The 55,047-nt window shown below is 72.8% G+C and carries 55 protein-coding genes (2 of these 55 running past the window's edge); 26 read left to right on the top strand and 29 right to left on the bottom strand.

Features of this window, described 5'->3' with window-relative positions:
- On the top strand, nt 1–536 hold the 3' portion of the coding sequence (locus AWQ70_RS07305) for a TetR/AcrR family transcriptional regulator (protein WP_067172005.1). Its footprint begins 103 nt before the window's first position; 536 of the gene's 639 nt are visible here — the last part of the coding sequence; its start codon lies beyond the left edge, outside the window; its stop codon occupies nt 534–536.
- 69 nt (nt 537–605) lie between these two features.
- Here AWQ70_RS07305 and AWQ70_RS07310 read toward each other — a convergent pair whose 3' ends face one another.
- Entirely contained in the window at nt 606–1,247 is a 642-nt protein-coding gene (locus AWQ70_RS07310) for a tetratricopeptide repeat protein (protein WP_067172007.1), read from the bottom strand.
- A 228-nt stretch (nt 1,248–1,475) separates the two neighbouring features.
- Between AWQ70_RS07310 and AWQ70_RS07315 the strand changes: the two genes are divergently transcribed.
- Nucleotides 1,476–2,684, top strand: a complete 1,209-nt coding sequence (locus AWQ70_RS07315; protein WP_067172008.1) for an ammonium transporter — start codon at nt 1,476–1,478, stop codon at nt 2,682–2,684.
- A gap of 152 nt (nt 2,685–2,836) precedes the next feature.
- On the opposite strand, the gene AWQ70_RS07320 is transcribed toward AWQ70_RS07315, so the two are convergent.
- Complete coding sequence (locus AWQ70_RS07320; protein WP_067172010.1) at nt 2,837–3,532, bottom strand: DUF1275 family protein; 696 nt, start codon at nt 3,530–3,532, stop codon at nt 2,837–2,839.
- 99 nt (nt 3,533–3,631) lie between these two features.
- Here AWQ70_RS07320 and AWQ70_RS38665 point away from each other — a divergent pair, with 99 nt between their 5' ends.
- Nucleotides 3,632–3,769 carry a hypothetical protein gene (locus tag AWQ70_RS38665; protein WP_157529932.1) on the top strand — a complete coding sequence of 46 codons (138 nt, stop codon included), beginning with the start codon at nt 3,632–3,634 and terminating at the stop codon, nt 3,767–3,769.
- 130 nt (nt 3,770–3,899) lie between these two features.
- On the opposite strand, the gene AWQ70_RS07325 is transcribed toward AWQ70_RS38665, so the two are convergent.
- A complete protein-coding gene (locus AWQ70_RS07325) occupies nt 3,900–4,307 on the bottom strand; it encodes an RNHCP domain-containing protein (RefSeq protein WP_067172012.1) in 408 nt (135 codons plus the stop codon).
- Between the two features lie 30 nt (nt 4,308–4,337).
- Nucleotides 4,338–4,703, bottom strand: a complete 366-nt coding sequence (locus AWQ70_RS07330) for an RNHCP domain-containing protein (RefSeq protein ID WP_067172015.1) — start codon at nt 4,701–4,703, stop codon at nt 4,338–4,340.
- A gap of 475 nt (nt 4,704–5,178) precedes the next feature.
- On the opposite strand from AWQ70_RS07330, the gene AWQ70_RS07335 reads away from it, so the two are divergent.
- On the top strand, nt 5,179–5,856 hold the full coding sequence (locus tag AWQ70_RS07335) for a hypothetical protein (RefSeq protein WP_067172017.1): 678 nt from the start codon (nt 5,179–5,181) through the stop codon (nt 5,854–5,856).
- Between the two features lie 84 nt (nt 5,857–5,940).
- Nucleotides 5,941–6,207 carry an Imm32 family immunity protein gene (locus tag AWQ70_RS07340; protein WP_067172267.1) on the top strand — a complete coding sequence of 89 codons (267 nt, stop codon included), beginning with the start codon at nt 5,941–5,943 and terminating at the stop codon, nt 6,205–6,207.
- Nucleotides 6,208–6,361: 154 nt separating this feature from the next.
- On the opposite strand, the gene AWQ70_RS07345 is transcribed toward AWQ70_RS07340, so the two are convergent.
- The 4 genes from AWQ70_RS07345 to AWQ70_RS07360 are packed head-to-tail and all read right to left on the bottom strand — an operon-like array spanning nt 6,362 to nt 10,045.
- Nucleotides 6,362–7,120 carry an iron ABC transporter ATP-binding protein gene (locus AWQ70_RS07345; protein WP_067172019.1) on the bottom strand — a complete coding sequence of 253 codons (759 nt, stop codon included), beginning with the start codon at nt 7,118–7,120 and terminating at the stop codon, nt 6,362–6,364.
- Nucleotides 7,117–8,133, bottom strand: a complete 1,017-nt coding sequence (locus AWQ70_RS07350) for an iron chelate uptake ABC transporter family permease subunit (protein ID WP_067172021.1) — start codon at nt 8,131–8,133, stop codon at nt 7,117–7,119. The genes AWQ70_RS07345 and AWQ70_RS07350 overlap by 4 nt, the downstream gene beginning before the upstream one ends.
- Nucleotides 8,130–9,122, bottom strand: coding sequence for an ABC transporter permease (locus AWQ70_RS07355; protein ID WP_067172024.1), 993 nt, complete (start codon nt 9,120–9,122; stop codon nt 8,130–8,132). Before AWQ70_RS07355 ends, AWQ70_RS07350 begins: the two co-directional genes overlap by 4 nt.
- Complete coding sequence (locus AWQ70_RS07360; protein WP_245646812.1) at nt 9,119–10,045, bottom strand: siderophore ABC transporter substrate-binding protein; 927 nt, start codon at nt 10,043–10,045, stop codon at nt 9,119–9,121. Before AWQ70_RS07360 ends, AWQ70_RS07355 begins: the two co-directional genes overlap by 4 nt.
- A 388-nt stretch (nt 10,046–10,433) precedes the next feature.
- Between AWQ70_RS07360 and AWQ70_RS07365 the strand changes: the two genes are divergently transcribed.
- The 3 genes from AWQ70_RS07365 (at nt 10,434) to AWQ70_RS07375 (ending at nt 14,447) form a co-directional block, all read left to right on the top strand.
- A complete protein-coding gene (locus tag AWQ70_RS07365; RefSeq protein WP_084516645.1) occupies nt 10,434–11,594 on the top strand; it encodes a radical SAM protein in 1,161 nt (386 codons plus the stop codon).
- Nucleotides 11,567–12,649, top strand: a complete 1,083-nt coding sequence (locus AWQ70_RS07370; protein ID WP_245646814.1) for a glycosyltransferase family 9 protein — start codon at nt 11,567–11,569, stop codon at nt 12,647–12,649. Before AWQ70_RS07365 ends, AWQ70_RS07370 begins: the two co-directional genes overlap by 28 nt.
- A gap of 70 nt (nt 12,650–12,719) precedes the next feature.
- Nucleotides 12,720–14,447, top strand: a complete 1,728-nt coding sequence (locus tag AWQ70_RS07375) for a carbamoyltransferase family protein (protein ID WP_067172028.1) — start codon at nt 12,720–12,722, stop codon at nt 14,445–14,447.
- Here the strand turns inward: AWQ70_RS07375 and AWQ70_RS07380 are convergent.
- Entirely contained in the window at nt 14,434–15,822 is a 1,389-nt protein-coding gene (locus AWQ70_RS07380; RefSeq protein ID WP_067172272.1) for a N,N-dimethylformamidase beta subunit family domain-containing protein, read from the bottom strand. The two genes, AWQ70_RS07375 and AWQ70_RS07380, sit on opposite strands and share 14 nt — an antisense overlap.
- Before the next feature lie 219 nt (nt 15,823–16,041).
- Here AWQ70_RS07380 and ccsA point away from each other — a divergent pair, with 219 nt between their 5' ends.
- From ccsA to AWQ70_RS07405, 5 genes are all read left to right on the top strand, one after another.
- Nucleotides 16,042–16,809 carry a cytochrome c biogenesis protein CcsA gene (gene ccsA, locus AWQ70_RS07385; protein ID WP_218004452.1) on the top strand — a complete coding sequence of 256 codons (768 nt, stop codon included), beginning with the start codon at nt 16,042–16,044 and terminating at the stop codon, nt 16,807–16,809.
- An 85-nt stretch (nt 16,810–16,894) separates the two neighbouring features.
- Entirely contained in the window at nt 16,895–17,380 is a 486-nt protein-coding gene (locus AWQ70_RS07390) for a cytochrome c maturation protein CcmE (protein ID WP_169808631.1), read from the top strand.
- Nucleotides 17,377–19,326 carry a heme lyase CcmF/NrfE family subunit gene (locus AWQ70_RS07395; protein WP_084516617.1) on the top strand — a complete coding sequence of 650 codons (1,950 nt, stop codon included), beginning with the start codon at nt 17,377–17,379 and terminating at the stop codon, nt 19,324–19,326. The genes AWQ70_RS07390 and AWQ70_RS07395 overlap by 4 nt, the downstream gene beginning before the upstream one ends.
- Before the next feature lie 44 nt (nt 19,327–19,370).
- Nucleotides 19,371–20,018 (top strand): TlpA family protein disulfide reductase, encoded by a 648-nt coding sequence (locus AWQ70_RS07400; protein WP_169808632.1) that lies wholly within the window; start codon nt 19,371–19,373, stop codon nt 20,016–20,018.
- A 179-nt stretch (nt 20,019–20,197) separates the two neighbouring features.
- The gene (locus tag AWQ70_RS07405; protein ID WP_067172034.1) at nt 20,198–21,103 is read left to right on the top strand and encodes a cytochrome c-type biogenesis protein CcmH; all 906 of its coding nucleotides are present in this window, start codon (nt 20,198–20,200) and stop codon (nt 21,101–21,103) included.
- 255 nt (nt 21,104–21,358) lie between these two features.
- On the opposite strand, the gene qcrB is transcribed toward AWQ70_RS07405, so the two are convergent.
- The 12 genes from qcrB to AWQ70_RS07465 form a co-directional block, all read right to left on the bottom strand.
- Entirely contained in the window at nt 21,359–22,780 is a 1,422-nt protein-coding gene (gene qcrB, locus AWQ70_RS07410) for a cytochrome bc1 complex cytochrome b subunit (protein ID WP_067172036.1), read from the bottom strand.
- Nucleotides 22,777–23,634: a QcrA and Rieske domain-containing protein gene (locus tag AWQ70_RS07415; protein WP_067172038.1), complete on the bottom strand. Its 858-nt coding sequence runs from the start codon at nt 23,632–23,634 to the stop codon at nt 22,777–22,779. Before AWQ70_RS07415 ends, qcrB begins: the two co-directional genes overlap by 4 nt.
- Entirely contained in the window at nt 23,631–24,440 is an 810-nt protein-coding gene (qcrC, locus tag AWQ70_RS07420) for a cytochrome bc1 complex diheme cytochrome c subunit (protein ID WP_067172040.1), read from the bottom strand. The genes AWQ70_RS07415 and qcrC overlap by 4 nt, the downstream gene beginning before the upstream one ends.
- A gap of 2 nt (nt 24,441–24,442) precedes the next feature.
- Nucleotides 24,443–24,841, bottom strand: coding sequence for a c-type cytochrome (locus tag AWQ70_RS07425; protein ID WP_067172041.1), 399 nt, complete (start codon nt 24,839–24,841; stop codon nt 24,443–24,445).
- The gene (locus tag AWQ70_RS07430) at nt 24,838–25,779 is read right to left on the bottom strand and encodes a cytochrome c oxidase assembly protein (RefSeq protein WP_067172043.1); all 942 of its coding nucleotides are present in this window, start codon (nt 25,777–25,779) and stop codon (nt 24,838–24,840) included. The genes AWQ70_RS07425 and AWQ70_RS07430 overlap by 4 nt, the downstream gene beginning before the upstream one ends.
- On the bottom strand, nt 25,776–26,189 hold the full coding sequence (locus AWQ70_RS07435; RefSeq protein WP_067172045.1) for a hypothetical protein: 414 nt from the start codon (nt 26,187–26,189) through the stop codon (nt 25,776–25,778). The genes AWQ70_RS07430 and AWQ70_RS07435 overlap by 4 nt, the downstream gene beginning before the upstream one ends.
- Before the next feature lie 10 nt (nt 26,190–26,199).
- A complete protein-coding gene (locus AWQ70_RS07440) occupies nt 26,200–26,832 on the bottom strand; it encodes a cytochrome c oxidase subunit 3 (RefSeq protein WP_084516619.1) in 633 nt (210 codons plus the stop codon).
- Nucleotides 26,829–28,838 carry a cytochrome c oxidase subunit I gene (gene ctaD, locus AWQ70_RS07445; RefSeq protein ID WP_067172047.1) on the bottom strand — a complete coding sequence of 670 codons (2,010 nt, stop codon included), beginning with the start codon at nt 28,836–28,838 and terminating at the stop codon, nt 26,829–26,831. Before ctaD ends, AWQ70_RS07440 begins: the two co-directional genes overlap by 4 nt.
- Nucleotides 28,839–28,846: 8 nt before the next feature.
- Nucleotides 28,847–29,872, bottom strand: coding sequence for a cytochrome c oxidase subunit II (coxB, locus tag AWQ70_RS07450; protein WP_067172049.1), 1,026 nt, complete (start codon nt 29,870–29,872; stop codon nt 28,847–28,849).
- A gap of 347 nt (nt 29,873–30,219) precedes the next feature.
- Complete coding sequence (locus AWQ70_RS07455) at nt 30,220–31,080, bottom strand: ABC transporter permease (protein ID WP_067172051.1); 861 nt, start codon at nt 31,078–31,080, stop codon at nt 30,220–30,222.
- Entirely contained in the window at nt 31,040–32,137 is a 1,098-nt protein-coding gene (locus AWQ70_RS07460; protein WP_218004453.1) for an ABC transporter ATP-binding protein, read from the bottom strand. Before AWQ70_RS07460 ends, AWQ70_RS07455 begins: the two co-directional genes overlap by 41 nt.
- Nucleotides 32,134–32,598 (bottom strand): MarR family winged helix-turn-helix transcriptional regulator, encoded by a 465-nt coding sequence (locus AWQ70_RS07465; protein ID WP_067172053.1) that lies wholly within the window; start codon nt 32,596–32,598, stop codon nt 32,134–32,136. The genes AWQ70_RS07460 and AWQ70_RS07465 overlap by 4 nt, the downstream gene beginning before the upstream one ends.
- A 236-nt stretch (nt 32,599–32,834) precedes the next feature.
- Between AWQ70_RS07465 and AWQ70_RS07470 the strand changes: the two genes are divergently transcribed.
- Together AWQ70_RS07470 and aceE are read left to right on the top strand one after the other, a co-directional pair.
- The gene (locus AWQ70_RS07470; RefSeq protein WP_245646816.1) at nt 32,835–35,132 is read left to right on the top strand and encodes a DEAD/DEAH box helicase; all 2,298 of its coding nucleotides are present in this window, start codon (nt 32,835–32,837) and stop codon (nt 35,130–35,132) included.
- A gap of 289 nt (nt 35,133–35,421) precedes the next feature.
- Nucleotides 35,422–37,956: a pyruvate dehydrogenase (acetyl-transferring), homodimeric type gene (aceE, locus tag AWQ70_RS07475; RefSeq protein ID WP_067172281.1), complete on the top strand. Its 2,535-nt coding sequence runs from the start codon at nt 35,422–35,424 to the stop codon at nt 37,954–37,956.
- A 73-nt stretch (nt 37,957–38,029) separates the two neighbouring features.
- Here the strand turns inward: aceE and AWQ70_RS07480 are convergent, their stop codons facing one another.
- The gene (locus AWQ70_RS07480) at nt 38,030–38,710 is read right to left on the bottom strand and encodes a TetR family transcriptional regulator (RefSeq protein ID WP_067172057.1); all 681 of its coding nucleotides are present in this window, start codon (nt 38,708–38,710) and stop codon (nt 38,030–38,032) included.
- A 92-nt stretch (nt 38,711–38,802) separates the two neighbouring features.
- On the opposite strand from AWQ70_RS07480, the gene AWQ70_RS07485 reads away from it, so the two are divergent.
- The 8 genes from AWQ70_RS07485 to AWQ70_RS07515 all read left to right on the top strand — a co-directional run bounded on the left by AWQ70_RS07485 (nt 38,803) and on the right by AWQ70_RS07515 (nt 47,746).
- Entirely contained in the window at nt 38,803–40,371 is a 1,569-nt protein-coding gene (locus AWQ70_RS07485) for an acyl-CoA carboxylase subunit beta (protein WP_067172059.1), read from the top strand.
- Nucleotides 40,368–40,580, top strand: coding sequence for an acyl-CoA carboxylase subunit epsilon (locus AWQ70_RS07490; protein ID WP_067172061.1), 213 nt, complete (start codon nt 40,368–40,370; stop codon nt 40,578–40,580). Before AWQ70_RS07485 ends, AWQ70_RS07490 begins: the two co-directional genes overlap by 4 nt.
- A gap of 14 nt (nt 40,581–40,594) precedes the next feature.
- Nucleotides 40,595–42,358 carry an acetyl/propionyl/methylcrotonyl-CoA carboxylase subunit alpha gene (locus AWQ70_RS07495; RefSeq protein WP_067172283.1) on the top strand — a complete coding sequence of 588 codons (1,764 nt, stop codon included), beginning with the start codon at nt 40,595–40,597 and terminating at the stop codon, nt 42,356–42,358.
- Between the two features lie 528 nt (nt 42,359–42,886).
- On the top strand, nt 42,887–43,231 hold the full coding sequence (locus tag AWQ70_RS07500) for an ArsR/SmtB family transcription factor (RefSeq protein WP_067172063.1): 345 nt from the start codon (nt 42,887–42,889) through the stop codon (nt 43,229–43,231).
- Between the two features lie 202 nt (nt 43,232–43,433).
- Nucleotides 43,434–43,601 (top strand): DUF3073 domain-containing protein, encoded by a 168-nt coding sequence (locus tag AWQ70_RS37405; protein ID WP_084464334.1) that lies wholly within the window; start codon nt 43,434–43,436, stop codon nt 43,599–43,601.
- A gap of 331 nt (nt 43,602–43,932) precedes the next feature.
- Nucleotides 43,933–45,606: an MFS transporter gene (locus AWQ70_RS07505; protein WP_084516622.1), complete on the top strand. Its 1,674-nt coding sequence runs from the start codon at nt 43,933–43,935 to the stop codon at nt 45,604–45,606.
- Nucleotides 45,607–45,669: 63 nt separating this feature from the next.
- Nucleotides 45,670–46,257 (top strand): TetR/AcrR family transcriptional regulator, encoded by a 588-nt coding sequence (locus tag AWQ70_RS07510; RefSeq protein ID WP_067172067.1) that lies wholly within the window; start codon nt 45,670–45,672, stop codon nt 46,255–46,257.
- A gap of 295 nt (nt 46,258–46,552) precedes the next feature.
- Complete coding sequence (locus AWQ70_RS07515) at nt 46,553–47,746, top strand: hypothetical protein (RefSeq protein WP_245646818.1); 1,194 nt, start codon at nt 46,553–46,555, stop codon at nt 47,744–47,746.
- Here the strand turns inward: AWQ70_RS07515 and AWQ70_RS42540 are convergent.
- On the bottom strand, nt 47,740–48,654 hold the full coding sequence (locus AWQ70_RS42540; RefSeq protein ID WP_444543093.1) for an Rv1733c family protein: 915 nt from the start codon (nt 48,652–48,654) through the stop codon (nt 47,740–47,742). The genes AWQ70_RS07515 and AWQ70_RS42540 overlap by 7 nt on opposite strands.
- Between AWQ70_RS42540 and AWQ70_RS07525 the strand changes: the two genes are divergently transcribed.
- On the top strand, nt 48,584–49,030 hold the full coding sequence (locus tag AWQ70_RS07525; protein WP_067172075.1) for an Hsp20/alpha crystallin family protein: 447 nt from the start codon (nt 48,584–48,586) through the stop codon (nt 49,028–49,030). The genes AWQ70_RS42540 and AWQ70_RS07525 overlap by 71 nt on opposite strands.
- Before the next feature lie 138 nt (nt 49,031–49,168).
- On the opposite strand, the gene AWQ70_RS07530 is transcribed toward AWQ70_RS07525, so the two are convergent.
- The 3 genes from AWQ70_RS07530 to AWQ70_RS07540 all read right to left on the bottom strand — a co-directional run bounded on the left by AWQ70_RS07530 (nt 49,169) and on the right by AWQ70_RS07540 (nt 51,632).
- Nucleotides 49,169–49,873 (bottom strand): CBS domain-containing protein, encoded by a 705-nt coding sequence (locus tag AWQ70_RS07530; protein ID WP_067172078.1) that lies wholly within the window; start codon nt 49,871–49,873, stop codon nt 49,169–49,171.
- 231 nt (nt 49,874–50,104) lie between these two features.
- Nucleotides 50,105–51,148, bottom strand: coding sequence for a zinc-binding alcohol dehydrogenase family protein (locus AWQ70_RS07535; protein ID WP_373282310.1), 1,044 nt, complete (start codon nt 51,146–51,148; stop codon nt 50,105–50,107).
- Nucleotides 51,149–51,284: 136 nt separating this feature from the next.
- Nucleotides 51,285–51,632 (bottom strand): GerW family sporulation protein, encoded by a 348-nt coding sequence (locus AWQ70_RS07540; RefSeq protein ID WP_067172080.1) that lies wholly within the window; start codon nt 51,630–51,632, stop codon nt 51,285–51,287.
- Between the two features lie 143 nt (nt 51,633–51,775).
- On the opposite strand from AWQ70_RS07540, the gene AWQ70_RS07545 reads away from it, so the two are divergent.
- On the top strand, nt 51,776–52,630 hold the full coding sequence (locus tag AWQ70_RS07545; protein ID WP_067172083.1) for a universal stress protein: 855 nt from the start codon (nt 51,776–51,778) through the stop codon (nt 52,628–52,630).
- 318 nt (nt 52,631–52,948) lie between these two features.
- Here the strand turns inward: AWQ70_RS07545 and AWQ70_RS07550 are convergent, their stop codons facing one another.
- Both AWQ70_RS07550 and AWQ70_RS07555 read right to left on the bottom strand, forming a co-directional pair.
- Complete coding sequence (locus tag AWQ70_RS07550; RefSeq protein ID WP_067172085.1) at nt 52,949–53,215, bottom strand: DUF1876 domain-containing protein; 267 nt, start codon at nt 53,213–53,215, stop codon at nt 52,949–52,951.
- Between the two features lie 105 nt (nt 53,216–53,320).
- Nucleotides 53,321–53,989, bottom strand: coding sequence for a helix-turn-helix domain-containing protein (locus AWQ70_RS07555; RefSeq protein WP_067172087.1), 669 nt, complete (start codon nt 53,987–53,989; stop codon nt 53,321–53,323).
- A gap of 234 nt (nt 53,990–54,223) precedes the next feature.
- On the opposite strand from AWQ70_RS07555, the gene AWQ70_RS07560 reads away from it, so the two are divergent.
- Complete coding sequence (locus AWQ70_RS07560) at nt 54,224–54,883, top strand: CBS domain-containing protein (protein ID WP_067172089.1); 660 nt, start codon at nt 54,224–54,226, stop codon at nt 54,881–54,883.
- Between the two features lie 105 nt (nt 54,884–54,988).
- Here the strand turns inward: AWQ70_RS07560 and AWQ70_RS07565 are convergent, their stop codons facing one another.
- Nucleotides 54,989–55,047, bottom strand: partial view of a response regulator gene (locus AWQ70_RS07565; protein WP_067172091.1) — the end only. Its footprint extends 583 nt past the window's final position; only the last 59 of its 642 coding nucleotides appear in the window; its start codon lies off the right edge, out of view; the stop codon is at nt 54,989–54,991.

Genomic DNA, 55,047 nt, shown 5'->3' on the forward strand with positions numbered 1-55,047 from the left:
CGGAGGCGGGCCTGAACCCGGGCGCGGTGCACTATCACTTCGGCTCGCGGGAGGGCCTGATCACGGCCCTGCTGGAGCAGGAGTTGCTGCCGCTGTGGGCGGACCGCCTGGAGGTCCTGGCCCGGCGGTCCCGTGCCGACGACGATGACGGCGCTCCCTTCGAGGTCTCCGACCTGGTGACGGCCATCGTCGAGCCGTTCGAGGAGCTGTCGCGGACCGAGAAGGGGCGGATGTTGTGCCACCTGCTGGCCCGTTCGACGCTGTCGATGGGACGGCTGCCGAACGTCTCGACGTGGTTCGGTCCGGCACCGTTCGAGGCGATGCTCGGCCGTGCCCTGCCGCACCTGTCGGTGCGTGCGGTCGCCGAACGGTGGCGGTTGGCGTTCACGCTGCTGCTCGAGGTGTACGGACGTTCGCACAGCGCCGCTCCGAGGGTCGCGACCCCGCTCCCGGAGACGGCGACCGTCATCGCCTTCGTCGCCGCCGGCCTGACCGCGCCGCCTCCGCAGGAGGGGCCGCCGCGGATCGTTCACTAATCAATCGGTGATTGAATCGCGTTTGGCGCCTTTCTTTCCGGCGCCGTGACCGTCGCGAAAGCCGGCCGTTCACAGCCGCGCCCGCGCCTCCTGGACGTGGCGCAGAATGCCGTGGGCGCCCGCCGTTTCCGCGATCGAGCCGGCCTCGTCAAGGAGTTTCAGCGCCTCGTCGCGGCGGCCTTCCCCGGCGGTGACGTAGGCCAGTCCGACCAAGTTGGCGGCGACACCGGGCAGGAACCCGACCTCACGGCGGAGCCGTGTCGACTCCTCCAGGCGTTCCCGCGCGGACTCCGGGCGGCCCGCCCTTTGATCCGCGATGCCCAGGTGCCTGAGGGCGTAGGACGCGGTCAGGACGTCGCCGGCATGCACCGCTTTCCCGTGGGACTGTTCCAGCACGGGAACCGCGGCGGCGTCGTCATTCCGTACGACCTGATGGAAGCACCCGATCCAGAACAGGGCCTCAGCCTCACCGCGTACGTCTCCGAGACGCCGGCGGAGCTCGGCCGCGCGCTCGAACAGACTCAACTCGTGCGGGTCCTCGTGTCCGCTGTCCAGGAAGCGCGCGTGCGCGATGCGGCCCCGGGCGAGGACGAGGTCCGCCTCCACCGCGTCCAGCTCCCGTTCGGCCGCCGCCACGGCGCCGGTGTCGCCCCCGAATACCGCTCGTTCGTAGAGCAGCCTGGCCTGCTCGATCCGGTCGTCCGCGCTCATCTCGCCCCTCGCCGCTCTCGTTCGGTTCGTCGAACCCTAGAAGAGCAAAACGGCGCATGCAGGTGAATATGCGAACCGCTCCCGGGGCGTCCGCACCGGCCGATACTCGTCCGGCGGTGACGGCCGGGTCCTGTCGCGGGGAAGACTTTGCCCGCCGCGTGCCTCGCCTCGTCCGCGCGCGAGGAAGGAACAGGAGGTGGTCCTGCTCCGCTAAGCGAGGTTCCGGAAATGCCGGTCGGACTCAACACGGGCGACTCCGCGTGGGTGCTGGTGAGCACCGCGATGGTGCTCCTGATGACCCCTGGCCTGGCCTTCTTCTACGGCGGCATGGTCCGCGCGAAGAACGTCTTCAGCATGGTCTTCATGAGCTTCGTCTCGATCAGCATCGTGACGATCATCTGGTTCGGCTACGGGTACGGACTGGCCTTCGGCAGGGACGCGGGCGGGCTCGGCCTGATCGGCTGGGGCGACTTCCGCTTCGCGAACGTCTCGCCGGCGGAGCTGACCGGCAAGGTCCCGACGTTCGCCTTCGCGCTCTTCCAGCTCACCTTCGCGATCATCACGGTGGCGCTGATCAGCGGCTCGGTCGCCGGACGCATCCGGGTCGGGCCGTGGATGGTCTTCTCGTTGCTGTGGTCGACGTTCGTGTACTTCCCGGTCGCGCACTGGGTCTTCGACCGTACGGGGTGGATCAACAAGATGGGCGTGCTCGACTTCGCCGGCGGGCTGGTGGTCGAGCTGAACTCCGGCATGGCCGGACTCGCCCTCGCGATCGCGCTCGGTCCCGGCGTCCGCTACCGGCGGAGGGAGCCGCCGGAACCGAGCAACATCCCGATGGTCATGACCGGCCTCGCCCTGCTGTGGTTCGGCTGGTTCGGGTTCAACGGCGGATCCGCGATGGCCGACGGACGGGTCGCGGTCAACGCCTTCGCGAACACGTTCATCGCCGGCTGCGCCGGGATGCTCACCTGGCTGGCCGTCGAATGGTCCCGCAAGCGGCGGCTCAGCAAGCTCGGCTCGGGCACCGGCGCCGTCGCGGGCCTGGTCGCCATCACGCCGTCGTGCGCGTACGTGAACGTCGAGGGCGCCTTCGCGATCGGGATCCTCGCCGCGCTGGTCTGCTCGTTCGCGGTCCAGTGGAAGTTCGTGCTCGGATACGACGACACACTTGACGTGGTCGGGGTGCACGGCACCGGCGGCATCGTCGGCCTGCTCGCGCTCGGCTTCTTCTCGACCGGCTTCCTCGGCAGCTCCGGCCTGTTCTACGGGGGCGGGGGAGCGCTGCTCGGCAGGCAGGTCCTGGCGATCCTCGCGGTGATGTTCTACAGCTTCGTCGTCACGTTCGTCATCGGCAAGATCGTGGACTGGGCGCTTCGCCTGGCGGAGACGGAGCAGGAGCAGCTCGCCGGCTCCGACCTCCAGTTCGGCACGGAATGACGGTCCGCTCGGACGGGCCACGGAACGGCGGCGCCTGTTCATCTCTCAGGGCTGCTCGCCCTTCTCCATGAACGGGACGGGTGTGTCCGGCCGGCCGCCGACGGGGGCGTCTTCTTCCGGAAGGCGCGCAGGCGGAACGGCCGTCACGAGGATTACGCGACTTCCCGGTAGTGCCGGATGAGCGCGGTCACGATGACGGATCCGAGCGTGGCCAGGGGGACGGCCGGATAGAAGGCCGGGGCGTTCACGACGAGCAGCGAGCCGACGGCCGCCCCGGTGGTGAGCGCCGCCAGGATGGCCATCCCGCGCGAGTCCAGACGGCCGCTGCGCCGCGGCACGAGCATCGTGGCGACCATCCCGGTCAGGGTCCCCGTCAGGTAGGTGGTGGACACGGCGGCGTGCCCGCCGAGCCCGCGCATCGCCGCGCTCTGCGTCCCCATGGCGGCCGCGGCCAGCGCGAGGAGGACGAAGGCGGCGGCCCCGGCGGGGCGTCCTCCCGTCAGCAGCCAGCCGGCGGAGAAGGCGAGCAGACACACGAACTCCAGGACGAGCGCCCTCGTCACCCTGACCGGCCAGATCGGCATGTCCTCCTTGGGAGGGCCCGTGACGCGGGTGCCGACCGCGACCCCGACGACGTACCCGGCGACGGCGACGACGGAGTGCAGGGCCACATCCCTGATCAGCCCGCTGATCGCGTATCCCAGCAGCACCAGGTTGCCGGTGACCACGCTGCTGAACACCCCGCCGAGCCGGATGAAGCAGGCGGCGTCCACGGCTCCCGTGCCGACGGTGAGGACGACCGCCAGGAGGGTGAGCCGATGACCGCCCGGGCGCGGGGAGCCGGTCATGCGCTCCGGCGCTCCCGGCCGGACGCCCGGGAGTCCACACGACGCTCCACGCTGGTCATGAGCGGTTCCTATCCAGCGGGAACGCCGCCGTCACCCTCGGTGACGGTTCTGCCCCCCGGGCGGGCGGCGTCAGGCGGAGTAGACGCCCGCCGGGCCCTCAAGGACGAGATCCCCACCGTGCTTGTGCCGTTGCACGACCAACTGGCGGTCGGCGCCCTGGGCTCCACCGCCCGCTGAGCCGGGATCACCGCGATCGCTTCGGGTCAGGCCGCGGCCGGTTCCGGTTCTCTCGTTTTCCCGGCCGTGGCCGGATCGTGCCCCGCCGCCGCCCGGAAGGACGGCGGCGGGGCTCCGCCGTACGCGTGGCTCAGAGGGCGAGCGGTCCGCGGACGGGGAGGCGGGCGACCAGCGGCCGGATCGCCAGTCGCAGGAGGACGAGCGTGTTGTCGTCCCCGGCGACCCGGTTGGCGCTGAGCTTTCCGCAGGCCAGGCAGTGGTGGATGAGCAGCCACTCCCCGTCACGCCGTGCCGTCACGCCGACGGCCGCCATGCGTCCGCGGCAGGTCTCACGTCGGTCTCCGGGGATCCGGCCGTCGACATGCAGACTCGTCAGGCAGTGCGGGCAGTGGTTGCGGTGGCCGGTGCCGGGCGCGGACACCGGAACGTCGAGCCGGCAACCGGTGCAGCGGAACGCGTCGCCCCGCTCGCCACCCGGCCCGTGCAGTACGTCCTTGCGCCGCTGCGGCCTCCGCTCCCGCGGCTTGCGTCGTGGCATGGGTGTTCCGTCCTCTCGTCACCCGGCCTCTCACAGATCGGCGAAGGTCTCGAGCGGGAACGGCGGCTGGGCGAGCGGGCGCACGGCCATCCGCATGAGGATGAACTGGTTGTCGTCGCCCCGCACGGGGTTGGACGTCAACTCGCCACATCGGGTGCAGTGGTGGATGAGTGCCCAGTCGCCGTTGCGGAGCACCGCGATGGTGATCGGCGCCATGCCGGACCGGCACTCGGACGGCCCACCGTCGGCGTGGTCGCGGACGTGCTGCGAGTACAGGCAACGCGGGCAGTGGTTGCGACGGCCGCCGTCCGGGGCGAGCGCGGTCACGGTGAGGCCGCAGCGCACGCACTCGAAGGTCTCGGTCCTGAGAACGGAACGCTGGATGTCGTTCGACATCGGGAAAGACTCCTTGCTGGATATCGCTTCGAGGGCAGCAAGGAAGCGCCGAGCGGGCCTTGGGAGGCGTTCGTCCGCCGACGGTGTCCGCGTGGCACGCGAACACACGGGAAGGTCGGTGCACCCGGGACCCGGCCGGAAAGAGGTGATGCGTCAGTGGCGGGAGCAGCCCAGGGCACAGTAAGGCGCGCTCGGCGCAGGCCAGGGCATAAAACACCACTTTCTATGGGCGTGACGGCCCAGAGTTCACCGGAAAGACGCGGGGAGCCTAACAGCGCCCCTCAGCGTGCCGCCAATGGTTTTCCGCCCGTCCGGGACGGCCCGCCGGGGTGGGCCTCGGCGCGGCCCGGGAGCCGGTCTCGCGGCTCACGTCCGGAGGCGGAGTCCGGCCCACCGGTTTCCGGCGCCGGGCAGGGGGCGCGTCGCCGCCGATATCCGGATGCGCCGGCCGTGTCCGTCCCCGGACAATGCCCCGGTGAGCGACCTGGACTTCTTCGCCGATCTGATGATCACGGGCACCGTGCTGGGGCTCGACCACACCAGCGGGCCGGCGGAGGTCGAGGAGGTGCTCGGGCGAGACCGGACGTTCGAGGCGTCCTCAGGGATGATCTCGGACTTCGGTCTGATCGAGTTCGGCTGGTGGCGCGACCGGCCCCAGGACGAGTGGGCGGTCACCTACTTCGGGGCCCAGACCCACCGGCTGCCCTGGCTCGCCGACGGTGACCAGGTCGAGAGCGCCCTCGTGGCCCGGTACGGCCGTTTCCGGCCGCGGCTCGACGTCGGCGACCTGCTCGCCGCCGTCGAGGCTCGCGGGTTCACGTTGCGAGAACGCCCCGGCTACAACGACGGCTGCGTCGAATATTGGGAGCCGACATCGCGGATGGGCCTCCTCGCGGTGACGGACCCCGACGAGTGGGAGGAGCCGGCCGGGACCGTGCTCAAGATGCTCGGGCCCGGAAGCGGCAACGCGTGGTTGTCGTTCCAGGGGCGTGAGCAGGCGTTCACGGACTACGCCGACCACGCGCTGAGCCTGTCCGAACCGGAGCTGGCCAGGTGGCTGGACGGGCGCGAACCCCGCGTGGAGCCGACCCGGACCGACTGGTGGGCCTGTCTCCGGAACACGGTCGCCCGGCGTACCGAGGGAACGGCATGAGAACGCTCTCCCGTACGGGCTCGGCTCCCTCGGCGAGGGGGATAACGTGGTCACCCTCTTCGCGAAGATCGGGAGCGGGTGTCCATGGACGTTGTGATGAATGTGAAGGAGTACTCCCCTGAGGTCGGGCTGCACCTCGTCTGGGACGAGGAGGCGGGGATCCTCGTCACGTTCGATCACGGTGAGGTGCGCGTGAGGGGGAACGCCTCCGGGTTGAGGACGCTGGCCCGCCACCTGCTCACGCTGGCCCAGGCCGGGGTCCCCTCGGGATCTCACGTGCATCTCGACGACCTCTCCGGCCTGGAGGACGACTCCGTCCCCGTCGTGCTTGAGAGGGACGACCGCCTCTAGTGCCGTGACCGGAAAGGGTCACCGGGGCGGCAGGTAGGACGCCCGTGCCGCGGTGCTCACGTCGGCGGCCGGCAGGACAGCACGACGGCCACGCGCTTTTCGGTCCGCCGTCCGCCCCGGTGTAGGGCCGCGGGGCGGACGGCGGAGCGGATCTTCAAGAGAAGTAGACGCCGATGCGGCGGCCGCCGATCTCGTGGACGTCGATGTCCAGGTCGTACACGGCGTTGAGCACCTCGGGGGTCATCATCTCCGCCGTCGTCCCCCGCGCGATCACCGAGCCGCGTTTCATCGCCACGATCGTGTCGGAGTGGCAGGAGGCGAAGTTGATGTCGTGCACGACCATGACCACGGTCTTGCCGTAGTCGTCGGCCATGCGTCGCAGCCTGCGCATCATCTGCACGGAGTGCCGCATGTCGAGGTTGTTCAGGGGCTCGTCCAGCAGGACGTAGTCCGTGTCCTGGCAGAGCACCATCGCCACGTAGGCGCGCTGCCGCTGGCCGCCGGAAAGCTGGTCCAGGTGCCGGTCGGCGAGGTCGCCCAGCTCGAAGTAGTCGATCGCCTCGTCGACCAGTTCGTGGTCGGCCGCGGTGAGCCGGCCGCCCGAGTGCGGGAAGCGGCCGAAGGCGACCAGCTCCCGCACGGTGAGCCGCACCGACATGTGGTTGTCCTGCCGGAGTACGGCGAGGCGGCGGGCCAGCCGGTCGCCGGGTGTGGTGGCGACGTCCATGCCGTCCACGGTGACGGTGCCGCCGTCGGCCGGGGTCAGCCGGCTGACGACGGACAGCAGGGTCGACTTGCCCGCGCCGTTGGCGCCGATGATGGAGGTCACGCCGCCGGGGGCGATGGTCAGCGACACACCGTCGACCACGGCGGTGTCGCCGTACCGCTTGGTGACGTCCTTGATCTCGATCATCGTCGGGACTCCCGGATGAGCAGGGCGATGAAGTAGGCACCGCCGACGAAGTTGATGATCACGCTGAGCGCGGTGTTCATGGTGAACACCCGCTCCAGCACGAGTTGCCCGCCGGCCAGCACGGTCACCGAGAGCAGCGCGGCGGCGGTCAGCACGGTGCCGTGGCGGAACGTGCCGGTGAGCTGCCTGGCGAGGTTCGCGACCAGCAGGCCGAGGAAGGTGATGGGCCCCACCAGCGCGGTCGACACCGAGACCAGCACGGCGACGGCGACCAGCGACCGGTTGACCACCGAGGCGTGGTCCACGCCCAGGTTGAGCGCGTGGTCGCGGCCGAGGGCGACGACGTCGAGCCGGCGCGCCAGCCGTGCGATCCACACCGCCGTCGCGGCGACGAGCACCGCGGACAGGGTGAGCAGGCCCGGGTCGACCTGGTTGAAGCTGGCGAACAGGCTGTCCTGCAGCACCACGAAGTCGTTCGGGTTGATCAACCGGGACGCCAGCGACGACAGGCTGCCGAACAGGGTGCCGAAGACGACGCCGGCGAGCACCAGGACGTACAGGTCGCGCGCACGGCGGCCGAACAACCACCGGTACAGGGCGACGGCGAAGAACACCATCACCGCCACCTGGCCGGCGAACAGCAGCCGGGGGTCGGCCGAGCTGAGCGCCAGCGCGCCGAACAGGAACACGACCAGCGTCTGGATCAGCACGAAGAGCTGGTCGAAGCCCATGATGCCGGGCGTCAGGACGCGGTTGCCGGTCACCGTCTGGAACAGCACGCTGGAGAAGGCCACCGCGACCCCGACGACGACCATCGTGGCGATCTTGCGGAACCTGATGCCCAGGGCGTACTCCCAGTTGCCGGCGAGCCCGATCAGGCAGAATCCGGCGACCGCGGCGGCGGCGAGCAGCGCGAGCGCGGTGAGGACGCGGCGCTCGCGGCGGCGCCTGGCCGCCCTTGCGGAGGAGGAGGTCGCGGCCGGGGGCGTCGTGATGGAGGAGGCCGCCGTCATCGCAGCCCCGTCCGCCTGCCGCGCAGCAGCAGGCCCAGGAAGACGACGCTGCCGACGACGCCGACGACCGTGGAGACCGGGATCTCGTACGGGAAGCGGACGACCCGGCCCGCGACGTCGCACAGCAGTACGAACAGTGCCCCGGCGAGCGCCGTCGCGGGCAGCGCGTGGCGCAGGTTGTCGCCGAGCGCCAGGGTGACGAGGTTGGGCACGATGAGGCTGACGAACGGGATCTCACCGACGGTGACCACGACGACGGCCGTGATGACGCCGGTGAGCACGAGTCCGGTGTTGACGACCCGGTCGTAGCGCACGCCCAGGTTGACCGCGAAGCTGCGGCCCATCCCGGCGACGGTGAACCGATCGGCGTACAGGTAGCCGAGCACGGTCACCGCGCCCGCGATCCACAGCAGCTCGTAGCGTCCGCGCAGCACCCCGGAGAAGTCGCCCGACGTCCACGCGCCGAGGCTCTGCAGGAGGTCGGCCCGGTACGCGAGGAACGTGGTGGCGGCCCCGATGACACCGCCGAACATGATGCCGACGAGCGGCACGAGGATCATGTCGCGGAAGGTCAGCCGGCGCAGGATCCACATGAAGAAGAACGTCCCGAGCAGCGCGAACGCGACGGCGACCGCCATCTTGACGAAGACGGCCTCGCCACCGGCGAGCAGCGTGGCGAGCAGCACGCCGAAGGAGGCCGACTCGCTGGTGCCGGCCGTGGACGGGGAGACGAAGCGGTTGCCGGTGATGTGCATCATCACCAGGCCGGCCACGCTCATCGCGGTGCCGGCGAGGACGACGGCGAGCAGCCGCGGCAGCCGGGACTCCACCAGGACGCGCAGGTCCTCCGGCCGCCCGTGGAGCAGGCCGGCCGGGGTGAGGTCGCCGACGCCGACGAAGAGCGATCCGGCGGCCAGGACGGCGAGCAGCGCCGCCCCGGCCGCCAGATGCCACGCGCGCAGCCGCCCGAGGAGCGGCCGGCGGGTCATGACAGGCTGTCGCCGACGGCCTTGACCATGCCGTCGACCGAGCTGAGCGCGGTCGGGGCGAGGTACCAGGAGAAGGGGTCCAGGTAGACGATCTTGCCGTTCTCGGCGGCCTTGGTCCCGTTGACCAGCTTGTTGTCCAGCACCTGCTTGGCGGCCTTGCCGTTCTCGCCGACGGCGGCGTCGCGGTCGACGACGTATAGCAGGTCGGGGTCGGTCTTGGCGACGAACTCGGCCGAGATCGCGTTGCCGTGGGTGTCGGTGGACAGGCCCTCGGCGGCCGGCTTCACCCCGAGGGCGTCGTGGATGAGGCCGAACCGGGAGCCCGGGCCGTACGCGCTGAGCTTGCCGCCGGTGGTGAGCACGACCAGTCCGGTCCGGTCGCCGGCCTTGGCCTTGACCTCGGCGACGGAGGCGTCGATGGCGTCGAGGCGCCGCTCGACCTCCGCCTGCTTGCCGAAGATGGCGCCGAGCGCCTCGGTGCGCTCGCGGAGGCTGGACAGGAAGGTGGCGTTGTCCACGGTCAGGTCGACGGTGGGGGCGATCTTGGCCAGCTCCTTGTACGCGGCGGAGGAGCGGCCGGCCACCACGATCAGGTCGGGCGCGAGCGCGTTGACCTTCTCGTAGTCGGGCTCGAACAGCGAGCCGACCTTGGGGTAGGCGTCGGTGCCGAACTTGGCGAGCCTGTCCGGCAGGTTCTCCACCACGGGCACCCCGGCCACCGGGACGCCGAGCTCGTCGAGGGTGGCGAGCGCGCCGAGGTCGAACACGACGGCCTTCTTCGGCGTGCCGGGGACGGTGGTGGTGCCCTGGGCGTGCGTCACGGTCACACCACCGGCGGCGCCCTCGGCCGCGGCCGAGGTGTCGTCCGCCTCGGCGCCGCCCCCGCATGCCGCCAGCAGGAGCAGGAAAGGTAGCAGGAGCACGCCGAGCAAACGGGACCGGAAGGGACGGCGACCCATGAAAACCTCCGAAAACGACAGAGCCGTAAAGGTTTGGTAAGGCTAACCTAAGTCCTTGTCGAGGTCGCGATCGGGGTGCCCCTGTCTTCCGTTTCGGCGGTCTGACCTGCGCTTTCGGTGCGCCCGTGGACGCGCCGGCCGCGCACTGATCGCCGCACCCGCCGGAACCCGCCCGGATCACCGGATCACCGGAACCGCCGGGATCACCAGACCCGGATGGATCATCGGACCCGCCCGGATCACCGGGGCGTTTCGGCATCACAGGACCCGCCGGGATCAGGGAAACCGCCGGGATCACTGGAAGCGGCGTTACTCCCGGATCCGGGCGGGTAACCCGCCCATGGAGGTCGCCATGGTCGGTCACCCGGAACGGCAGAGCCATCGACGGATCTCCCCCCTCGATCCCGGCGCGTCCCGAACCTCTCCGGGGGCGCCCGGGCCCCCTCCCGAGCCCCCTGCCGCGCCCTCACCCGGGCCGCCGGGAACGCGCGCCGAGCAGGAGGCGCGCGGCACGCCGGGCGAGGGGCCCACGCCGCCGTCGCACCTGCAGCTCGAGGTGACCTCGGCGTGCAACCTGCGCTGCCGGATGTGCCTCGTCCGCTACCGGCCGCCGGTGAACCGGATCCGGGGAGCGATGCCGCTGGAGCTCTTCCACCGGCTCCTGGACGCCCTGCCGGGGCTGCGCCTGCTCACCCTCCAGGGGCTGGGCGAGCCGCTGCTGTCGCCCCACCTGCTGCCGATGATCGCCGAGGCCAAGCGGCGGGGCGTCAGGACGGGGTTCACGACCAACGCGACCCTGCTCACCCCCGAACGCTCCGCGCGGCTCGTCGAGCTCGGCGTCGACTGGGTGCGCGTCTCCCTCGACGGCGCCACGGCCGAGACCTACGAGGGGATCCGCGACGGAGGCAGCTTCGCCGCGGTCGCGGCCAACATCCGGAGCCTGTGGGCCGCCAAGAAGGCCGCCGGCTCCCCGCTGCCGTGGACCCGGGTCGTCTTCGTCGCCATGCGGCGCAACATGGAGGAGCTGGCGGACACCGTACGGCTGCTCGCGGGCTGGGGCGTGGACGAGATCCGGGTGCAGAACCTCGCGCACACCTTCGAGGACGCGGGCGGCGCGTACGCGGGGATCCGCGACTTCACCGAGGCGGAGTCGTTGTGGCGGGGCGGGGACCGGATCCGCTCGGCGCGCGCCTTCGCCGAGGCCGCCGCCGTGGCGGAGGAGTACGGCGTACGGCTCAGGCTCCCCGACCTGTCCGGACGGCGCTCGCCCCGGGCGCCGGGGGAGCCCGGGTGCGGCTGGCCTTGGGACGCGGTCTACGTCACCAGCGAGGGCGTGGTGCAGCCGTGCTGCATGGTCATGGGAGACGACCGGGCCACGCTCGGCGACCTGCGGAGCCAGTCCTTCGCGGAGATCTGGGAGGGGGCGGCCTACCGCGAGTTCCGCCGCCGCCTCATGGGCGACGACCCGCCGGAGGTCTGCCGCGGGTGCGCCCTCTACCGGGGCACCTTCTGACCGGCTCGACAGCGACCGGCTCGACACCGACCGGCTCGACACCGACCGGCTCGACAGCGACCGGCTCGACAGCGACCGGCTCGACAGCGACCGGCTCGAGAGCGACCGGCTCGACGCCTCCCCGCCTGCTGGCGTTCCGCGCGCTCAACCTGGGCGATCTGCTGGTGGCCGTGCCGGCGCTGCGCGGGCTGCGGCGGCGCTATCCCGGTCACCGCCTGACGCTCGCCGTCCCCGCAGCCCTCGCCCCGGTGGCCCGGCTGACCGGCGTCGTGGACGAGGTCGTCCCGCACCGCGGCCCGCACCCGCCGCCCGTGCGGGAGCCGGACGTGGCCGTGGATCTGTGCGGGGTGCTGCCGGACAGCGTCCGGGCCCTGCTCGCGATCCGGCCGCGCCGCCTGGTGGCCTTCTCCTGCCCCGAGGCCGGGCACCCGGACGGGCCTCCCGTACGGGATGTGGAGCACGAGACGGCCCGGTGGTGCCGGCTGGTGCGGTCGGACGGGGCGGAGGCCGACGAGGGCGATCTGCTGCTGGCCCCTCCGTCCGTCCCGAGCCCCTGTCCCGGGGCGGCGGTCGTGCATCCGGGCGCCGCCTACGGCAGCAAGCGGTGGCCGCCGGAACGGTTCGCCGCCGTCGCCGGGGCGCTCGCGGCGCGTGGGCACGCCGTCGTGGTGACGGGGACGGCGGCCGAACGGGGGACGGCGGCCCGGGTCGCCGCCGCCGCCGGGCTGTCGCCGGAGGCGAACCTGGCCGGGCGGACCGACCTGGAGCTGCTGCTCGCGCTGGTGCGCGGGGCGTCGCTCGTAGTCAGCGGGGACACCGGGGTGGCGCATGTCGCGAGCGCCTACGAGCGGCCCTCGGTGGTGCTCTTCGGTCCGGCCTCGCCGCGCATCTGGGGTCCGCCGCGCAAGCCCGTGCACGCGGCGCTCTGGCACGGCACGGGGGAGCGGGACGTGCTGACCGACGTGCCGGACCCGGCGCTGCTCGCGATCACGGTCGACGAGGTGCTGGAGGCCGCCGCGCGCGTCCTCGACGGCGCGCCCAGATTGTTCCCTTAAATCCCCTGGGGATGGATTTATCCGGATTTCGGGTACGGGCAGGGGTGATTCCCAGGCAGGGAGGCCCAGGATGGCGGACGTTCCCATCGTCGTCGGAGTCAACCGCACCCAGGACGGATCGATCGCGGTCGCGCGCGGCGACTCCGAGGTGTACAGCCTGCAGAAGGAGCGCGTCAGCCGCCGCAAGCACCACTGGGGGCGGCTCGGCGACCTGCCCGACCGGTACCTGCCCCGGATGCCGATCCTGACCGAGCCCGTCGATCTGGTCGTCGAGGGCTACTCGTCGGACACCGAGATCGCCAACCTCGGCGCGTACCGCGACGAGCTGCGCGCGACGCTCGACCTCAGGCCGGACGCCCGGATCGTCCTTGTCTCGCACCACCTGAGTCACCTGTACAGCGCCTTTCCCCCCTCGCCCTTCGACCGCGCGGCCGGCCTGGTCGTGGACGCCCAGGGCAGCCGCGTACGCGACCTCACCGAGGACGTGGACCTGCCCCCGGGCACCGGCGAGGACATGCTGGAGGTGGCCTCCTTCTACCGCTGCGAGCAGGGGCGCGTCGAGTGCCTGGCCAAACAGCTCTGGGACGGCGACTGGGCCCGCCCGGCCGGGCTCGGCTGCTTCTACGCGCTGCTGACCAAGATGCTCTGGCCCACCGGCGAGGGCAACGAGGGCAAGGTGATGGGGCTGGCGCCGTACGGCGACCCGGACGCGCTCGGCCTGCCCGGCCTGGAGGTGCGCGGGCACGAGGTCCTCATACCCGGTGAGTGGATGCGGGCCTTCACCCGGGACCGCGACGCCTACCGCTACGTGCCCGACGGCGCGGACCGCTTCGCCCGCTGCGCGAACCTCGCCGCCGCCGGGCAGCGGGCGTTCGAGGAGGCGCTCGCACGGCTGGCGGAGTGGCTGCACGACCGCACCGGGCTGCCCGACCTCGTCTTCGCCGGGGGGACCGCGCTCAACTGCACGGCCAACGGCCTGCTCATCCGCGAGTCGCCGTTCCGCGAGGTGTTCATCCCGCCCAGCCCGCACGACGGCGGCACCGCCGTCGGCTGCGCGCTGTACGGGCTGATCGCCTGCCTCGGCCGGGAGAGCGGGTTCCGCTGGACCGACGACTTCCTCGGGCCGGAGCCCGACGACGCCGAGATCGAGGCGGCCGTCCGGGACCTGCCCGACGACCTCGTCGCCGAGCGGCCCCCCGACCTCGCCGCCGCGACGGTGGAGCTGCTGGAGACCGGGCGCGTGGTGGGCCTGCACCAGGGACGCAGCGAGTCCGGCCCCCGGGCGCTCGGCAACCGCAGCATCATCGGCGACCCGCGCAGCCCCGACATGCGCGACTACATCAACTTCGAGGTGAAGGGGCGCGAGTGGTTCCGCCCGCTCGCCCCGCTCGTGCTCGCCGACCACGCCGAGCGGATCTTCGACGTGGACCGGCCCGCGCCGTTCATGCAGTACGCCGCCGACGTGCGGCCGCCGTACCGGGAAGGGCTGCCGGCGATCACCCACGTCGACGGCACCGCACGGCTGCAGACCGTGGAGCCGGAGGCCACCCCCTTCCTGCACGCGCTGCTCACCCGGTGGCACGAGCGGACCGGCTGCCCGGTGCTCGTGAACACCTCGCTCAACGGCCCCGGGGACCCGCTGACCGAGACGCCCGAGCACTCGATCGAGACGTTGCGCAAGACCAACCTGCACGCCCTCGTGCTGCCGCCCTACCTGATCCGCAAGCGCAAGGAGCCGCCCGTCCCCGGCGAGGACTGGGAGGCCCCCGCCCCGCCCGTCCCCCTCAGCCCCGGCTGAGCCGGTCCAGGACGTTGCGGGTGGCCCGCTCGACGACGGGCGAACCGGTCAGCGCGCGGGCCCAGTCGGTGGTGGCGGCGTTGAACACCGTGCCGCGGCCGTCGAGGCCCGCCGTGACGCCCATCGTCGCGGCCGCGTTGCCGTGACCCCAGCCGCTCGGCCGGGTGTCGCCGACGGCGAGGATGGTGAAGTCGCGCGGGGTGCCGTCCGCGCCGGTGGGCACGACCGGCACACCCGCCGCCAGCAGGTTCCGGTCGAACTCCGCCCCGTCGCACTCGTAGCCGATCAGGTGCTCCCGCTCGCCGAACACGTCGCCGTCGCGGACGCCGGTGCCGTCGTACACCCAGTGCCCGGCGTGCTGGACCCGGTAGCCGACGGGGATCGGATGCTCGTCCCTGTCCCGCTCGCCGCCGTTGCGGAAGCTGACGCCGATCAGCGCGTTCTCCGGCCGCCCGGTCTCGTGCCACACCCCCACCCGGGAGAACGTCACGTCGTCGTGGAAGACGACCCGCCACCAGCAGGTGTTCCCGCCGAAGAACGCCGCGTTGCCGCCCGCCGCCACGTGCCCCTCGACGGCCGCGCGCATCGCGTCGCTCCAGTACTCGTCGTGCCCCGCGCTCACCAGCAGCCGGTACGGCAGCAGCAGTGCCGCCCCCTCCCGGTGCAGGTCCAGGTCGGTGCAGTAGTCCACCGTGTACCCCCTTCGCTCCATCCAGGCGATGAAACGGCCGTCCCAGTGGACGAAGGTCTGCCGCGGCGTCGGGTCGAAGGGGTCGAAGTTCCCGATGTCCCACGGCGTGCCGCCGGTGCCGCCGCCCGGCCGGTGCAGCCCCACGCCCGGCACCGGCTCCACCGGCAGCTCCTCCGGCGCCGGGGTGTTGTACAGGCACCAGTGGCCGCGCCGGGTCCGCGGGTCGTACGTCCGGCCGTCCACCACGTTGTACGCGTGATAGGTGAGCAGCGGGATCTTGTACAGGATGTCCGCCGAGGGACGCGGGGGACGCACCACGAACAGGGCCCTGGCCTCCCGGCCGTCGGCCGTCGTCCGGTCCGGCTCCGCCGTCTCGCGCCCGTCGCCGTCCCCCTCGACGAGGATCGCCACGTACACGCCGGGCCGGTCGGGGGCGCGGAGCCGGTAGCCCGCCCACCCGTCCAGCGGCTCCCCGCCGAGGCCCGCGCCGGGCACGCCCCAGTCCTGGAACGGCAGGTGCTGCGGGGCCGCCCGGCCGGGCAGCCACTCCGACGTGCCGCACGGCTCCAGCTCGGCGCCGCACCGGTGGAACTGCACCCGGAACTCGGGCGCGTCGGTCGCCGCCCGCAGCGTCAGCCGGTCGCCGGCGCGGGGGCTCGGCTGCTCGACATAGCCCCTGATCATCTCGTCCTCCCCGGCGTCCGACGGCCGCCAGGTGGAACGGCGGCGCCGCACAACGATCTACCCTCCCTCCGACCCGTGGGAACACCGCGCACGGGACGCCGGTGGCTCCCGCTCAGGTCATCTCACCTCCACGGTTGGGCCGTACCGGCGAGGCGCGGCGGCCCCGGCGGCGGACCCGTCACTAGCCTCCGGGGGACTACTGCCTGTGGGGGGATGACGGTGTCTTCCAGGTCTTCCAGGTCTTCCCGGTCGTCCAGACCGTCCGGGGACCGGACGAGGGCGGGTGGGGCGACCGCCGTACGCGCGCTGGGAGCGGCCGCGGCGGTCGCCGCCGCCGTCGCCGTGCCGCTCGGCCTCTTCGCCGCTCCGGCGGACGCGGTGCAGGGCGAGGCCCAGCGCCTGATGTACGTCCACGTGCCCGCGGTGCTCACCGCGTACGCGGCCTTCGCCGTCATGCTCGCGGCCAACGTCCTCTACCTGGCCCGCCGCACCGAACGGTGGGACCGGCTGGGCCGGGCCGCCGCCGAGCTGGGCGCGGGCCTCACGGCCCTCACCATCGCCCTGGGCATGTTGTGGGCCCGGCCCGTGTGGGGCGTGTGGTGGACCTGGGACCCGCGCCTGGTCAGCACGGCGGCGATGCTGCTGCTGGCCCTCGGCTGCCTCGCCGTAAGGGCCTGGCCGGGTGAGGCGGGGGCGCCCGCGCGGCGGGCGGCGCTGGCGGGCCCGGCCGTGGCCGCCGCGATGCCCGTCGTCCACTTCTCCGTGTTGTGGTGGCGCACGCTGCACCAGCCGCCGTCGCTGCTCAAGCCGTCCGGGGCGGTGCCGGTCGACCCGCCGATGCTCGTGGCGCTTTTGGCCGGGGTGGCGGCGTTCCTGCTGGCCGGGGCCTGGGTGGTGGCGCGCCGGTACCGGGCGCTCGGCACCGCGCCCGCGAACCCGGCCCGGCCCGAGGTCGTCGAGCGGGAGCCCCTGAGGGCGGCGGCGTGACGGGGCCGGGCTGGGCGTGGGCGGGCTACCTGCTCGCCGCGCTGACCTGGGGCGGCTACGCGCTCTGGTCGGGAAGGCGGCGGTCGTGACGGCCGGGTCGTCGAGGCCGTCGCCGGGGTTGTCGCCGGGGTTGTCGCCGGGGTCGCCGGAGTCGTCCGGGCCGTCGGGGCCGTCGTCGGGGCGGGTGCGGTCGAGGCTGCCGCTGCTGCTCGTCGCCGCCGCCGGGGTCGTGCTCGCCTGCCTGGCGGTCTCGGGGCTCGGGGACGGGCTCGTCTACTACCGGACTCCCAGCGAGATCGCCGGGAGCCCGGCGGACACCGGACCGCGGACCCGGGTCGGCGGGCTGGTCGTGCCCGGCTCCGTCCACGACGAAGGCGGAGTGCTGCGGTTCCGGCTCTCCGACGGCGCCGCCGTCCTGCGGGTCGCCTACCGGGGTGAGCGCCCGGCGATCTTCCGGGAGGGCCAGGGGGCGGTCGTCGAGGGTGTCGCCGGAGCCGACGGCCTCTTCCACTCCGACCGGTTGATGGTCAAGCACTCCAACGAGTACCGAGCCGAGGCCGCCACCCCGTGAACTGCCTGCTCGGAACCCTCGCGCTCGCCCTGGGCGCGGCGGCCTCCGCGGTGGCCGCGCTCGCCTGGCCCCGGTCCGGCGGACGCCGTACGGCCCGCGTCGCCACGGCGGCGGCGCTCGCCTGCGCGGCCGCCGCGTTCGCCGTGCTGGAGACGGCGCTGCTCACCCGCGACTTCGGCGTCGGCTTCGTGGCCGGGCACGGGGGCCGGGACGTCTCGCCGTACTACACGCTCACGAGCCTGTGGTCGGGGCTCGAAGGCTCCATGGTCCTGTGGCTGCTCGCGCTCGCCGGGTTCGCGTGGGCGGCCGGCCGCGAACGGGCGGACGACCCGCGACGACCGGTCGCGATGACGGTGATCATGCTGGTGTGCGCGTGCTTCTTCGCGCTCACCCTGCTCGCCGCGAACCCGTTCCAGCCGGCCGCCCCCGTACCTTCCTCCGTACCGGCCGACGGGCCGGGGCCGAACCCGCTGCTGCGCGGCCACCCGCTCATGGGGATCCACCCGCCGCTGCTCTACCTCGGCTACACCGGCCTGGTCGTGCCGTTCGCGTACGGCGTGGCGAGCCTGCTCGCGGGAGACGCCGGCCGCGACCGGGTGCGCACCATGCGGCGCTGGACGCTGGTCGCCTGGATCCCCCTGACGGCCGGCATCGTGCTCGGCGCCTGGTGGTCGTACGGCGTGCTCGGCTGGGGCGGCTACTGGGAGTGGGACCCGGTGGAGAACGCCTCCCTCGTCCCGTGGCTCGTGGCCACGGCGCTGCTGCACTCGCTGATGGTCCAGGAACGGCGTGGCGCGCTGCGGCGGTGGAACGTCTCCCTCGCCGTGGCCGCGTTCCTCCTCGTGCTGCTCGGCACCTTCCTCACCCGCAGCGGGGCGGTGAGCAGCGTCCACTCGTTCACCACGTCGGCCATCGGGCCGGCGCTGCTCGGCCTGCTCACGGCGGCGCTGGTCGCGACCGGCGGGCTGCTCGCCCGGCACGCCGACCGGCCGGGCGCGGGCCCCGGGCTGCGGCCCGGCTTCTCCCGCGACCTGCTGTTCCTCGTCAACAACGTGCTGCTGGTGACCCTCGCCTTCACCGTGGTGCTCGGCACGCTGGCCCCCCTCGTCGTGGAGGCGGTGCGCGGGACGCCGGTGGCCGTCGGCCCGCCGTACTTCGACCGGATGACGATCCCGCCCGCGCTGGCGCTGCTCGCGCTGATGGCGGCGGCCCCGCTGGTGCCGTGGGCGCGGGCGGACCGGCGCGTCCTCGCCCGGCGGTTGCGCGTGCCCCTCGCGCTCGGCGCGCTCACGGTCACGGTGCTCGGCCTGACCGGGAGCCACCGGCCGCTGCCGCTGCTCGCGTTCGGCCTCGGGGCGTTCACCCTGGCCGCGGTGGCCGTGCGCGCCGCCGAGACGGTCCGGTGGCGGCGCGGCGTGGACCGCAGGCGGCTCGGCGGCCTGCTCGTCCACGCCGGGATCGCGCTGGCCGCCGTGGCGATCACCGGCTCGTCCGCGTACGCGCAGGAGGGGCGGGCCCGGCTCGCGACGGGACAGGTCCTCGACGTCGGCGGCTACCGGGTGCGCCTGGACGGCACCGAGGAGGAGCGGACCCGCGACAGCCTGACCGGCGCGGCCCGGGTGAGCCTGTCGCGGGACGGGAGCCCGCTGGGCGTGTTCCGGCCGTCGCTGGTGCTCTATCCGGCGACCGGCGCCCCTCCGGTGGCGAACCCCGCCGTCCGGACCGGGCCGTTCGCCGACGTGTACATCACCGTGACGGAGATCGACCCCGCGACGCGGTCGGCGGAGATCGGCGTCGCCGTGAACCCGCTGATGGCCCTCCTGTGGACGGCGGGCGCACTGCTCGTGGCGGGAGGCGTGGCCGCCGTGCCACGGCGTCGGAGGGCGGCCCTCGCCGCGCCGGCCGGCGCTCCCGGCGCGGCACGAGAGGGGGCCGGGGCACGATGAGGGACACGCCGCGGGCGGCATCGGAGGGTCCGGCCGGAGGCCCGATGAGGGACATCTCGCGGGCGCCATCGGGGGATCCGGCGGGACGCGGGCCGTTGGGGGCGTCGACGGGAGATCCGGCCGGAGCGCCGGGGGCGGCGGCCCCGCGAGGCGGGGAGCGAACGCCGTGCCGCGCCCGGTGGGTCCGCCCCGCCGTCGTCGTCGCGCTCGCGGCGGCCCTGGCGGCCGTCCTCGCGTACGGCCTGGCCGGGAAGGGGAGCACGGACCCGGCGGTGATCCGGCGCGTCCCGCACCTGGCGGGCACCACCCTGGACGGCCGGGAGTTCCGGACGTCGGAGCTGCGCGGGCACGTCGTGCTGGTCAACGTGTGGGCGTCCTGGTGCGGGCCGTGCCGGGACGAGTTCCCGCTGCTCCTGGACATCGCGCGGCGGCACGCGCGCGGGGGGCTGCGCGTGGTCGGCGTGGACACGCGCGACGGGCGGGAGGCCGCGCGGGCGTTCCTCGCCGAGTTCGGCGCGACCGGCTTCCCCCACCTCTTCGACCCCGAGGGGCGGCTCGCCGTCGAGCTGGGGGCGTTCGGAGTGCCGGAGACCTTCCTGCTCGACCGGAACGGCGTGATCGTCCGCCGCCGGGTCGGGCCGCTCACCGAGGAGTGGATCGACGCCAACGTTCTGCCGGAACTGGCCGCGTGACCGCGCGCCGCGAGTCCGGACGTCGGCCCGACGCGCCTCCTGGGACGAGTGCCCACGACGTCACCCACGATGCGCCTCCTGGGAGGAGTCCCTACGACGTCACCTACGACGCCCTCGCCTCCGATGCGCCTCCGGGGAGAAGCCGGCGCCGCGGCGGCCGGAGGGGGCGCCTGGCGGCCGTGGCACTCGCCGTACTGCTGGCCGCCGCGGCGCTGGTGATGTGGCGGTCGGCCCACCAGGGGCCGCCGGACCTCGCCGGCCGGGTGGCCGAGATCGCGTCCGGCCTGCGCTGCCCCGACTGCGAGGGCCTGTCCGCCGCCGAGTCGTCCTCGACGATGGCGCGGGCGGTGCGCGCGGAGATCGAGCGGCAGCTCCGGCAGGGGCACGACCCCGAGCGGATCCGGCGGTTCTTCGCCGGCCGCTACGGCGAGGCGTTCCTGCTGTCCCCGCCGGCGTCGGGGGCGTCGGCGATCCTGTGGGCGCTTCCCGTCGCGGTGCTCGGCGCCGGGTGCGCCGCCGCTCTCGTGCTCCTCCTCCGCAGGAGGCCGCGTCCGCGCCGCCGCCCCGGGCCCCCTCCCCGGCACTCGGTCCGCGCGGGGATCGCGCTGGCGGTCGCCGCCGTGACGGCGGGCGTCCTCGCGCCGCTGCCGGCCCGGACGGGCGGGGACGACACCCGTCCCGCCGCGCCGCGCGCGGACACGCCCGCCGACCTCGTCTCCCTCGGCCGGACCCTCGACTCCCTGGGAGACGCCGAGGGCGCCGTCCGGGCCTTCCGAGAGGCCGCCGCCCGGCTCCCGGGAGACCGGCGGATCCCGCGCCTCCTCGGGTTCGCCCTGCTGAAGGCGGGCCGCCCGGCCGAGGCCGTCTCCCTGCTGCGGCCCCTGCTCGCGCGCTCCCCGCGCGACGACGAGCTCCTGCTGGTCCTCGGAGCCGCCGAGCTCACCGCCGACCCGCCCGCCGGGAGGCGCACACTCCGGCGGTTCCTCCGGCTCGCCCCGCCCGGGCATCCCGCCGTCGCGCAGGTGCGCCGGCTGCTCGCCGTACGGCACGGCGGGAGAGGGCCCGCTGGAGCCGCCACACGGTGACGGCGACGGCCGCGAGCAGCACGGCGCGTGCCATCCGCCGGGCGCCCCCGCGCCCGGACGCGCCCCGCCGCGGTGCGTCGTGGATCGGGACCCCGGCGTAGGCGGCGGCCGCGCTCCGGCACGCCTCCTCCCGGTCCTCGTACGCCATGTTGGCGAGCAGCCGGACCTCGCCCGACGAGCCGTCGGCGGGGCGGACGTACTCCCAGCGCCAGTAGCCGTCCGGCTGCCGCCACACCTCGACGCGGTCGTCCCACCTCACGCGCCCGCCTCCTCCCCGCCGGACGCGGCGGGCCGCTCCGCGCGCGCCTCCGGCCGCCGGCGGCGGAACGCGGCGGCCACCTGCCGCCACCGCAGGTCGAGCAGCGTCGCCCCCGGATCGGCGCGCAGCGCCTTCGCCAGCGCGTACGCCACGATCGCGACCAGGACGGGGACGACGAGCACGACGGCCCGCATCGTGCGGACGATCCCGAAGACGGGGATCTCGAAGTAGCGCGCCACCACGTCGTCCGACGACGCGAGCAGCAGCAGGCCGTAGAACGCGACGGCCCAGCTCCAGACCGCGACCCGGGCCGGGCTGTCCCTCGGCCGGTCGAGCACCTGGTGGCGGCCCCGGCCGCCGCTGATCCGCCGGTCCAGCCACGGCCACAGGTACAGCACGAGGAAGGTCAGCCCGGGCATGACCACACCCGGCAGGAACGGCGCCGGGACCAGATAGCCGAAGACCCGGAACTCCACGGGAGGAAAGAGCCGGAGCGCCCCCTCGACCCAGGCGAGGAACCAGTCGGGCTGCGCCGGGGAGGTGGCCGCCGACGGCCGGAACGGCCCCCACACCCACACCGGGTTGATCTGGACCAGGCCGCCGAGGCCGAACGTGACCGCGAAGACGGCGCACAGCAGCGCCAGGGACCGGAACGCGTACGTCGGCCACATCTTCGACCCCACCACGTTGTCCTGGTTGCGGCCCGGCCCGGGGAAGTGCGAGTGCTTCTGCCGTACGAGGATCGCGAGATGCGCGCCGATCAGGGCGGCGATCGCCCCGGGGAGCAGGAGCACGTGCAGGATGTACAGCCGGGGGATGATCGACGTCCCCGGGAACTCGCCGCCGAAGAGCAGGAAGCCCGCCCACGGGCCGGCCACCGGCACCGACAGCAGCGTCGCGGAGGCGATCCGCAGCCCGGTCCCGGACAGGAGGTCGTCGGGCACCGAGTACCCGGCGAAGCCGGTGGCGATGCCGAGCAGGAACATCGTGAGCCCGATCAGCCAGTTCGGTTCGCGCGGCTTGCGGAACGCCGCCGTGAGGAAGATCCGCGACAGGTGCGCGACGATCGCGGAGAGGAACACGAGCGCCGACCAGTGGTGGGTCTGCCGCATGAGCAGCCCCGCCCGCACGTCCCAGCTCAGCGCCACGGTCGACGTGTACGCCGCGGAGGCGCGGGCGCCGCGCAGCGGCCCGTACACGCCGGTGTAGACGGTCTCGGCCGGGCTCGGCTCGAAGAACAGCGTGAGGAACACGCCGGTGGCGACCAGCGACACGAAGGCGTAGAGCGCGATCTCGCCCAGCATGAAGGTCCAGTGGTCCGGGAAGACCTTGGCCAGCGCCTTCCTGGCGACGGACGCGATCCGCAGCCGGCCGTCCAGCCACCACAACATCCGGCGGACGGCCCATCTGGTGATCATGTCGTCCTCCAGTAGCCCGGGCCGACCGGGGCGGGGAAGTCGCCGCGCGCGACCAGCATCCCCTCGGCGTCCACGCCGATCGGCAGTTGCGGGAGCGGCCGCGCGGCGGGCCCGGCCACGGGCGGCGCGCCCTTCAGGACGTCGAACACCGACTGGTGGCAGGGGCACACGAGCTGTTCGGCGGTCTGCACGTACAGCGCGACCGGGCAGCCAGCGTGCGTGCAGATCTTGGAGTAGGCGACGACGCCGTCCACCGTCCACGCGCCGCGCCCGCCCGGCAGCGCGAGCCGCGCCGGGTCGACGCGCACCAGCACCGTCATGGCGTGGTCGTCCTTGACGCGCCCCTCGGGGAACACGGTCACGATCCCGCCGCGCGCGATGTCGGAGGGCCGCAGCGGCCTGCCCTCCGCGTCCACGATGCGCACCCCGTCCCGCCACGCGGTACGGCCGAGCGCGCGCCACGGCGTGGGCCCGCTGAACAGCAGCGACCTGATCGGGAACAGGAACGCCACGGCCAGCGTGCCGAGGGCGAGCATGAGCATCCGGCGCGGCAGGGCCGCCCGGACGACCGGCTCCTGGTCCCGGTCCAGCTCGGACGCGAAGACGCGCCGGGCCTCGGGAGGCGAGATCATCGCCTCCCGCTCCTCCACGTACGGCCCCTGCGGGAGCAGCCGCCCGGCCCACACGGCGAACCCGGCGGCGAGGCCGGCGAAGGCCAGGAACAACGCGAGACCGAGGAGCTGCGTCCGGTTCCCGAGGACGTAGACCGCGGCGAAGAACACCGCGCCGAGCACGGTGAGCGCGAACGCCGCCGCGACGAGGCGGTCCGTGCCCGGGCGGCCCCGCCCGCTCATCGGGCCCGCTTCCCGAGCGCCCGGATGACGAGCACCAGCAGGCCCAGGCCGAGCACCCAGGCGATGGCGCCCTCGGTGACCGGCCCGACGCCGCCGAGCGGCCACCCGCCCGCCCCGGACGTGCGCGGGATCGAGCGGATGTACGCGATGACGGAGTTGAGCGCGTCGTCGCTCAGCGTCCCCCGGCCGAACTTCGGCATCGGCCCCGGCCCGAGCCGTACCGCCTCGGCGATCTGCACGGGGTCCGACGCGGTCAGCGACGGCGCGTACCGCCCGGCGGGCAGGGCGCCGCCCTCGCCGGTGGAGGAGTGGCAGGCGGCGCAGTCGCGCAGGTAGATCGCCAGGCCCTGCCGCACGTTCCCTCTGCCCACCGCCGGGACGGCGGGGCCGGGCCCGAACGAGGCGACGTAGGAGACGAGCGCGTCGATGTCCCGCCTGCTGAAGGCGGGCTCGCGGCGTCTCGGCAGCGCCCGCGGGTTCGGCAGCGGCATCCGGCCGGTGGAGAGCTGGAAGTCGGCGCTCGCCGCTCCCACGCCCTTCAGGCTCGGGCCGTACTGGGTGCCCTCGCCCCGCTGGCCGTGGCAGCTCGCGCAGCTGATGCCGTACAGCTCCCGCCCGCGCGAGATCGGCGCCGGGGACGGCGCCGCCGACGCGGCGGGGGCGGACGGGCCGGCCGGCGGCGCGGCGGGCGGCACGGTGAGCAGCGGTACGGCGAGCAGCGGTACGGCGAGCAGAGGCGCGGCCGCGAGGATCCGCCGCGCGGCGAGCCGGCGCGCGGTGGTCCGTCGCTGTGTCGGTGGCGGCACGGTCAGTCCAAGGTGAAGAGATAGGCGGCGATGTCGCGCGCGTCCTGCTCGGTCACGCCGAGATCCGGCATGGCGGTGCCCGGCTCGACGGCGGACGGCTTGCGGATCCAGCGCTGGAGGTTCGGCCCGCTGTTCGGCAGCTGGCCGGCGATGTAGCCGCGCCGTCCGAACGCGGTGAGCGGCGGGCCCACGAGCGCGTCGGCCCCCTCGACGCCGGGCACCGTGTGGCAGGAGGAGCAGCCGTACCGGCTGAGGAGGAGCCGCCCCTTGGCGGGGCTGCCGCCGGGCACCTCGGGCGGCGGTTCGCCGCCGACGCCGCAGGCCGCGGCGCAGACCGCCAGCACGGCGAGCGCGGCCGCGACGACCAAACGCCGTCCGGCGGCGCCGCCCGGCCGCCTCATCGGCCGGCCTCCCCGGGCGAGGACGAGGGCAGCGTCATGGCGTCGTTCCCCCTTTCGGCGGTCCCCATCCAGGCGAGGAAGAAGACCACGATCGCGGCGAAGTAGACGACGTCCGCGGGCACCCACATCACCAGGCCGGCGAGCTGCTGGTCGGTCAGCGGGTTCACGCCGGACGCGGCGGCGGCCGCCGCCTGCGACGGGTACAGCGGAGCGGGCGCCAGCGTGAGGACCGCGCCGAGCGCGGCCGCGGGCAGCGCGGTGACGAACATGTAGAGCATCGCGACGGGCGGGCAGAGGCGGTGGCGCGTGGGGGTGACGACGTGCCACCACAGCAGCCAGGCGGCGGCGAGGAAGCAGGCGTGCTCGGCCACGTGCACCGGCTCGACGTCGAGCGCGAGGTCGTAGGCGGCTGGCAGGTGCCAGATCCACAACACCGCCGAGTGGACGGCCCACGCGGTGACCGGGAGGTAGAGCGGCCGCAGCGCCGTACGGCTCACGTGCCGGAGGGCGGCGAGCCGGGCACGCCAGCGCGGCGGCAGGACGAGCGGGAGCACCAGCCCGGGGGCTCCGGCGGCGAGGAGCGGTGCGGCGACGACCATGAGCAGCATGTGCTGCCCCATGTGCGCGGAGAACCGCTCGTCGGCCAGGTGGTCGAGCGGCGGCAGCAGCGCGGCGGCGAGAGCGAGCAGGCCGGTCGCGAAGGCGGCGACCCGCCACCGCCCGAGACGGCGGGCGCCGGCCCCCGCGGCCCGTGCCGCCCGCAGCGCCGGAGGACCCGGGTGCGCGGCGTCCGGGGAACCCAGGGCCCGGGCCCGGCGGCCGGCGAAGACGCGCAGGCCGGCGAGGTAGCCTCCCGCCGCCAGGACGATCCAGGCGGTCACGGCGATCGTGTCCCATCCCCAGGAGCCGGTCTCGTCGCCGTGCGCGAGCGCCGTCATGTCACGCACGGCTGGAACGTCGCCACCGCGCCCCCGCCGAAGAGGATCAGCGCCGCGGACAGGCCGTCGAGCCAGAGTCCGAGCTGGGCGGTGAAGCGGATCCGGTCGGTCTTCCACACGGCCCTGCCGCCCAGGTCGCGGGAGGACGCCCACCACGCGGCGGCGAGCGCGCCGAGCGCGATCGCGGCGGGCAGCACCGTGGCGGTGACGACCACGGCGCGCAGCGACATCCCGGCCACGGTCGTGTGGCCGCTGCCGCAGACCAGCTCGACCAGCCCCCAGGCGGTGACCAGGTGGATCGCCCAGGCCACGACGCCGCCGAGCACGCCGTACCACAGCACCAGCCCGCGCAGCCACGGCTTCCACGGCTGGGCTTCCCTGTCCGGGTGGGAGGTCCGGTTCATCGCCACGGCCCGCCGCTCACAGCTTCGGGCTGAGATAGATCGTGAACAGGATGAAGACCCATACGGCGTCGACGAAGTGCCAGTAGAACGCCACCAGCCTGACCCTCTCGTGGCGCTTGGCGCTGAACTTGCCGCGCAGCGCCGCCACGATCGTGAACAGGATCATCACCAGCCCCACGGCCACGTGCGTCCCGTGGAAGCCGGTGATGCCGTAGAAGAGCGAGCCGTACACGTTCTCGCTCCAGGAGAACATCTCGAACTTCTCCTTGTACTCGCTGCCCTGCAGGCCGAGGAAGGTCGCTCCGAGCAGCAGGGTCAGCGCCAGGCCGCCCTTGAGCTGGCCGGTGCGGCCGTGCCGTACCGCCCAGTCGGCCCAGAGCATGGGGAGGCTGCTGCTCACCAGCAGCGCGGTCATGACGAGCGGTTTGGTCAGCTCGGGGTTCTCGATCCCGCCGGGCGGCCAGGGCCCCCGGGACGAGAACCGGATGTAGAAGTACGAGGCGAGCAGGCAGGAGAAGAGCATCCCCTCGGTGGTGACGAACAGGACCATGCCCCACCAGGCGGGAGTGCGCCCGGTGGGCGGGACCCTGCGGTGCGGAGCGGCCCTCCGCTTGCTCTCCGCGGCCTTCGAGCCTCTCGTGACGCTCATGCGGACGCCCCTTCCCGCTCTCCTCCGGCCCGGCCGCCTTCCTCGCCGGAGCCCTCGCCGCCGCCCTTCGCGGGGCCGCCGTCGCCGGAGCCGCCGGGCCGTTCCCTCGGCCACAGCCACCACATCAGGGCGAGCCCGAAGACGGCCGCGCCCGCGATCGCCGCGAAGTATCCGCCGAGGAGCAGCGACGTGAACGCGATGAGCAGCCCGAACGCGGCGACGAACGGGATCGGGGTGTCCTCCGGCATCTCCAGCGAGCGCTGCGGCTCCGCGTCCAGCTCCGTGGTGCGCAGCACGTCGTGGCCCTCGTCCAGCACGTGCAGCCGGGACCGGCTCTCCTCCCCGAACGAGTCGAGCGACAGCTGGTCCCACAGCGGGTGCAGGCTGTACACGGTCGGGATGACGGCGAAGTCGTGCGGGCGCGGCGGCGACGAGGTGGCCCATTCGAGGGTCTCGCCGCCCCACGGGTCCGGGGGCGCCTGCGCCCCCCGCCGCAGGCTGTGCAGGAGCGTGACCAGGGTGACGAGCAGGCCGACGGCCAGCAGGTACGCGCCGACGGTGCTGAGCAGGTTCCACGGATCCCAGCCCAGGCCGGGGGAGAAGGTGTAGACGCGGCGCGGCATCCCGAGCAGGCCGGCGATGTGCATGGGGAAGAAGGTGAGGTTGAACCCGGCGAAGACCAGCCAGAAGGACCACAGCCCGGCGCGCACGTTCGTCCGCCTGCCGGTGAACTTCGGCCACCAGTAGAAGACGCCGCCGATGATGGGGAAGACCGCGCCGCCGAACAGCACGTAATGGAAGTGCGCGACGACGAAGTAGGAGTCGGTGGTCTGCTGGTCGAACGGCACGATGGCGAACATCACGCCGGTGACCCCGCCCAGGACGAACACGAAGACGAAGCCGAGCGCCCACATCATGGGCACGGCGAGCACGACCCGCCCCAGCAGCATCGTCCCCAGCCACGAGAAGATCTGGATCCCGGCCGGGATCGTGATGACGATGCTCGCCGCGGAGAAGAAGGTCATCGCGAGCTGCGGCAGCCCCACCGCGAACATGTGGTGCACCCACACGCCGAAGCTGATGATCCCCGTCGCCACCGTGGCCAGCACGATGACCGGGTACGCGGCGATCGGCCGCCGCGAGAACGTCGGCACGATCGCCGAGACGATGCCGAGCGCGGGCAGCACGATGATGTACACGTCCGGATGGCCGAACAGCCAGAACAGGTGTTGCCACAACAGCGCGTCCCCGCCGCCCGAGGGCACGAAGAACTTCGTGCCGAACCGCCGGTCGAGGAACAGCATGGCGTTCGCCAGGTTCAGCGGCGGCAGCGCGAAGACCACCATGAACGAGGTCACCACGAGCGCCCACACGAACACCGGCACCCGGCTGAGCGTCATCCCGGGGGCGCGCAGCTTGAGCGCGGTCGCGATGAAGTTGATCCCGGACCCGGTCGTGGAGATCCCGAGGAACAGCAGCCCCAGCGAGTACACGTCGAGGTTGAGGTCGGGGTTGTACCGCTCGCCGCTGAGCGGCACGTACGCGAACCAGCCGGCGTTGGGCGCGACCCCGAACAGCAGGCTGGCGAACATGAACAGGCCGGCCGCCGCGAACACCCAGTAGCCGAACGCGTTGAACCGGGGGAAGGCCATGTCGCGCGTGCCCACCATGAGCGGCAGCAGGAAGTTGCCGAACCCGAACAGCATCGGCGTGGCGAAGAAGAAGATCATCACGGTGCCGTGCAGGGAGAAGAGCTGGTCGTACACGCCCGGCGAGACCACCCTGCCCTCAGGGAGGGCGAGCTGGGTGCGCATGACCAGCGCCTCGATCCCGGCGAGCGTGAAGAACACCCCGGCGGTCACCATGTAGCGCCGGCCGATCCGCTTGTGGTCGACGGTCGTGATCCACCCGCGCAGGCCGTGGCCCTCCGGCCAGTGGCGGGCCACCCGCTCGCCGGCCGCCTCCTCCGCCGCCCGGTGCGCCCCCGCCGCGTCCACGATGCTCATGGGCTCTCCTAACGCAGCGTTCCGAGGTACGCGATGAGCGAGCGAAGCTGGTCGGGGGTCAGCGGCTGCGGCGGCATGGCGTTGCCCGGCTTGATCGTCTGGGAGTTCGAGATCCAGCCGCCCAGGTAGCCGGGGGTGTTCGGGATCGCCCCGGCGGCCAGGAAGCGCCTGCTCCCCACGTGCGTCAGGTCGGGGCCGACCTTCCCGTCCGCCCGGGTGCCGCGCACGGTGTGGCACGAGGCGCAGGACGCCGACTGGAGCACCCGCAGGCCGCGCGCCGCCTCGCCACCCGGCGGAGTGGCCGCCGGGCGCGCCTGCCCGGCCAGCCACGACGCGAACTCGGCGGCCGGCTGGGCGACCACGTGGAAGGCCATGTGGCCGTGCTGGAGCCCGCAGTACTCCGCGCACTGGCCCCGGTAGACGCCGTCGCGTTCGGCGCGCAGCCACATCTCGTTCACCCGCCCGGCGACGAGGTCGGTCTTCACCGCGAGCCGGGGCACCCAGAAGCTGTGGTTCACGTCGGCCGTGGTCAGCCGCAGGTGCACCGTGCTCCCCGTCGGCACGTGGATCTCGTTGGCGGTGACGAAACCGGAGGCGGGGTAGCGCACCTCCCACCACCACCGGTGGCCGACCACCTCGACCAGGAGCGCCCGGGGATCGCGGGGGTCGGCCAGGTCGCGCAGGTCGCGCAGGCCGACGGCGTACACGAACGCGAGCACGATCGCGGGCAGCGCCACGCCCATCGTCACGACGAAGGCGCGGCCGGATCCGGTCCGCGCCCGGACCTCCGCCCCGGTGCGGCGGGCCAGCACCCAGATGATCAGCACCCCGACCACGACGGCCACGGCCACCGAGATGCCGAAGAGCAGCCACCACAGCCCGGCGACGCGCCTGGCCCCCGCCCCGGCCGGCGCGAGCGTGGACGGGGAGTCGCCCCCGCACGAGGCGAGCAGCATGAGCGGCGCGGCCGGGCTCGCCGCCCGGCACGCGCGCCCGAGCCGCCGCCGGAGGGAGAACGCTGTCGGAGGCGTCATGGGGGGCGTCATCGGAGGCGTCGTCAGCGGCGCCGTGCGGGGCGCCGCCCGTGCCGTCCGCCGTCCCACCACCGCACGCTCCGTTCCCCGCGCCGCCCGTTCCCCGCGCCGCGCGGGACGGGGTCCTGCCCCTGATCACCGGCCGTACGCCGTCGGAGTGCGAACGGGGGCGGCGGTCGGCCTGCCCGTGCCCGGCCGACCGGCCGATAGGGGACCGATACCAGGTGCCCCACCAGCGCAAACGCCTCCCGGCGGGAACCTGGGGAGAGACGGCGGCGCGGTGACGGAGTCTTTGCCCGATCTTCGCCGCGGCGTCCTCCCGGCGGCCCGGGGGAGCGGCCGGGACGTCAGCGGGCGAGCCGGCCGAGCAGGCAGGACGCGGCGGTGATGCCCGCCGCGGCGGCGGCGAGCAGGACCAGGAAGTCCAGCGGCAGGTGGGAGGGCGTGCCCACCAGCAGGCCGCGCAGGGCGTCGACCTGGTAGCTGAGCGGGTTGACCGCGCTGACCGCCCGCAGCCAGTCCGGCATGACGTCGACCGGGTAGAGCGCGTTGGACCCGAAGAAGAGCGGCATCGTGATCGCCTGGCCGACGCCCATCAACCGGTCGCGGGTCAGCACGATCCCGGCGATGCTCATCGACAGGCAGGAGAAGAACGCCGAGGCCAGGAGCACGACCACGGCCACGCCGAGCAGGCGCAGCGGGTTCCAGGACAGGGCGACGCCGAGCAGGGTGGCGAGCACGAGGACGACCGCCGCCTGTATCAACGCCTTGATCCCGGCCGCGAACGCCTTGCCGGTCACCAGCGCGGCCCGCGGGGTCGGCGTCACCAGGAGTTTGGTCAGCACGCCCGAGTCGCGCTCCCAGATGATCATGATGCCGTAGAAGATCGCGATGAACATCGCCGACTGGGCGATGATCCCCGGCGCCAGATAGTCCAGGTACGGCACGCCTCCGGTCGGGATCGCCCTGATGCGGGTGAAGGTCTCGCCGAAGATCAGCAGCCACAGGGCGGGCTGGACGGCGCGCGTGTACAGCTCGGCCCGGTCGTGGCGCAGCTTCTGCAGCTCCACCAGGCACATCGCGCCGACCCTGGCGGGTGGCACCCACCATCCGGGACGGGCGCGCGGCGCGGTGAGCAGCGGGGCGAGCCCCGGGGCCGCGGCGGGGTCAGCCGAGGCGGGAGGCCGTCCGGCGGGTGCGACGGACATCACGGAAATCTCCCCCTTCCTCGCCCGCGCCGAGATCGCCGCCGACGACGTCGCGGAAGACGTCCTCCAGCGTCGGCGCGGCGCCGTCGCCGCGCCGGTCGCGCAGCGCGGCCTTGAGGCGTTCCGGTGTGCCGAGCGCCTGGACGCGCCCGGCGTGCATGAGCGCGACGCGGTCGCAGTACTGGTCGGCCTCGTCCATGTAGTGCGTGGTGACCAGCACCGTCATCCCCGTCGCGGCCCGGATCGCGGTGATGTGCTCCCACACGGCGGTGCGCGCGATGGGGTCGAGCCCGATCGTCGGCTCGTCGAGCATCAGCAGGCGCGGCGCGCTCACCAGTGCCTGGGCGAGTTCGAGCCGGCGGACCATGCCGCCCGAGTACGTCCCCGCCATCCGGTCGGCGGCGTCGGCGAGACCGACCGCCTCCAGCGCGAGCGCGACGCGCTCCGCCCGCTCGCGGCGGCGCACGTCGAACAGCCGGGCGAAAAGGGCGACGTTCTCCCGGCCGGTGAGGCTCGCGTCCGCGGAGAGCTGCTGCGGGACGTACCCGATCATGCGCCGGACCGCCATCCGCTCCCTCGCCGCGTCGTGGCCGAAGACCCGCACCGTCCCCGGCGGGACCGGCAACAGCGTGGTGAGGCAGCGGATCGCGGTGGTCTTGCCCGCGCCGTTCGGGCCGAGCAGGCCGAAGACCTCGCCGGAGGCGACGGTCAGATCGACCCCGTCCACCGCCCTCGTACGGCCGAAGGAGTAGCGCAGGCCGCGGCAGCGGACGGCGCGCGGGGCCGCGGCGTCGCCCGTCACGGCGTCGCCCGTCACAGCGTCGCCCGTCACAGCGTCGCCTGTCACGGGAACGGTCGTCGCGGGGTGAGGCGCCACGGCATCGGATGTCAGGGTGCCGGTCGTCACGGAGTCGGGTGTCGAGGTGTCGGTCATCGCGGTGTCGGCCGGCACGGTGTTGGTCATCGCGGTGTCGGTCGTCACGGTGTCGGTCGTCACGGTGTCGGTCGTCGCGGGGCCGGGCATCGCGGGATCGGGTCTCACGGGGTCGGGTGTCACGGTCCCTCCACTTCCTCGTGCAGGCTCTCGGCGAGCCGCCGCAGCGCCGGAAGCGCGGCGGCGAGCGCCGCCCGGTCGTCCTTCCCGAGCCGTGCGACGTGCTCGCGGAGGAGCGCGGCGCGCCGGTCCCGCCAGGCCCGCAGCCGGGTCTCCGCCTCCGGGGTGGCCGACAGCCGGGCGGAACGGCGGTCGGCCGGGTCGGTCTCGCGGAGCAGCAGGCCGGCCGCGGTGAGCTGGTTGACCAGCGTGGACACCGAGTTCGGGGCGAGACGGAGCTCCCTGGCCGCGGCCGACACCCCGATTCCTGGGTTGTCCGTCGCGAGCCGCAGCAGCTCGACCTGCGCGCCGCGCAGCGGCGGCGCGGCCACCCCGCGCCGCAACCGCCGCCGAACCAGCCGGTGGATGCCGGACAGGACGTCGGCGAGAGAAACTGAAAGCAGCGAGCGGTCCGATTCGCCCACATAAAGGACGTTAGCTCTGCTTACGAGGTATTTCTACGGGTTCAGTCCCTCGGATCGGCAAAGACCTGGGAGAACGCAGGGGCGGCTTCACCACTCGGGGGCATGCCGCCGAACGCGTCGCACGGTCCCGCATGGTCTTCGCCGCGGGGCACGATCCGGCGTCGTCGGGCGTTGACATTCATCCAGCGCTTGATCACGATGAGATTCCCGCGATCCGGGTGGGGAAGGGCGAACGCTTGGACGAGACGGGGAGCGGAGACGCGGCTCTCACGACCGCGGCTCTCACGACCGCGGCGCTCACGGCCAAGGAGACGAGGGCCCTCGTCCGTGAGGCGAAGCTCGTCCTCGCGGAGGCGCGGACGCTGCTCGCCGACGACGCGCGTGCCCTCGCTGACGTCGAACAGGCGTTGTCCGCCATGCGGGCACGTGCGGCGCGGAAGGACCTGGGGTCGATTCCGATAGCGCGTGTCAGGGACGTCACGGAGGGGCGGCTCAGGCTGGGGGCGCTCGAGGACGCCGGATACCGCACGGTTCTGGACGTTCTCGACGCCACACCGTACGCGCTCCAGCTCGTTCCCGGGATCGGGGCACGTACGGCGACGCGGGTGCAGGCGGCGGCCCGGCAGATCGCGGAAGCGGCGGAGCAGACGGTGGCCGTCCGGATCGACGTCGACGATCGGACTCCGGAGACCACGGATCTGCTGATCGCTCTGAACGTCCTGGTCACCGCGGGTCCTGATCTCGCCAGAGCGCGTGACGCGGCGACGGACATGGAGAAGACGCTGACCGTGCTGCTGCCCGCCGCGCGACCGGCTCGCGGCTGGTGGCGGATGCTGCTGGCCGGCAAGGAAGGACGCGGCCGGGCACGGGAAGCCGTCGCCGGGATAGGGAGCGTCCTCCCGGCGGCGAGGGCGCGCGGCACGCGGCTGCTGATCAACCAGGCGACGGTCGACCTGCTCCGCCCGCGAGGCACCGGGTTCGAGGCGTGGGCCGACTTCGAACTGCGGGCGTCCGAGTACTACAGCCTGCTCACCGAGGTGGCGGCCCTGGAGCCGGATTGCGCCGCCGCGGAAGGCTTCGTTCCCGACGACATCTCCTCCCAAGTCAAGGCCCAGCAGCTCGACGACACCCATCGCCGGGTGTCCCTGCGCGGATACCAGGCGTTCGGAGCCCGGTTCGCGCTCGTCCAACGCCGGGTGATCCTGGGCGACGAGATGGGCCTGGGCAAGACGATCCAGGCCATCGCGGCTCTCGCGCATCTCAAGGCCCGGGGCGGCAGGCACTTCCTCGTGGCCTGCCCGGCCAGCGTCCTGATCAACTGGGTGCGCGAGATCGAGGAGCGCAGCACTCTCAGGGCCCATCCCCTGCACGGCCCTGATCGTCTCGCGGCGATGGCGGGCTGGATACGCGAGGGCGGCATCGCCGTGACCACGATCGATGTCCTGCACCGGGTCGAGGTGCCCGACGGATTCACGATCGAGATGCTCGTCGTGGACGAGGCGCACTATGTGAAGAACCCGGCGGCCCGCAGGTCGCAGGCGGTCGCCGAATGGTGCGTGCGCACCGAACGGGTGCTCTTCATGACGGGCACGCCGATGGAGAACCGCGTGGAGGAGTTCCGAAGCCTGGTGGGCTATCTCCAGCCGGAGCTCGTCCCCCATATTCGGGGCAGTGACGCCGCGGCGGGAGCGGAAGCCTTCCGCCGGGCCGTCGCACCGGCTTACCTGCGCAGGAACCAGGAAGACGTCCTCACCGAGTTGCCCGATCTCGTCCAGGTGAACGAGTGGGAGGAGCTCAGCCCGACCGACCTCACCGCGTACCACGAGGCCGTGGCGCAGGGGAACTTCATGGCCATGCGCCGCGCCGCGTACGCCTCTCCGGCGGCGTCGGCGAAGCTCCACCGGTTGCTGGAACTCGTCGAGGAGGCCGCCGGGAACGGCCACAAGGTGGTGGTCTTCTCCTTCTTCCGGGATGTCCTGGCCGTCGTCCGCGACGCCCTCGACGGCCGCGCCCACGGGCCGATCTCCGGGGACGTCCCCGCGGCCCGCCGCCAGCGCATCGTCGACGACTTCACGGCGGCACCGGGGCATGCGGTGTTGCTGAGCCAGATCCAGGCCGGCGGTGTCGGTCTCAACCTGCAGGCCGCGTCCGTCGTGATCATGTGTGAACCCCAGGTGAAGCCGACCATGGAAAGCCAGGCCGTCGCGCGCGTCCACCGGATGGGGCAGGTGCGCAAGGTCCTGGTGCACCGCATCCTCGCGGCGGACAGCGTCGACGAGCGCATGCTCGAGATCCTCCGCGGCAAGGCCCGGCTGTTCGACGCGTACGCCCGGCGGAGCGACCTGGCCGAATCCACGCCCGACGCCGTCGACATCTCTGACCAGACGATCGCCCGGCAGATCGTCGAGGAGGAGCAGCGGCGTCTCGGAATGACCCAGGCGGTTCCGGACGCGTCCCGGCCCTCGACGACGGACGGCGCGGGCAAGGATCACACGAGTGATCGTGGGCCAGGAAGTGTCGCGCTGAGCGAGTGATCCCGGGTTTCCGTACGGGGCCGCCCTGGGGCTGACCGACCGAGCCGGATGTTCGCCCTGGGCTTCAACGGGACCTGCAGCGAGACCGCCGACACGCCTGCGAACTTCCACCCTCAACGGCGTTCCCTGTGTGGTCGTCTACCTTTGGCGATTCACCTGCACTGGCGCATCGAGGCGGCCACGTCTCAAACATCCCGATTCGAGCATGGGAAAACATGCTCATCTAGGACTATCATCTGATGGAATCATCGGATGAATGGCGTTACCCCAGGAAGCAAAGGCGGTGGCCATGACACTGTGGGACCAGATCCCGGACGCCGACCCGGAGGAGACGGCCGAATGGCACGAATCTCTGGAGGCCCTCGTAAGGGAGGCGGGCCCCGACCGGGCCCGCTATCTGATGGGGCGGCTGCTCGAAACGATCGGAACGCCGCCGGTCCCCTACCTGAACACCGTTCCCACCGCCAAGGAGCCGCCGTACCCCGGCGACCTGGCGATGGAGGAGCGGATCGCCGCGTATGACCGGTGGAACGCCGCCGCCATGGTGACCAGGGGCAGCAAGCTCGGCCTCGGCGGACACATCTCCACCTACGCCTCGGCGGCCTGGCTGTACGAGGTGGGCTTCAACCACTTCTTCCACGGCACCGAGGACCAGGTCTACTTCCAGGGCCACGCCTCGCCCGGCATCTACGCCCGCGCGTTCCTCGAGGGGCGGCTGACCGAGGCCCAGCTCGACCGGTTCCGCAGGGAGGCCGGCGGCGGAGGGCTCCCGTCCTATCCGCACCCGCGGGCCATGCCCGACTTCTGGCAGTTCCCCACCGTGTCCATGGGACTCGGCCCGCTGAACGCGATCTACCAGGCCAGGTTCAACCGCTACCTCGCCGCCCGGGGGATCAAGGACACCTCGCGCGGCCATGTATGGGCCTTCCTCGGCGACGGCGAGATGGACGAGCCCGAGGCGACCGCCGCGCTCACCCTCGCCGCGCGAGAGGGGCTCGACAACCTCACCTTCGTGATCAACTGCAACCTCCAGCGGCTCGACGGGCCCGTACGCGGCAACACCCGCGTCGTCCAGGAGCTGGAGGGCGTCTTCCGGGGCGCGGGTTGGAACGTCGTCAAGGCCCTGTGGGGCGCCGAATGGGACGGCCTGCTCTCCCGCGACGTCGGCGGGCTGCTCGCCGCCCGCCTGGGCCAGGTGCCCGACGGGCAGTTCCAGACGTACGCCGCGTCGAGCGGCGCCTACATCCGCGAGCGGTTGTTCGAGGGGCTCGAGCACCTGGCCGCGCCGTACGGCGACGAGGACCTCGAGCGCATCGTCGGCGGCTCGCGGGCCGGGCACGAGCCGCGCAAGGTCTACGCCGCCTACCGCGCTGCCCTGGAGCACCGCGGCGCGCCCACGGTGATCCTCGTGCAGACCGTCAAGGGGTGGACGCTCGGCGCGGGCTTCGAGTCCCGCAACGCCAACCACCAGATGAAGAAGCTCAGCCAGGACGAGTTCCGCGCCATGCGCGACAGGCTCGGCCTGCCGGTCCCCGACTCGGCGCTGGACGGGGAGCTGCCGCCGTACCTGCGGCCCGGGCCGGAGGAGCGGAGCTACCTCGCCGAGAGGCGGAACGCGCTCGGCGGCCCGGTGCCCCGGCGCACCGCCGTGTACACCCCGCTGCCGCCCGCGCCGGACCGGCCGTTCGAGGCGCTCGCCAAGGGAGGCGGCACGATCGCCACCACGATGGCGTTCGTCCGCCTGGTCAAAGACCTGATGCGGGTGCCCGGGACCGGCGCCCGGTGGGTGCCGATCGTCCCCGACGAGGCCCGCACGTTCGGCATGGAGTCGCTCTTCCCCTCGGCCGGGATCTACTCCCCGCTCGGGCAGCGGTACGACGCGGTCGACCGGGAGCTGCTCCTGTCGTACAAGGAGTCCGCCAGCGGGCAGATCCTGAACGAGGGCATCACCGAGGCGGGCTGCATGGCGAGCTTCACCGCCGCCGCCACCAGCTACGCCACCCACGGCGAGCCGATGATCCCGTTCTACATCTTCTACTCGATGTTCGGCTGGCAGCGTACGGCCGACCAGATGTGGGCGTTCGCCGACCAGATGGGGCGCGGGTTCCTGATCGGCGCGACCGCGGGCCGCACCACCATGACCGGTGAGGGGCTCCAGCACGCCGACGGCCACTCGCAGCTCCTCGCCTCGGCCAACCCGGCGTGTCTCGGCTACGACCCCGCCTTCGCGTACGAGGTCGGCGTGATCGTCCGGGACGGCCTGCGCAGGATGTACGGCGAGGCGGGGGAGGACGTCTTCTACTACCTCACCGTCTACAACGAGCCGCTGCCCCAGCCGGCGATGCCCGAGGGCGTCGAGGAGGGCATCGTGCGGGGCATCTACCGCTACTCCGCCGGAGGCGGCCAGGCGCAGATCCTCGCCAGCGGCACCGCGATGCACTGGGCCCTGGAGGCGCAGCGGCTGCTCGCCGACGACTGGGGAGTGGGCGCCGACGTGTGGTCGGTCACCTCGTGGAGCGAGCTGCGCCGCGAGGCGATGGCCGTGGAGCACGAGCGCGTGCCGTACGTCACCGCCGCCCTGGGCGGGGCGGACGGGCCGGTCGTCGCGGTGAGCGACTGGATGCGGGCGGTCCCCGACCAGATCAGGCCGTGGGTCGAGCAGGAGTGGGTGTCGCTGGGCACCGACGGGTTCGGACTGTCCGACACCAGGGAGGCGGCGCGGCGGCACTTCGGCGTGGACGCGCCGGCGATCGCCGTGGCGGTGCTCCGGGCGCTGAAGCCGGAGCTCGCCGAGCAGGCCGCCCAGCGGTACGGCATCGCCTGAGCGTCCCGCCTGACGCCGCGTCGCGTCGGGCGGCATGGGGCGCTCCCCGGCGGGCCGGCCGGGGAGCGCGCGTTCACTGCCGCGAGCCGAGGTGCGCCCGGATGGCGTCCATGACGTCGTCCGGGGACGCCGACCGCGGGAAGGCCGCCACGACGACCTGGTCGTCGCCCGGCCCCTCCAGGTTCTCCAGGTGCCGGAAGGTCCTGATGACGTACTGCAGGGCGTGGTCGAGCGGCTCGAACGGATCGTAGGAGCCGCCCGCGCGCAGCCAGCCGCGCAGCACCTGGTTGTGCGCCGCCACGACCGAGGAGGCCATCAGCTCGGCGCGCAGCGCGGCGTCGGGGGTCCCGGCCAGCCAGTCTCCGACGTACTCGCGGAACAGCCGCTGGTAGCGCGCGACGCTGGCGATCTCGCGGTGCCGCAGCGCGGGCACCCGGCCGACCAGGCGGTAGCGCCGGAGCGACACCTCCGCGTCCTCGACGTAGTGGGCGAGGACGATGCGGACGGCGTCGCAGATCGCCACGATCGCGGTGTCGGCGGTGGAGGCCCTCAGCCGGGCCTCGACCTTCGCCAGCAGCGCGTCGTGGTCGGGGAAGATCACCTCTTCCTTCGACCGGTAGTACCGGAAGAAGGTGCTGCGGCTCACGCCCGCGCGGGCCGCGATGTCGTCCACGGTGGTCTCGTCGTAACCGCGCTCGTTGAAGAGCCGAATCGCGGTCTCGGCGAGTCGCTGGCTGGTCGGCGATCTTGCCATCGACCCATTCTCCCGATTTCCCCAACCTTGTCGAATGCTGTGAGACTCAGTATCGTACGCTTGAAACTGAGTCTCAAGAGGTGTGGTGGTCAATGGATCTGCACAGTACGGCGGGGAAACTCGCCCATCTTGAAGATCGCCGCGAAGAGGCCGTACGGGTCGGAACCACCGGGCGCGCGGCCGAGAAGCGGCGTGAGCAGGGCAGGATCGGCGCCAGGGAGCGGATCGAGCGGCTGCTCGACGAGGGGTCGTTCGTCGAGTTGGACGCGCTCGCCAAACATCGCAGCACCGCCTTCGGGCTGGAGCGCAACCGCGTCCCCGGCGACGGCGTCATCACCGGTTACGGCACGATCGACGGCCGGAACGTCTGCGTCTTCGCGCAGGACTTCACCTTCCTCGGCGGCAGCCTCGGAGAGGTGTACGGCGAGAAGATCTGCAAGGTCATGGACCTCGCCGTCAAGACCGGATCACCGATCATCGGCATCAACGAGGGCGCCGGGGCGCGCATCCAGGAGGGCGTCGTCTCCCTCGGCCTCTACGGCGAGATCTTCCGGCGCAACGTGCACGCCTCCGGTGTGATCCCCCAGATCTCCCTGATCATGGGCGCCTGCGCGGGCGGCCACGTGTACTCGCCCGCGCTCACCGACTTCACCGTGATGGTCGACCAGACCTCGCACATGTTCGTCACCGGGCCCGAGGTCATCAAGACCGTCACCGGCGAGGACGTCACCTTCGAGGAGCTCGGCGGCGCCCACACGCACAACGCCAGGAGCGGCAACGCGCACTACCTCGCCCAGGACGAGGACGACGCGCTGGAGTACGTCAAGGCGCTGGTGTCCTACCTCCCGCAGAACAACCTCGACGAGCCCCCGGTCTTCGGCGAGGAGGCCGACCTGGAGGTCAACGAGGTCGACCTGGCGCTCGATACGCTCATCCCCGACTCGGCCAACCAGCCGTACGACATGCGGACCGTCATCGAGTCCCTCCTCGACGACGGCGACTTCCTCGAGGTGCAGGCGCTGTTCGCGCCCAACATCATCGTCGGCTTCGGACGGGTGGAGGGCCGGCCGGTCGGCGTCGTCGCCAACCAGCCCATGCAGTTCGCCGGCACCCTCGACATCAACGCCTCGGAGAAGGCCGCGCGCTTCGTGCGCACCTGCGACGCGTTCAACATCCCCGTGCTCACGCTCGTCGACGTCCCCGGGTTCCTGCCCGGCACCGACCAGGAGTGGAACGGCATCATCCGCCGCGGCGCCAAGCTCCTCTACGCGTACGCCGAGGCCACCGTCCCGCTGATCACCGTGATCACCCGCAAGGCGTACGGCGGGGCGTACGACGTGATGGGGTCCAAGCACCTCGGCGCCGACCTCAACCTCGCCTGGCCGACCGCGCAGATCGCCGTGATGGGCGCCCAGGGCGCGGTGAACATCCTGTACCGCAAGGAGCTCGCCGCGGCCGACGATCCCGACGCGCTGCGTGCCAAACTGGTCACGGAGTACGAGGACACCCTGGCCAACCCCTACCAGGCGGCCGAGCGTGGCTACGTGGACGCGGTGATCGCCCCCCGCGAGACCCGGCGGGAGATCGTCCGCTCGCTGCGGCTGCTGCGCGGCAAGCGGGAGGGGCTGCCACCCAAGAAGCACGGGAACATCCCGCTGTGAGCGAGCTGCGCGTCATCAAGGGCGAGCCGTCCCCCGAGGAGCTCGCCGCGCTGGTCACGGTGGTCGCCGCCCGCGCGGCGGCCGCCCCGGCCCCCGTGCCCGCCCCGCCACGTCGCTGGGCCGCCCGACACCACATGCTGCGCCGGCCCGTCGTCGCCGGCCCCGGAGCCTGGCGCGACTCGAGCTGGAAGCTTGGAGGACTTCAGTGAGCAACTCTCCCGTCCTGCGCAAGGTGCTCGTCGCCAACCGCGGCGAGATCGCCGTACGCGTCGTACGCGCCTGCAAGGACGCCGGAATCGGCAGCGTGGCCGTCTACGCCGACCAGGACCGCGACGCCCTGTTCGTGCGGATGGCGGACGAGGCGTACGCGCTCGGCGGGGCCAGCCCGGCCGAGACCTACCTCGACATCGAGAAGATCCTCGACGTCGCCCGCCGCACCGGCGCCGACGGCGTCCACCCCGGGTACGGCTTCCTCGCCGAGAACGCCGCCTTCGCGCAGGCCGTCATCGACGCCGGCCTCGTCTGGATCGGCCCCCCGCCCGCCGCCATCGACGCCCTCGGCGACAAGGTGCAGGCCCGGCACATCGCGCAGAAGGTGGGCGCGCCGCTGGTCGCCGGCACCAGCGACCCGGTCTCCGGCGCCGACGAGGTCGTCGCGTTCGCCCGCGAGCACGGCCTGCCCATCGCCATCAAGGCCGCGTACGGCGGCGGCGGGCGCGGACTGAAGGTCGCCCGCACGCTGGAGGAGATCCCCGAGCTCTACGAGTCGGCCGTCCGCGAGGCGGTCACCGCGTTCGGGCGCGGCGAGTGCTTCGTCGAGCGGTACCTGGACCGTCCGCGCCATGTGGAGACCCAGTGCCTGGCCGACCGGCACGGCAACGTCGTCGTGGTCAGCACCCGCGACTGCTCGCTGCAGCGCCGCCACCAGAAGCTCGTCGAGGAGGCCCCCGCGCCCTTCCTCTCACGCAAGCAGATGGCCACGCTGTACGAGTCGTCCAAGGCGATCCTCCGCGAGGCGGGCTACGTCGGCGCGGGGACCTGCGAGTTCCTCGTCGGCCAGGACGGCACGATCTCGTTCCTGGAGGTCAACACGCGGCTCCAGGTCGAGCACCCGGTCAGCGAGGAGGTCACCGGCATCGACCTGGTCCGGGAGATGTTCCGGATCGCCTGCGGCGAGGAGCTCGGCTACAAGGACCCCAAGGTCCGCGGGCACTCGATCGAGTTCCGGATCAACGCCGAGGACGCGGGCCGCGGCTTCCTGCCCGCGCCCGGCACGATCACCCGCTGGCACGCCCCCTCCGGGCCCGGCGTGCGGCTCGACGCCGGGTACGACCAGGGCGAGACGGTCCCCGGCTCGTTCGACTCGCTGGTCGCGAAGCTCGTCGTCACCGGGCGCGACCGCGCCCAGGCGCTGGAGCGCTCGCGCCGGGCGCTGGCGGAGTTCGTCGTCGAGGGCATGCCGACCGTGCTGCCCTTCCACCGCGTGGTGGTCGACGATCCCGCGTTCATCGGCACGGGCAAGAGGTTCGACGTCCACACCCGCTGGATCGAGACCGAGTTCGACAACACGATCGCCCCGTACGCGGGGGACACGGCGACCGCCGAGCCCGCCGACGTCGAGCGCGTCACGGTCGAGGTCGGCGGCAAGCGCCTGGAGGTCGTCCTGCCCGCCGGGCTCGCGGCCACCGGGGCCTCCGCGCCGACCCGGTCGAACGGCGGGCGGCCGAAGCGCGCCGGCGGCTCCCGGAAGCCGGGCGGAGCCGCGGCGAGCGGCGACGCGCTGACCTCGCCCATGCAGGGCACGATCGTCAAGGTGGCCGTCGAGGACGGCACGGTCGTGGCCGAGGGCGACGTCATCGTGGTGCTGGAGGCGATGAAGATGGAGCAGCCGCTCACCGCCCACAAGGCCGGCACCGTGACGGGGCTGTCCGCCCAGGTCGGCGCGGGTGTGACCGCCGGGTCCACGATCTGCGAGATCAAGGAGTAGCCGCCCGTCACCCCGCCCCGACGGAGCCGGGGCGCGTGAGGACGCCGCCATCCGGGCGCCGACATCCCGTCGGCGCCCGGAGAACGGCGGGACGCGGGCGGCGCCCGTGGGGAGCGCCGCCCGCCCGAACACGGGCCCTCAGAGCCGACCGTCCCCGGATCCCGGCATGGTCGCCCCCTTCTGTGCGGGCCCCGAGGGGCGGCCGGGCGCGGTCTCCGGCTGATCCGCCACGGGCCTCCTCCGGTCGCCTGCGATCAAGCGAAGCACATGGATGTGTGGGGAGAAGGAGGGATCTGTGCAGATTCGGCGGGCTTCCGGGCTGGTCCGGCGCGCGTGCCCGGGCAGGGCGAGCGCCCGCGTGGGACTTGAAGATGTTTTCAATTGGCTATCATGACGTGTGACGAATTCTCGTTGTCGACCGGTTCCGCATCAGGGAACGGAGACGTGGATGTCCGACGTCGCCGGGCCGCGCGCACCACGCCGAGTGGCCCCGCCACCAGGGGTGGACGTTCGTGGGGGAGGGTGCTGATGCCCGTTCCCCTCTACCAGGCGAAGGCGGACTTCTTCCGCACACTCGGTCATCCCGTACGGATCCGGGTCCTGGAGTTGCTCCAGGACGGCCCGCTCCCGGTACGCGATCTGCTCGCCGGGATCGAGGTGGAGGCGTCCAACCTGTCGCAGCAGCTCGCGGTGCTGCGGCGAGCGGGTATCGTGACCTCGACGCGCGAGGGATCCACCGTCGTGTACGCCCTGAGCAGCAACGACGTGGCCGATCTGCTGCGGGCGGCGAGGCGCATCCTGACCGACATGCTCTCGGGTCAGGGGGAGCTGCTGGCGGAGCTGCGGGAGGCGGAGCACACGCGGCCCGGGTGACCGGGCCTCGGACGTCGTACGGACGGCGCGGCGGGCCCGCCGGGGTGCGCCGCGCCGTGGCGCGCCGGAGGCGTCCCACACGGCGCGAGCCGTACACCATGGACAAACCTGTGCCCCACAGCTGGACGGTGTGGGAAATTGCATAATTCTTCAAATGATAGAGAATAGGGCGAAGCACGGCCTGTGTGAGGGAGGACGATCAATGGGGCGGGGTCGGGCCAAGGCGAAGCAGACGAAGGTGGCTCGCCAGCTCAAGTACGCCAATCACAACATGGATCTCGAGAGGCTGCGCCAGGACCTCGGTGTCGCCGACGAGCCTGTGCGTGATGACGAGACCGATGCTCCCAACGATGGTGCGGGTCAGGCGTAGGCGCGAAGAAAGGCCGGTCCCTTCAGGGACCGGCCTTCCGCTTTTCCGGGGACGCTTCCGGCTCTCCGGCCGACGCCCCTCCTGACGGCGTGCCCCGCCGGAGCCGGCGACCTCCCCGGCCATCCGGCCCGCAATCGGGTTTCCCCTCCTGGGCGCCCCCGTTCCGGCGTGCCTCCGCCGGACTGGGCCCATCGCATTCGGCGTGGGATTTCGCCCGCCCCCGGCGGGGGTGACGACCGCCGGGGCCGGTCTCCTCGCATTCTCAGCGCGCGGGTGCGCGTCTCCGCATGGCGACAGATGGCGACATCGCGTTGCTATCCTTGGCGACGTGATGTCGCAAAGTTCTCGTAGCGGCTGGCTGCCCCTCGTCGTGCTCGCGCTCGGGACGTCGATGATCGTCGTGGACGCGACGATCGTGAACGTCGCCGTTCCGGCGATCATCGCGGATCTGGGCCTGACCGCGACCGACGTGGAGTGGGTCAACTCCATCTACTCGCTGATGTTCGCCGCGCTGCTCATCCCGCTCGGCCGTACGGGCGACCTGCGGGGACGGCGCCGCCTCTTCGCCTCGGGGGTCGCCGTGTTCCTGCTGGCGAGCCTCCTCGCGGCCGCCGCCGGCAGCGGCCCGGCGCTCATCGGCGCCAGGGTCGTCCAGGGGGTGGGAGCGGCGATGGTCGTCCCGATGACCCTCGCGATCATCAACTCGACGTACACCGGCAGGCAGCGGGTGATCGGGTTCGCCGTCTGGGGCTCGGTCATCGGCGGCATGGCCGGGGTCGGCCCGCTGCTCGGCGGCTGGCTCGTCACGGAGTACGGCTGGCGCTCCGCGTTCTGGGTCAACCTGCCCATCGGCGCGCTGATCCTCCTCGGCACGCTGCGTGTGCCCGACTCGCGGGACGAGCACGCGGGAGGATACGACCCGCTCGGCATCGTGCTCGCCGTGATCGGCACGACGTCGGTGGTCTTCGCGCTGATCGAAGGCCAGAAATACGGCTGGCTCACCCCGTTGCGGCCCGCCGACCTCCTCGGGGTGCGGTTCGAGGGCGTCACCCCCGTCCCCTTCGCGTTCGGCATCGGAGTCGTGGCACTGGTCGCGCTGGTGCTGGTCGAACGCGCCCGCCAACGCGCGGGACGCCCCGTTCTGGTCGACCTGACGCTGTTCGCGCTGCCGAGCTTCCGATACGGCGCGATGGCCGCGATGGTCGTGGCGCTGGGCGAGTTCGGGCTGATCCTCGTGCTGCCGCTCTTCCTGCAGTCGGCGCTCGGGTACAGCGCGTTCCAGACCGGGCTGGTGATCGCCACGCTCGCGCTCGGCACGTTCCTGGCCGGCGGCATGGTCCCGGGCATCGCCAGGAAGGCCGGCTCCCGCTCGGTGGTGCAGATCGGCATCGGCCTGGAAGTCGTCGGCGCGCTCGGCATCGCGCTCTCGCTCGCCCCCGACATGAGCGCGTGGCGGCCGGTCCCCTGGCTGGTGGCCTACGGCATGGGCATCGGGTTCGCGTCGGCCCAGCTCACCAGTGTGCTGATGGCCGACGTGCCGCCCCGGCAGTCGGGCCAGGCGTCCGGGATGCAGAGCACCGTCCGGCAGATCGGCGCGGCCCTCGGCGTCGCGGTGCTCGGCGCGGTGCTGGTCACGGGGCTCGGCTCGTCGGTCGAGCGTCGTCTGGACGACTTCCCCGCGCAGGTGCGGACCCAGGTGGCGCACGCCGTACAGGAAAGCGGCGGCGTGGCGATCACGGCGCTGCGCGATCCGGCGATGCGCGCGGCGGCCGTCGCGGCCTCGGCCGAGACGACCCGCGGGGTCACCCTGCTCACGGCGCTGATCCTGCTCGCCGGAGTGGGGGCCACGCTCCTGCTCCCCAAGGGCGGCGCGGCCGCGCACGGCTCGGATCTCCCGGACCCGGACGACGACACGCGCCCCGCCGCCCCGGAGACCCCGTACGCGGAGCGGGTGCCGGAGAGCCGCGTGCCGGGAGGCGGGAGCGGCGGCGAGGCGACGGGGTGAACCGCCGGGGCCGCCGGTCGCGGGCGGGCCGGGATACTGGAGGCCGGCACCTGGAGGTGGGAGATGCCAAAGATCAGCGCGGCGACCGTCGCCGACCATCGGGCGAACCAGCACGCCGCCCTTCTCGACGCGGCGCGTGCGATCTTGGCCGAGCAGGGGGTGCAGGCGCTGACGCCGGCGGCCGTGGGGGCCCGGGTCGGCCTCGCCCGTTCGAGCGTGTACCGCTACTTCGCCTCGACGGCGGACATCCTCGCCCAGCTCGTCGAGGACGCGTTCCCCCGGTGGCTGGTCCGCCTCCGCGAGTCCCTGCGGGACGCGGGCGACGGCGCGACCCTCGACGACAGGATCCGCGCGTACGGCGCGGCGGCGCTGGATTTCGTCGGCAGCCCCGACTACGCGCTGGTCCCGGCGTTGCAGGGGATCGGCCTGCCCGGCGAGTGCAGGGTGAAGGTGGACGAGTTGCACGAGTCGCTGGTCGAGCCGCTCAGGGAGGCGCTGGTGGAGGCAGGGTACGATCACGCCGGCCTGCGCGCCCACCTCGCCTGGGGAGTGCTCCGCGCCGGCGCCCGGCGACTGGCCGGCGGCGGCGGGGAGCGGCCCGGCGAGATCGTCGAGGTCACTCTCGACACTCTCCGCCGCGCCCTTCGCTGAGCGTCCGGGGAGCGCGGCGAGAACCCGTTCGGACGGCGGTCCGGGATCTTCACGGCGCCGATTCTGTTTTCGTCACATTGTGAACTTCCGTTCCGCGAACACCGTGCCGACATTCTGGAAGGATCGCGGGATATACCTCGTGTTCTTCGAGACTGACGGACAGTGACTGATGCCCCCCATGGATCAAATCGCCTCGTTCACGTCGGACCATCCAGTCGGTACCGCTGTTATATGCGTAGTCGCCCTGATCATCCTGATTCTGGGTTATTTCGTGCTCCGCGCCGCGTATCGGGCGGTGATTGGCCTTTATCGGCGTTTCGCCGCCCCGCGTCCTCCGGAGGATCTCCTCACGATCCTCGCCGCCACCATCGCCACCGGCGTCTCCGCCCAGGGAATGTGGCGTTTCTCCGGCGACGTCCTGGGCTTCGACGGCCCCCTGCGCCTCCTGCTCTTCGCCTTCATCGAAGTCGCCGTCATCACCAGCGCCGTACGGGCCCGCCGGAACATGCGGGAGAACTACTCGGCCGGCATCGACGGCATCGCCGTGTGGGTGTTCACCTCCCTGTCGGCCGTGCTGTCCAGCATGGACGCCCGCAGCGTCCCCGAGGCCCTCTTCCGGCTCGCGGCCCCGCTCGTCGCGGCCTGGCTGTGGGAGCGGGGCATGGCGATCGAGCGGCACCGCATCACCGGACGTGCCCGCATCAACTGGCGGATCACCCCCGAACGCGTCATGGTCCGGATCGGGCTCGCCGAGGCGGGCGACCGCACGGCGAGCGACGTGGACGCGCACCGCAGGCTCACCCGGGTGGCGCTCGCCGCCAAGCGCGCACGCGCGTTGCGCGCGGCCGGGGCGTCCGACCGGAAGATGCGCGCCGCGCTCAGGAAGCTCGACCGGGCGATGGACCAGGCGGTGGAGTACACGGGCCTGGCGGTCGACTCCGCGCGGCAGGAGGCGCTGCTCTCCCAGATCGGGGCGCTCTACAACACGTCCGCTTTGATCGACCTGAGCCCACCGGTCCCGTGGGCGCCCGACGAGGAGGAGCCGCGGCGGCCCGAGCGTGCCGGGCGCCTCGTGCACCCGGCGCTGGCCGCGTCACGCGCCTCCGACCCCGGGACGGCCGCGGCGGCGGCGAGCGGAGTGCTCCTCGACGAGGACGACGACGAGGAACGCATCGAGACCGCGGAACCGGCGCCTCCGGTCGACACGGCCCAGCGTGCCGCGCTCATGCGCGCCGCCCGGCAGTACTGGGACCGGGAGATCGAGCGCCGGTTCGTGCCCAGGGCCGCCGACATCGCGCACGAGATCGGCATCCCGGTCGTGACCGCCCGCGAATATCGCGCTCTCTGGAAGCTGGAGCCCAAGGCGCACGCGCTGCTGGAGGCCGCGTACAACGAGCACGGGATCGTCGACACCGGGACCTTCCCGGCGATCACGACGCCGGAGAGCATCGTCGCGGTGAACGGCTCCGCCGCGGCCGCCCGTCAGTAGCGGCGGGCCCAGCGAGGCTCGACGTTCGTCCAGGCCTCCTCCCAGCGCCGCCGGTTGCGGCGCCGCATGACCGCTCGGAGGAGGCCGACGAGCATCGCCAGCACCGCGGCCAGCCCGGACAGCGCCGCGAGCGAGACGATCGCGGTCGCCATGATGATCTCCGGGGTGCTCGCCGGTTCCCGGGACGGCCGGTTGTCCCCGTTGACCCACAGGCGCACCTGCGTGCCGGGGGTGGCGCCGCCGTTCACGGGGATCACCGCCTGGTGGACCGCGCCGTCGGGCGAACGCCAGCGGGCGCCGGCCCGGAGATCGGCCATGCCTCCCAGCCGTGTCGCGCCCGTGGAGGAGGGCCGCTCGTACAGCGTCGCCGTCACGCGGTGCTTGCCGGCGTTCTCGGCCTGCGCCGTGTCGTACGCGGAGCGGGTGGCCAGATATGTGCCTAAGGGGATGATCACGCTGAAGAGGACGAGCAGCGTGATGAGGATCGCCGACTCGACATGATCGGCTGTGCGGCGCAGGGGATTACGGTCCAGCCCCAGGAATCGGATAAGTCTCGCTGATATCCGCGTATTCATCCCATACCTCCACACGTACTCGACGCTAAGGAAGCTCTCGCCGCCCGGCACAGTGCTGATCGGCCCGGGTGTGAAGGGACCTTCGTCCGTTCTCGCCTGCCCACGGCGGCCCGATGGATGCGGAAAACGCGAAACACGGAGCCGCCCGATCGCGTACGCGGAATGGGAAAGGGGCCGGGGGAGGTCCGGCGGTCCCCCGGAAACGACGCCGCCCCGTCGGGTGGTGTCATGGAAGGAGAAGCGCATGCGAAGGGAGTCAGAGATGGGTGCCATCGCACGCAGGGAGAGCGGCTGGCCCTTCCCGGACCTGCTGGAATGGCTGGAGTCGCCCATGATGGGAATGCGCTCGTCGGCTGAGCTGATCCGGATCGAGGACTACGTGGAAGGCGACCGGTACGTCGTACGGGCCGAGCTGCCGGGCATCGACCCCGCGAAGGACGTCGACATCACCCTCACGAACGGGGTGCTCGAAATCCGCGCGGAGAAGACCGAGGAGACGCGGGAGCGCCACCGCTCCGAGTTCCACTACGGCGCGCTCTACCGTTCCGTCACGCTCCCGGCGGACGTACGGGAGGACGACGTCAGGGCCATGTACAAGGACGGCGTCCTGGAAGTGAGCGTCGGCCTGGAGAAGGAGAAGAAGGCCGAGGGGCGGAAGATCCCGATCCAGCGGACGGCGAGCGAGGAGCGCCCGCCGATGGGGGAGTGACCCGGGACGCGAGAAGGGCGGGGCCGGTGGGAACGGATCCCGCCCTTTCCCGCCTCCGGCGGAACCTCGCCTGGCGGAACACGGCGCCGTTCGAGGGGACTCCACGCGCCCCGGCGAGTTCTCCGTGGGGGAGGGCGGTCACTTCCCGCGGCTCCACCGCGAGCCGTCGTCCTCCTCCCACTCCAGTTTGTCGACGACGTCGATCACGCCGTGGACCCGGCGGGCCATGGCGACCACGATCGCGGCGTCGCCGCGCCGGGTCGTCCACCCGCGCAGCGTGACCACGCCCTGGGCCACGTCGACCTTGATCTGGGAGCTCTCCGCCCACAACGAATGCCCGACGACGTCCTCGCGTACCTCCTCGGCGATGTCGGCGTCGGTGCGCACGAACACCCGGAGCATGTCCTGGCGGCTGACGACGCCGATGAGCACTCCCCGCGCGTCCACCACGGGCAGTCTCTTCACCCCGTGCCGGTCCATCAGCCGGATCGCCGTCACGACGGACGCGCCGGGCAGGACGGTCACCGCGGGAGAGGTCATCAGCTCGGCCGCCGTCTCGCCGTGCGCGGTGTCCCTGACACTGTGGTTCTTCTCCGTGAGGCGGTGGCGCAGGCGGGAGCGCAACGGCGGCTGGTAGCCCTCTCCGTAGTACTGCTCCTTGAACTGTTCCTTGCGCAGCAGGTCGGCCTCGGAGATGACGCCGATCACATGGCTCTCCTCGTCGACCACGGGTACGGCGCTGACGCTGTGCGCGATGAGCACTTCCGCGACGTCTTTGAACGGAGTGCTTCCGTCGACCGACACCACATGCGTGGTCATGACGTCCTCCACTTTGACGCGCATCACGTGCCTCCCAAAACACAGCCACAAAACGTACGGAATGCCTGCCCCCATCCAAGTGGCGCGCACTGGCGGTGGGCAGAGGTCGGAAGTCCCGAAACGGAAGGTCCTTCGGACATAAGGCGCAGCTCATGCCGGTCTCGGGAGGGGGCGCACGGGCCACGGCACGGGCGTCCGCGGCACGGGCGACCGCTGGACGGGTGCCGGCGGCGCGGGCGCCCAGGGCCGGGGCGCTCACGGCACCAGCACGGCCGCGCCCTCGACGCGGTCGGCGGCGAGGTCGGCCAGGGCCCGGTCGGCCGCGTCGAAGGGGTAGGGCGTGGTCGCGACCCTGGGCGGGTGGAGCGCCGCGAGTTCGAGGAACGCCCGCCCGTCCGCGCGGGTGTTCGCGGTGACGCTGCGCAGGGTCCGCTCCTGGAACAGATGCCGTTCGTAGTTCAGCTCCGGGATGTCGGTCAGGTGGATCCCCGCCACGGCCAGCGTCCCGCCCCGGTCCAGGGCGGCGAGGGCGGGCGGCACGAGGTCGCCCACCGGCGCGAACAGGATGGCCGCGTCCAGGGGTTCGGGCGGCGGGTCCGACGCTCCTCCCGCCGACCGCGCTCCCAGCGCCAGGGCCAGCTCCCGCGCCTGCTCCGACCGCGTCATCACGTGTACGGCGGCGCCCTGGGCGATGGCGACCTGGGCCGTCAGATGGGCCGAGGCGCCGAAGCCGTAGATCCCGAGCCGGCCGCCGGGCGGCAGGTCGGCGCGCAGCAGGGCGCGATAGCCGATGATGCCCGCGCACAGCAGCGGCGCGAGCGTCTCGGCGCGGCCCTCGTCCGGCAGCGGGTAGGCGAAGTCCGCCGGCACGGTGACGTACTCGGCGTAGCCGCCGTCGGCGTCCCAGCCCGTGTACGTGGACGCCGGGCACAGGTTCTCCGCTCCCCGCAGGCAGTAGCGGCAGTGCCCGCACGTCGAGCGCAGCCACGCCACGCCCACCCGGCCGCCGGCCGGCGGGCCGCCCGCGCCCGGGCCGTGGGCGGTCACCCTGCCGACGACCTCGTGGCCGGGTACGGTGCGGGGCCGCCTCGGCGGCAGGTCGCCCTCCGCCAGATGGAGGTCCGTACGGCAGACGGCGCACGCCTCGACGCGTACGAGCAGCTCGCCGGGGCCGGGTGCGGGGACCGGGAGCCGCGCGAGCCGGAGGGGGCGCGTGGCCATCGGGCCCGGGTTGGCGACCACCCAGGCGTCCATCCCGGCGCCCGCTCCCGCGAACGTCCCGGCGCCGGTGCCCGTCATCTCGGCTTCCGTCCCGGGGCCGTTCGAGAGGTGCTGCCCGAGCCCGTCTCAAGGGGCGTCCCGGTGTCCATCGCGAAGTCGGTCCTTTCGTCCCGAGGTGCGGGGAGGGCGTCTCGACCGGCCGGGGGCGTCCCGGTCAGCGCTTCCTCGCCCGGAGGCGCGCGATGGTCCGGATGGTCAGCAGCGCGACCACCATCACGATCTGGCCGCCGATGATCAGCTTGTTGACGTCGACCACCGGCTGCCAGCGCACCGCGCCGTCCTTGATGACGAACACGCCCGACGGGGTCGCCCCGAGGCCGAACCCGGCGCCCACGCCCTCCCCGGGGTTGTCGCCCTCCTGCCTGCCGCTGCCGCCCCCTCCGCCGCCGGCGATCCGGGCGACCGGGATGACCGTGATGCCGTCCTGGACGATCGGCTCGCCGAACACCCGCTTGACCGTGGATTTGTCCTGTGCTTGCTCGATCATCTGGATGATGTCCATCGAGACCCCCTTCGCGATGAATGTCCCTCTATCCATTCCCGTGTACGGGGACGGTGAAAGGCCGGAGACCGTGCTCACTCAGACGCTCCCTCCGATCCGCCGGGTAGACAGGGACCTGTGAGGTTCACGATGAAGGAGCAGAAATGATCATCGTCGGGGTCGACGGTTCCGGGGCTGGTCTGGAGGCGGCGGCGTGGGCGGCCCGTGAGGCCGCGCTGCGCGGCAGCGCCCTGCGGGTGGCCCACGCGATGCCGAAATGGGCGTCCGAGATGCCTCCCCACGGCCCGTACGCGGATGTGGCGAGGTGGATGCGCGAAGGGGCCGACTCGGTCCTCGGGGAGGCGCTGGACCGGATCGGCGAGCAGGAGGGGGACGTGGCCGTCGAGACGGCCCTGCTGCCCGGGGACGCCAGGATGGCCCTGATCAAGGCGGCGGAGGAGGCGGAGCTTCTCGTGGTCGGCAACCACGGGCTCGGCGGATTCCGGGGATTGCTCCTGGGCTCCGTGGCGCTCGGCGTCGCCGGGCGGACGTCGTGTCCGGTCGTCGTGGTCCGCACCCTCCCGGCCGAGGGGCGCCGCCGGATCGTGGTCGGCGTGGACGGGGCGCCGACGAACGCGGACGCCGTCGAGTTCGCGTTCGCCGAAGCGGCCCTGCAGGACGCGGAACTGCACGCCGTACACGCCTGGCGGGGGCTGGTCGCCGGGGGCGGCTACGAGGCCGCCGCGTCCGTCCAGGAGGAGGACGGCCTGCGCGCGATGCTGACCGAGGCGCTGGCGGGCCCGTCGCGCCGCCACCCGGACGTGAAGGTCACCGAGCACGTCGTGAACGGGCATCCGGTCGAGGTGATGAAGGAGGCGTCGGCCGGGGCCGGGCTCCTCGTGGTCGGCTCCCGCGGCCGGGGCGAGCTGGCGGGGCTGGTGCTCGGCTCGGTCAGCAACGCCGTCCTGCAGCACGCCGACTGCCCGGTGGCCGTGGTCCCGCCGAGCCGGCAGCCGTGACTCCGCAGCCGTGACGTCGGAGCCCGTGTCCGAGCCGTCACCCGGGAGCCGTGTCCGAGCCGGTCACCCAGAGCCGTCGCCCCGGAACCGTGCCCGAGCCGTCACCCGGGAGCCGTGTCCGAGCCGTCACCCCGGACCGTGTCCGAGCCGTCACCCCGGAACCGTGACGCCGGAGCCGTGATGCCGGGGTGGTGGCCCCGGAGCTTGTGGCCTCCGGGGTCGTGATCCGCCCCGCTCACACCGCGTCGCGCGACGCGTGAGCGGGAGCTGCGGGGCGGATCGGGCGGCGAGCCGGTCCGCGCCGGCGAGGCGAGGGGCTCAGCGGGCCCGCGCCGCGGCGGCGAACTGCGCCACGTCCTCGGCGCCGTCCTCGATCAGTTTGGCGGCCAGGTCGGACAGGGCGCGCCCCGCCGCGAGCTCGTCGCCGATCTGCGGAACCGGCCGATCGTGAGGGTTGCGCCGGGCGTGCGCCACACTCTCGTGCCGCGTGCCGTCACCCGCGCGGAGCACCGCCCTGGCCGTGGTCACCTGGTCGGCGTCGTCCTCGTCGATGAAGATCTCGACGTTCCACTCCTTGCGCTCCATAGCGAACACACCTCCCACTTCAGCGTCCCCTTCCGTCGGCCCTGAACGGAAGGGGGTTTTAGCTCTGTATGTCGCTATTTGTGACTTTTTATGGAGAATTTACCGTCAAAACCCGCGGATCCGGCGGCCGGTGATGGTGTGGGGATGGACGCTGATGTACGTCTCGCGCACACCCCCGGCCCAGGGCTGCACGCCGGTTCCGGTCGCCTCCGCGAGCTCGTCCCCCGAGACGTAGTGCGCGGGCCCCTGTACGAGCACGCTCCACCCTTCGCGGTTGACCTCGTCGATGTGGTCGACCTCGAAGCCGATCGTCAGCTCGACGCCCTCCATGCCGGTGCGCATCGCCTCCTCCATCGGGCCGCCGTGCTGGGTGCGGAAGACGATCGCCCCCTTGTGGACCTTGAAGTTCACGGGGAGGACCGTCGGCCCGGAATGTCCGCTGAACGCGACCCTGCCGACGCCGCCGGAGGAGATCAGGCGCATGCACTCCTCGGGGTCGAGCGCGTGCAGGACCGGGTGCGCGGCGGCCGGTCCCTGGCCGGGCGGGCGGTCCATGCCGCCGCCGAGCAGGTCGTCGGGGGTGGTCTCCAGCGCCGCCGCCAGCCGCAGCAGCGCCTCCTCCGTGATCGAGGCGGCCGCCTCCTCGACGTACTCCACGAAGCCGGGCGCCATGCCCGCGCGTTCCGCCAGATCCTCGCGGCTGAGCCCCAGGCGCTTACGGTGATGGGCGATGCGGCGGCCAAGGTCACCGGGCGAGACCGTTCGGCGGGACATCGGCTCCCCTTCCTCCGTCGGGGGTCATGACACCTTCACTGCGACGGTACGCCGTGCCCGTCGCCGTCGTCGCGATACCCCTCCCCGGGCCGCTTATAACGGTCGAGGTGGGGCACTCTGGGACCTAAGCCCTGTGCGCGCGGGACGTATGCCGCTGCCCGGCGGTCCGGTCCCGGACTGACGCTGGTCGGGGAGCGATCGAGTGAGCATCGAGCGGCAGCGAGGGAGGACGCCATGTCCGTCACCGTCAAGGACGTCATGGGACGTGTGGCCATCGCGGTCCAGGAGGACGCGGGATTCGCCGACATCGCCGCCGCGATGGAACGGTTCCGGGTGGGCGCGGTGGCGGTCGTCGACGCCGAGCGCCGGCCCGTCGGCGTGGTCTCGGAGGACGACCTGCTGCTCCGGGAGACCGGCGCGCCGGGTGGCCCCGGCGCGTTCTTGGACCCCGGGCGCCGGCGCGAGCACCGCAAGGCGGTCGGCGTCACCGCCGCCGAGATCATGAGCACGCCGCCGGTGACCGTGACCCCGGGGACGCCCGTACGCGTCGCCGCGCGGCTGATGCACGAGAGAAGGATCAAGCAGCTTCCCGTGGTCGACCCGATCAGCGGGCGCATCGCCGGGACCGTGCACCAGTCCGACCTGCTGCGGATCTTCAACCGCCCGGTCGAGGACCTGCGCGCGGACATCGTCGACGTGATCAGGCGCGAGGCCGACCCGGAGTGCCTGGAGATCGTCATCGAGTCCGGCATGGTGACCATCCGGGGACGCGTGCGCAGGCGCTCGCAGATCTGCCACATCGTCGAGGCCGTACGCGCGGTCGAGGGCGTGATCGACGTGACCACCGAGATCACGTTCGCCAAGAACGACCTCGTCGTGCCGCCGCTCCGCTAGCCACCCGTCACCCGGCCCCGGCCGGCGATCCACCGCCGCCGGCCGACACCCCCGGGAACGGGCGCGGGGCGAGGCACGGGGACGCCCGCCGGCGAGCGCCCCGGGTCACTCGCCGCGATCGACCTTGAGCCGCGCGGCGAGGGCGGCCGCCTGCGTGCGCCGCT

The sequence above is a fragment of the Microtetraspora niveoalba genome, assembly GCF_001570405.1.
In the GTDB taxonomy this organism is placed as follows: Bacteria; Actinomycetota; Actinomycetes; order Streptosporangiales; family Streptosporangiaceae; genus Microtetraspora; species Microtetraspora niveoalba.

What these genes read in the sequence shown, in the direction of transcription:
- AWQ70_RS07345 (WP_067172019.1), bottom strand. Translation starts at nt 7,120, where the DNA reads ATGATCGAGATCAAGGACGTCACCAAGCGGTACGGCGACACCGCCGTG.
- AWQ70_RS07355 (WP_067172024.1), bottom strand. Translation starts at nt 9,122, where the DNA reads ATGACCCGCCGGCCGCTCCTCGGGCGGCTGCGCGCGTGGCATCTGGCG.
- AWQ70_RS07375 (WP_067172028.1), top strand. Translation starts at nt 12,720, where the DNA reads ATGGCGGACGTTCCCATCGTCGTCGGAGTCAACCGCACCCAGGACGGA.
- AWQ70_RS07540 (WP_067172080.1), bottom strand. Translation starts at nt 51,632, where the DNA reads ATGGACATCATCCAGATGATCGAGCAAGCACAGGACAAATCCACGGTC.
- AWQ70_RS07535 (WP_373282310.1), bottom strand. Translation starts at nt 51,148, where the DNA reads ATGACGGGCACCGGCGCCGGGACGTTCGCGGGAGCGGGCGCCGGGATG.
- AWQ70_RS07400 (WP_169808632.1), top strand. Translation starts at nt 19,371, where the DNA reads ATGAGGGACATCTCGCGGGCGCCATCGGGGGATCCGGCGGGACGCGGG.
- AWQ70_RS07350 (WP_067172021.1), bottom strand. Translation starts at nt 8,133, where the DNA reads ATGACGGCGGCCTCCTCCATCACGACGCCCCCGGCCGCGACCTCCTCC.
- ctaD (WP_067172047.1), bottom strand. Translation starts at nt 28,838, where the DNA reads ATGAGCATCGTGGACGCGGCGGGGGCGCACCGGGCGGCGGAGGAGGCG.
- aceE (WP_067172281.1), top strand. Translation starts at nt 35,422, where the DNA reads ATGACACTGTGGGACCAGATCCCGGACGCCGACCCGGAGGAGACGGCC.
- AWQ70_RS07530 (WP_067172078.1), bottom strand. Translation starts at nt 49,873, where the DNA reads ATGCGCGTCAAAGTGGAGGACGTCATGACCACGCATGTGGTGTCGGTC.
- qcrB (WP_067172036.1), bottom strand. Translation starts at nt 22,780, where the DNA reads ATGATCACCAGATGGGCCGTCCGCCGGATGTTGTGGTGGCTGGACGGC.
- AWQ70_RS07545 (WP_067172083.1), top strand. Translation starts at nt 51,776, where the DNA reads ATGATCATCGTCGGGGTCGACGGTTCCGGGGCTGGTCTGGAGGCGGCG.
- AWQ70_RS07525 (WP_067172075.1), top strand. Translation starts at nt 48,584, where the DNA reads ATGGGTGCCATCGCACGCAGGGAGAGCGGCTGGCCCTTCCCGGACCTG.
- AWQ70_RS07555 (WP_067172087.1), bottom strand. Translation starts at nt 53,989, where the DNA reads ATGTCCCGCCGAACGGTCTCGCCCGGTGACCTTGGCCGCCGCATCGCC.
- AWQ70_RS07415 (WP_067172038.1), bottom strand. Translation starts at nt 23,634, where the DNA reads ATGAGCGGGCGGGGCCGCCCGGGCACGGACCGCCTCGTCGCGGCGGCG.
- AWQ70_RS07310 (WP_067172007.1), bottom strand. Translation starts at nt 1,247, where the DNA reads ATGAGCGCGGACGACCGGATCGAGCAGGCCAGGCTGCTCTACGAACGA.
- AWQ70_RS07425 (WP_067172041.1), bottom strand. Translation starts at nt 24,841, where the DNA reads ATGAGGCGGCCGGGCGGCGCCGCCGGACGGCGTTTGGTCGTCGCGGCC.
- AWQ70_RS07380 (WP_067172272.1), bottom strand. Translation starts at nt 15,822, where the DNA reads ATGATCAGGGGCTATGTCGAGCAGCCGAGCCCCCGCGCCGGCGACCGG.
- AWQ70_RS07455 (WP_067172051.1), bottom strand. Translation starts at nt 31,080, where the DNA reads ATGTCCGTCGCACCCGCCGGACGGCCTCCCGCCTCGGCTGACCCCGCC.
- AWQ70_RS07500 (WP_067172063.1), top strand. Translation starts at nt 42,887, where the DNA reads ATGCCCGTTCCCCTCTACCAGGCGAAGGCGGACTTCTTCCGCACACTC.
- AWQ70_RS07550 (WP_067172085.1), bottom strand. Translation starts at nt 53,215, where the DNA reads ATGGAGCGCAAGGAGTGGAACGTCGAGATCTTCATCGACGAGGACGAC.
- AWQ70_RS07510 (WP_067172067.1), top strand. Translation starts at nt 45,670, where the DNA reads ATGCCAAAGATCAGCGCGGCGACCGTCGCCGACCATCGGGCGAACCAG.
- AWQ70_RS07560 (WP_067172089.1), top strand. Translation starts at nt 54,224, where the DNA reads ATGTCCGTCACCGTCAAGGACGTCATGGGACGTGTGGCCATCGCGGTC.
- AWQ70_RS37405 (WP_084464334.1), top strand. Translation starts at nt 43,434, where the DNA reads ATGGGGCGGGGTCGGGCCAAGGCGAAGCAGACGAAGGTGGCTCGCCAG.
- AWQ70_RS07340 (WP_067172267.1), top strand. Translation starts at nt 5,941, where the DNA reads ATGGACGTTGTGATGAATGTGAAGGAGTACTCCCCTGAGGTCGGGCTG.
- AWQ70_RS07325 (WP_067172012.1), bottom strand. Translation starts at nt 4,307, where the DNA reads ATGCCACGACGCAAGCCGCGGGAGCGGAGGCCGCAGCGGCGCAAGGAC.
- AWQ70_RS07320 (WP_067172010.1), bottom strand. Translation starts at nt 3,532, where the DNA reads ATGACCGGCTCCCCGCGCCCGGGCGGTCATCGGCTCACCCTCCTGGCG.
- AWQ70_RS07440 (WP_084516619.1), bottom strand. Translation starts at nt 26,832, where the DNA reads ATGAGCGTCACGAGAGGCTCGAAGGCCGCGGAGAGCAAGCGGAGGGCC.
- AWQ70_RS07430 (WP_067172043.1), bottom strand. Translation starts at nt 25,779, where the DNA reads ATGACGGCGCTCGCGCACGGCGACGAGACCGGCTCCTGGGGATGGGAC.
- AWQ70_RS07330 (WP_067172015.1), bottom strand. Translation starts at nt 4,703, where the DNA reads ATGTCGAACGACATCCAGCGTTCCGTTCTCAGGACCGAGACCTTCGAG.
- AWQ70_RS07505 (WP_084516622.1), top strand. Translation starts at nt 43,933, where the DNA reads ATGTCGCAAAGTTCTCGTAGCGGCTGGCTGCCCCTCGTCGTGCTCGCG.
- AWQ70_RS42540 (WP_444543093.1), bottom strand. Translation starts at nt 48,654, where the DNA reads ATGGGCGACTCCAGCCATTCCAGCAGGTCCGGGAAGGGCCAGCCGCTC.
- AWQ70_RS07485 (WP_067172059.1), top strand. Translation starts at nt 38,803, where the DNA reads ATGGATCTGCACAGTACGGCGGGGAAACTCGCCCATCTTGAAGATCGC.
- coxB (WP_067172049.1), bottom strand. Translation starts at nt 29,872, where the DNA reads ATGACGCCTCCGACAGCGTTCTCCCTCCGGCGGCGGCTCGGGCGCGCG.
- AWQ70_RS07365 (WP_084516645.1), top strand. Translation starts at nt 10,434, where the DNA reads ATGGTCGGTCACCCGGAACGGCAGAGCCATCGACGGATCTCCCCCCTC.
- AWQ70_RS07315 (WP_067172008.1), top strand. Translation starts at nt 1,476, where the DNA reads ATGCCGGTCGGACTCAACACGGGCGACTCCGCGTGGGTGCTGGTGAGC.
- AWQ70_RS07480 (WP_067172057.1), bottom strand. Translation starts at nt 38,710, where the DNA reads ATGGCAAGATCGCCGACCAGCCAGCGACTCGCCGAGACCGCGATTCGG.